Source organism: Kitasatospora sp. NPDC089509 (genome assembly GCF_044749365.1).
In the GTDB taxonomy this organism is placed as follows: domain Bacteria; phylum Actinomycetota; class Actinomycetes; order Streptomycetales; family Streptomycetaceae; genus Kitasatospora.
On record NZ_JBIVHS010000003.1, the window covers coordinates 489353 to 544353 of the forward strand.

55 protein-coding genes (2 of these 55 running past the window's edge) are annotated in these 55001 nt (G+C 73.3%); 21 read left to right on the top strand and 34 right to left on the bottom strand.

The genetic code is table 11. The features are described from left to right. From ACIP4P_RS08540 to ACIP4P_RS08550, 3 genes are all read right to left on the bottom strand, one after another. On the bottom strand, positions 1–498 hold the 5' portion of the coding sequence (locus ACIP4P_RS08540) for a GrpB family protein (protein ID WP_400916042.1). 81 nt of this gene lie to the left of the window's left edge; the window shows 498 of its 579 coding nt (coding positions 1–498); its start codon is at positions 496–498; its stop codon lies off the left edge, out of view. A gap of 209 nt (positions 499–707) precedes the next feature. Then, on the bottom strand, positions 708–1466 hold the full coding sequence (locus ACIP4P_RS08545; protein WP_400916043.1) for an MBL fold metallo-hydrolase: 759 nt from the start codon (positions 1464–1466) through the stop codon (positions 708–710). Further along, positions 1463–2431, bottom strand: a complete 969-nt coding sequence (locus ACIP4P_RS08550; protein WP_400916045.1) for a saccharopine dehydrogenase NADP-binding domain-containing protein — start codon at positions 2429–2431, stop codon at positions 1463–1465. The genes ACIP4P_RS08545 and ACIP4P_RS08550 overlap by 4 nt, the downstream gene beginning before the upstream one ends. A 65-nt stretch (positions 2432–2496) precedes the next feature. On the opposite strand from ACIP4P_RS08550, the gene ACIP4P_RS08555 reads away from it, so the two are divergent. Beyond that, positions 2497–2961, top strand: coding sequence for a MarR family winged helix-turn-helix transcriptional regulator (locus tag ACIP4P_RS08555; protein ID WP_400916047.1), 465 nt, complete (start codon positions 2497–2499; stop codon positions 2959–2961). Between the two features lie 48 nt (positions 2962–3009). On the opposite strand, the gene ACIP4P_RS08560 is transcribed toward ACIP4P_RS08555, so the two are convergent. Then, positions 3010–3636 (bottom strand): TetR/AcrR family transcriptional regulator, encoded by a 627-nt coding sequence (locus ACIP4P_RS08560; protein ID WP_400916049.1) that lies wholly within the window; start codon positions 3634–3636, stop codon positions 3010–3012. A gap of 111 nt (positions 3637–3747) precedes the next feature. Between ACIP4P_RS08560 and ACIP4P_RS08565 the strand changes: the two genes are divergently transcribed. After that, a complete protein-coding gene (locus ACIP4P_RS08565) occupies positions 3748–4416 on the top strand; it encodes a hypothetical protein (protein WP_400916050.1) in 669 nt (222 codons plus the stop codon). 112 nt (positions 4417–4528) lie between these two features. On the opposite strand, the gene ACIP4P_RS08570 is transcribed toward ACIP4P_RS08565, so the two are convergent. Genes ACIP4P_RS08570 through ACIP4P_RS08580 form a run of 3 tightly spaced genes read right to left on the bottom strand, consistent with a single transcriptional unit; the run spans position 4529 to position 7826 of the window. Continuing rightward, positions 4529–5260 carry a hypothetical protein gene (locus tag ACIP4P_RS08570; protein ID WP_400916052.1) on the bottom strand — a complete coding sequence of 244 codons (732 nt, stop codon included), beginning with the start codon at positions 5258–5260 and terminating at the stop codon, positions 4529–4531. An 11-nt stretch (positions 5261–5271) separates the two neighbouring features. Then, positions 5272–5616: a hypothetical protein gene (locus ACIP4P_RS08575; RefSeq protein ID WP_400916054.1), complete on the bottom strand. Its 345-nt coding sequence runs from the start codon at positions 5614–5616 to the stop codon at positions 5272–5274. An 8-nt stretch (positions 5617–5624) separates the two neighbouring features. Continuing rightward, positions 5625–7826 (bottom strand): glycoside hydrolase domain-containing protein, encoded by a 2202-nt coding sequence (locus tag ACIP4P_RS08580; protein ID WP_400916056.1) that lies wholly within the window; start codon positions 7824–7826, stop codon positions 5625–5627. A gap of 375 nt (positions 7827–8201) precedes the next feature. Between ACIP4P_RS08580 and ACIP4P_RS08585 the strand changes: the two genes are divergently transcribed. Continuing rightward, positions 8202–8978, top strand: a complete 777-nt coding sequence (locus tag ACIP4P_RS08585) for a hypothetical protein (RefSeq protein WP_400916057.1) — start codon at positions 8202–8204, stop codon at positions 8976–8978. Between the two features lie 36 nt (positions 8979–9014). Here the strand turns inward: ACIP4P_RS08585 and ACIP4P_RS08590 are convergent, their stop codons facing one another. The 7 genes from ACIP4P_RS08590 to ACIP4P_RS08620 all read right to left on the bottom strand — a co-directional run bounded on the left by ACIP4P_RS08590 (position 9015) and on the right by ACIP4P_RS08620 (position 21012). Then, on the bottom strand, positions 9015–10175 hold the full coding sequence (locus ACIP4P_RS08590; protein WP_400916058.1) for a serine hydrolase domain-containing protein: 1161 nt from the start codon (positions 10173–10175) through the stop codon (positions 9015–9017). Between the two features lie 58 nt (positions 10176–10233). Beyond that, entirely contained in the window at positions 10234–10587 is a 354-nt protein-coding gene (locus ACIP4P_RS08595) for a DUF4190 domain-containing protein (RefSeq protein ID WP_400916060.1), read from the bottom strand. Between the two features lie 163 nt (positions 10588–10750). After that, positions 10751–12763, bottom strand: a complete 2013-nt coding sequence (locus tag ACIP4P_RS08600) for a hypothetical protein (protein WP_400916062.1) — start codon at positions 12761–12763, stop codon at positions 10751–10753. Beyond that, the gene (locus ACIP4P_RS08605) at positions 12760–13905 is read right to left on the bottom strand and encodes a VWA domain-containing protein (protein WP_400916063.1); all 1146 of its coding nucleotides are present in this window, start codon (positions 13903–13905) and stop codon (positions 12760–12762) included. The genes ACIP4P_RS08600 and ACIP4P_RS08605 overlap by 4 nt, the downstream gene beginning before the upstream one ends. Continuing rightward, a complete protein-coding gene (locus tag ACIP4P_RS08610; protein WP_400916065.1) occupies positions 13902–16202 on the bottom strand; it encodes a DUF5682 family protein in 2301 nt (766 codons plus the stop codon). Before ACIP4P_RS08610 ends, ACIP4P_RS08605 begins: the two co-directional genes overlap by 4 nt. Then, the gene (locus ACIP4P_RS08615) at positions 16202–17287 is read right to left on the bottom strand and encodes an AAA family ATPase (protein WP_400916067.1); all 1086 of its coding nucleotides are present in this window, start codon (positions 17285–17287) and stop codon (positions 16202–16204) included. The genes ACIP4P_RS08610 and ACIP4P_RS08615 overlap by 1 nt, the downstream gene beginning before the upstream one ends. Before the next feature lie 74 nt (positions 17288–17361). Continuing rightward, positions 17362–21012, bottom strand: coding sequence for a DUF4132 domain-containing protein (locus ACIP4P_RS08620; RefSeq protein ID WP_400916069.1), 3651 nt, complete (start codon positions 21010–21012; stop codon positions 17362–17364). Positions 21013–21344: 332 nt separating this feature from the next. On the opposite strand from ACIP4P_RS08620, the gene ACIP4P_RS08625 reads away from it, so the two are divergent. Further along, positions 21345–22589: an FG-GAP-like repeat-containing protein gene (locus ACIP4P_RS08625; protein WP_400916070.1), complete on the top strand. Its 1245-nt coding sequence runs from the start codon at positions 21345–21347 to the stop codon at positions 22587–22589. 77 nt (positions 22590–22666) lie between these two features. Further along, positions 22667–24298: an FG-GAP-like repeat-containing protein gene (locus ACIP4P_RS08630; protein WP_400916071.1), complete on the top strand. Its 1632-nt coding sequence runs from the start codon at positions 22667–22669 to the stop codon at positions 24296–24298. A gap of 66 nt (positions 24299–24364) precedes the next feature. Here ACIP4P_RS08630 and ACIP4P_RS08635 read toward each other — a convergent pair whose 3' ends face one another. Further along, positions 24365–27226: an AfsR/SARP family transcriptional regulator gene (locus ACIP4P_RS08635; RefSeq protein ID WP_400916073.1), complete on the bottom strand. Its 2862-nt coding sequence runs from the start codon at positions 27224–27226 to the stop codon at positions 24365–24367. Positions 27227–27525: 299 nt separating this feature from the next. On the opposite strand from ACIP4P_RS08635, the gene ACIP4P_RS08640 reads away from it, so the two are divergent. Then, on the top strand, positions 27526–27681 hold the full coding sequence (locus tag ACIP4P_RS08640) for a hypothetical protein (protein WP_400916074.1): 156 nt from the start codon (positions 27526–27528) through the stop codon (positions 27679–27681). A gap of 97 nt (positions 27682–27778) precedes the next feature. Here the strand turns inward: ACIP4P_RS08640 and ACIP4P_RS08645 are convergent, their stop codons facing one another. The 7 genes from ACIP4P_RS08645 to ACIP4P_RS08675 all read right to left on the bottom strand — a co-directional run bounded on the left by ACIP4P_RS08645 (position 27779) and on the right by ACIP4P_RS08675 (position 33976). Next, positions 27779–29137: a hypothetical protein gene (locus tag ACIP4P_RS08645; RefSeq protein ID WP_400916076.1), complete on the bottom strand. Its 1359-nt coding sequence runs from the start codon at positions 29135–29137 to the stop codon at positions 27779–27781. Positions 29138–29270: 133 nt separating this feature from the next. Then, the gene (locus tag ACIP4P_RS08650; RefSeq protein WP_400916077.1) at positions 29271–30293 is read right to left on the bottom strand and encodes a sensor histidine kinase; all 1023 of its coding nucleotides are present in this window, start codon (positions 30291–30293) and stop codon (positions 29271–29273) included. A gap of 185 nt (positions 30294–30478) precedes the next feature. After that, positions 30479–31138: a response regulator gene (locus ACIP4P_RS08655; protein WP_400916414.1), complete on the bottom strand. Its 660-nt coding sequence runs from the start codon at positions 31136–31138 to the stop codon at positions 30479–30481. Between the two features lie 323 nt (positions 31139–31461). Next, complete coding sequence (locus ACIP4P_RS08660) at positions 31462–31698, bottom strand: hypothetical protein (RefSeq protein ID WP_400916079.1); 237 nt, start codon at positions 31696–31698, stop codon at positions 31462–31464. Positions 31699–31721: 23 nt separating this feature from the next. Continuing rightward, positions 31722–32522: a hypothetical protein gene (locus ACIP4P_RS08665; RefSeq protein WP_400916081.1), complete on the bottom strand. Its 801-nt coding sequence runs from the start codon at positions 32520–32522 to the stop codon at positions 31722–31724. 432 nt (positions 32523–32954) lie between these two features. After that, positions 32955–33152, bottom strand: a complete 198-nt coding sequence (locus tag ACIP4P_RS08670) for a DUF397 domain-containing protein (RefSeq protein ID WP_400916083.1) — start codon at positions 33150–33152, stop codon at positions 32955–32957. Then, positions 33149–33976, bottom strand: a complete 828-nt coding sequence (locus ACIP4P_RS08675; RefSeq protein ID WP_400916085.1) for a Scr1 family TA system antitoxin-like transcriptional regulator — start codon at positions 33974–33976, stop codon at positions 33149–33151. The genes ACIP4P_RS08670 and ACIP4P_RS08675 overlap by 4 nt, the downstream gene beginning before the upstream one ends. Positions 33977–34087: 111 nt before the next feature. Between ACIP4P_RS08675 and ACIP4P_RS08680 the strand changes: the two genes are divergently transcribed. The 8 genes from ACIP4P_RS08680 to ACIP4P_RS08715 all read left to right on the top strand — a co-directional run bounded on the left by ACIP4P_RS08680 (position 34088) and on the right by ACIP4P_RS08715 (position 38276). Continuing rightward, on the top strand, positions 34088–34465 hold the full coding sequence (locus tag ACIP4P_RS08680; protein WP_400916087.1) for a hypothetical protein: 378 nt from the start codon (positions 34088–34090) through the stop codon (positions 34463–34465). Beyond that, entirely contained in the window at positions 34462–34656 is a 195-nt protein-coding gene (locus ACIP4P_RS08685) for a hypothetical protein (protein WP_400916089.1), read from the top strand. Before ACIP4P_RS08680 ends, ACIP4P_RS08685 begins: the two co-directional genes overlap by 4 nt. Beyond that, positions 34656–34886: a hypothetical protein gene (locus ACIP4P_RS08690; RefSeq protein WP_400916090.1), complete on the top strand. Its 231-nt coding sequence runs from the start codon at positions 34656–34658 to the stop codon at positions 34884–34886. The genes ACIP4P_RS08685 and ACIP4P_RS08690 overlap by 1 nt, the downstream gene beginning before the upstream one ends. Before the next feature lie 69 nt (positions 34887–34955). Further along, the gene (locus tag ACIP4P_RS08695) at positions 34956–35474 is read left to right on the top strand and encodes an NUDIX domain-containing protein (protein WP_400916092.1); all 519 of its coding nucleotides are present in this window, start codon (positions 34956–34958) and stop codon (positions 35472–35474) included. Positions 35475–35547: 73 nt separating this feature from the next. Next, the gene (tgmA, locus tag ACIP4P_RS08700) at positions 35548–35805 is read left to right on the top strand and encodes a putative ATP-grasp-modified RiPP (RefSeq protein ID WP_400916094.1); all 258 of its coding nucleotides are present in this window, start codon (positions 35548–35550) and stop codon (positions 35803–35805) included. Further along, positions 35805–36803 carry an ATP-grasp ribosomal peptide maturase gene (gene tgmB, locus ACIP4P_RS08705; RefSeq protein ID WP_400916096.1) on the top strand — a complete coding sequence of 333 codons (999 nt, stop codon included), beginning with the start codon at positions 35805–35807 and terminating at the stop codon, positions 36801–36803. Before tgmA ends, tgmB begins: the two co-directional genes overlap by 1 nt. After that, on the top strand, positions 36775–37956 hold the full coding sequence (gene tgmC / locus ACIP4P_RS08710) for an ATP-grasp peptide maturase system methyltransferase (protein WP_400916098.1): 1182 nt from the start codon (positions 36775–36777) through the stop codon (positions 37954–37956). Before tgmB ends, tgmC begins: the two co-directional genes overlap by 29 nt. Before the next feature lie 23 nt (positions 37957–37979). Then, complete coding sequence (locus ACIP4P_RS08715) at positions 37980–38276, top strand: DUF6087 family protein (RefSeq protein WP_400916099.1); 297 nt, start codon at positions 37980–37982, stop codon at positions 38274–38276. Between the two features lie 33 nt (positions 38277–38309). Here the strand turns inward: ACIP4P_RS08715 and ACIP4P_RS08720 are convergent, their stop codons facing one another. Further along, the gene (locus ACIP4P_RS08720; RefSeq protein WP_400916100.1) at positions 38310–38684 is read right to left on the bottom strand and encodes a winged helix-turn-helix transcriptional regulator; all 375 of its coding nucleotides are present in this window, start codon (positions 38682–38684) and stop codon (positions 38310–38312) included. A 149-nt stretch (positions 38685–38833) separates the two neighbouring features. On the opposite strand from ACIP4P_RS08720, the gene ACIP4P_RS08725 reads away from it, so the two are divergent. Next, positions 38834–39739, top strand: coding sequence for an NADP-dependent oxidoreductase (locus ACIP4P_RS08725; protein WP_400916101.1), 906 nt, complete (start codon positions 38834–38836; stop codon positions 39737–39739). Positions 39740–39855: 116 nt separating this feature from the next. Here the strand turns inward: ACIP4P_RS08725 and ACIP4P_RS08730 are convergent, their stop codons facing one another. The 3 genes from ACIP4P_RS08730 to ACIP4P_RS08740 all read right to left on the bottom strand — a co-directional run bounded on the left by ACIP4P_RS08730 (position 39856) and on the right by ACIP4P_RS08740 (position 42360). Further along, entirely contained in the window at positions 39856–40365 is a 510-nt protein-coding gene (locus tag ACIP4P_RS08730; protein WP_400916102.1) for a hypothetical protein, read from the bottom strand. Positions 40366–40604: 239 nt separating this feature from the next. Next, positions 40605–41360 (bottom strand): acetate uptake transporter, encoded by a 756-nt coding sequence (locus ACIP4P_RS08735; RefSeq protein WP_400916104.1) that lies wholly within the window; start codon positions 41358–41360, stop codon positions 40605–40607. Between the two features lie 256 nt (positions 41361–41616). Next, positions 41617–42360: an SDR family NAD(P)-dependent oxidoreductase gene (locus ACIP4P_RS08740; RefSeq protein WP_400916105.1), complete on the bottom strand. Its 744-nt coding sequence runs from the start codon at positions 42358–42360 to the stop codon at positions 41617–41619. A 119-nt stretch (positions 42361–42479) separates the two neighbouring features. On the opposite strand from ACIP4P_RS08740, the gene ACIP4P_RS08745 reads away from it, so the two are divergent. Continuing rightward, the gene (locus ACIP4P_RS08745) at positions 42480–43103 is read left to right on the top strand and encodes a TetR/AcrR family transcriptional regulator (protein ID WP_400916106.1); all 624 of its coding nucleotides are present in this window, start codon (positions 42480–42482) and stop codon (positions 43101–43103) included. An 83-nt stretch (positions 43104–43186) separates the two neighbouring features. Here ACIP4P_RS08745 and ACIP4P_RS08750 read toward each other — a convergent pair whose 3' ends face one another. From ACIP4P_RS08750 to ACIP4P_RS08760, 3 genes are all read right to left on the bottom strand, one after another. Beyond that, positions 43187–43366 carry a hypothetical protein gene (locus ACIP4P_RS08750; protein WP_400916107.1) on the bottom strand — a complete coding sequence of 60 codons (180 nt, stop codon included), beginning with the start codon at positions 43364–43366 and terminating at the stop codon, positions 43187–43189. Positions 43367–43401: 35 nt separating this feature from the next. Continuing rightward, on the bottom strand, positions 43402–44034 hold the full coding sequence (gene def, locus ACIP4P_RS08755) for a peptide deformylase (protein WP_400916109.1): 633 nt from the start codon (positions 44032–44034) through the stop codon (positions 43402–43404). Positions 44035–44138: 104 nt separating this feature from the next. Further along, positions 44139–46709, bottom strand: a complete 2571-nt coding sequence (locus ACIP4P_RS08760; RefSeq protein ID WP_400916110.1) for an ABC transporter permease — start codon at positions 46707–46709, stop codon at positions 44139–44141. Positions 46710–46937: 228 nt separating this feature from the next. Here ACIP4P_RS08760 and ACIP4P_RS08765 point away from each other — a divergent pair, with 228 nt between their 5' ends. Further along, a complete protein-coding gene (locus ACIP4P_RS08765; RefSeq protein WP_400916112.1) occupies positions 46938–48236 on the top strand; it encodes a sensor histidine kinase in 1299 nt (432 codons plus the stop codon). Continuing rightward, a complete protein-coding gene (locus ACIP4P_RS08770) occupies positions 48233–48895 on the top strand; it encodes a response regulator (RefSeq protein WP_400916114.1) in 663 nt (220 codons plus the stop codon). The genes ACIP4P_RS08765 and ACIP4P_RS08770 overlap by 4 nt, the downstream gene beginning before the upstream one ends. Positions 48896–48987: 92 nt before the next feature. Here the strand turns inward: ACIP4P_RS08770 and ACIP4P_RS08775 are convergent, their stop codons facing one another. Next, positions 48988–49332 (bottom strand): hypothetical protein, encoded by a 345-nt coding sequence (locus ACIP4P_RS08775; RefSeq protein WP_400916116.1) that lies wholly within the window; start codon positions 49330–49332, stop codon positions 48988–48990. Between ACIP4P_RS08775 and ACIP4P_RS08780 the strand changes: the two genes are divergently transcribed. Both ACIP4P_RS08780 and ACIP4P_RS08785 read left to right on the top strand, forming a co-directional pair. Then, on the top strand, positions 49298–49843 hold the full coding sequence (locus ACIP4P_RS08780) for a hypothetical protein (protein WP_400916117.1): 546 nt from the start codon (positions 49298–49300) through the stop codon (positions 49841–49843). The genes ACIP4P_RS08775 and ACIP4P_RS08780 overlap by 35 nt on opposite strands. Before the next feature lie 115 nt (positions 49844–49958). Continuing rightward, positions 49959–50714 carry a hypothetical protein gene (locus tag ACIP4P_RS08785; protein WP_400916119.1) on the top strand — a complete coding sequence of 252 codons (756 nt, stop codon included), beginning with the start codon at positions 49959–49961 and terminating at the stop codon, positions 50712–50714. Between the two features lie 191 nt (positions 50715–50905). Here the strand turns inward: ACIP4P_RS08785 and ACIP4P_RS08790 are convergent, their stop codons facing one another. The 4 genes from ACIP4P_RS08790 to ACIP4P_RS08805 form a co-directional block, all read right to left on the bottom strand. Next, positions 50906–51688, bottom strand: coding sequence for a hypothetical protein (locus ACIP4P_RS08790; protein WP_400916120.1), 783 nt, complete (start codon positions 51686–51688; stop codon positions 50906–50908). Positions 51689–52024: 336 nt separating this feature from the next. Further along, positions 52025–53575: a hypothetical protein gene (locus ACIP4P_RS08795; protein WP_400916121.1), complete on the bottom strand. Its 1551-nt coding sequence runs from the start codon at positions 53573–53575 to the stop codon at positions 52025–52027. A gap of 209 nt (positions 53576–53784) precedes the next feature. After that, positions 53785–53988, bottom strand: coding sequence for a hypothetical protein (locus ACIP4P_RS08800; RefSeq protein WP_400916123.1), 204 nt, complete (start codon positions 53986–53988; stop codon positions 53785–53787). A 136-nt stretch (positions 53989–54124) separates the two neighbouring features. Continuing rightward, positions 54125–54538 (bottom strand): hypothetical protein, encoded by a 414-nt coding sequence (locus ACIP4P_RS08805; RefSeq protein ID WP_400916125.1) that lies wholly within the window; start codon positions 54536–54538, stop codon positions 54125–54127. Between the two features lie 179 nt (positions 54539–54717). Here ACIP4P_RS08805 and ACIP4P_RS08810 point away from each other — a divergent pair, with 179 nt between their 5' ends. After that, positions 54718–55001 carry the 5' portion of a helix-turn-helix domain-containing protein gene (locus ACIP4P_RS08810; protein ID WP_400916126.1) on the top strand. It continues 706 nt past the right edge of the window, so 284 of the gene's 990 nt are visible here — the first part of the coding sequence; its start codon is at positions 54718–54720; its stop codon lies off the right edge, out of view.

Sequence of the window (55001 nt, forward strand, 5' to 3'; positions counted from 1 at the left end):
CTTGATCTGCCCGTAGTCCAACAGGTCCGGCACGCTCAGCGCCAGCCGCTGCTTGAACGCCCCCCACGCCCGACGGGCGTCCTCGTCCGCCCGCAGGTAGTCCCGGAACAGCAGGGCGAAGCGGGCATTGGGTCCGGCGCCCTCCCGCAGGTGGACGTTGCACGACCTGGCGCCGGCCGGCGGCGCGAAGACGAGCTTGTGGCACCGCCGGCCGCCGGAGACCTCGACGCGGTTCCACGGCTCCGGACGGCACCGGAAGCCGATCGCCGCGAGCAGCGGCACATCCCGGGCCTCGTCGATCGACCTCATCCGCACCTGCACGTCAATGCAGTCCTTGGCCGGCAGGCCCGGCACCGACGTGGACCCCACGTGGTCGACCCCGAGCGCGAGGCCACCCAGTGCGTCCCGCAACTCCCCTGCAAGCAGCTCGAACTCCACCGGCCACTGCGGGCGGTACTCCACCACGGCCACCTGGCCGCGCTCATCGGGAAAGGGCATGTCGCCACACGCTACGCCTTGTTCGAGTGGCCCCACAGGGGGGCGGGACCACCTTCCGCGACCCGCCGGCGGGGTGCCCCGGCACTCCACACGGACAAGGTCACCACTGGCAACCCGTTCGCGGCGCTTCTCCGAACGCTCACAACGAAGAGCCCGCCGGTGGGTCGGGCGCTTCGTTCATCGGCCCTGGCGTGGCGAGCGGCACCGGCTCAGCGGATTCCGGCGGCCACCGCGTGGCGAGCGGCGGCCGGGAGGCCGGCGGTCCAGGGGGCGCCGTGGCCGGGGAGGACGGTGTCGACGTGGTGGGCGGCCAGCTCGTGGAGGGAGTCGAGGGCGGCGGCGCTGTCGTGGGTGAAGGCCCGGCAGATCAGGCAGGGGCCGAGCCGGCCGGTCACGGTGTCGCTGGTCACCAGGGCGTCGCCGGTGAACGCGAGCGAGGACTCGGGGAAGAGGTAGCTGGTGCTGCCGAGGGTGTGGCCGGGGGTGTGCAGGGCCAGTGGGCGGCCGGGGAGGTCAAGTCTGCCGCCGGTGGTGAAGGTGCGCAGCTCGCGGGCGGCAGGGGTCCGCAGGGCGCCGTGCCGGGCAAGGTGCAGGGGCCCGCGCAGCCCGGCCGGGTGGCGCAGCAGGTAGCGGAGCAAGGTCCGTTCGGGGCGCCAGAGTTCGGTGAGTCGCCGGGGTTCGGCGACGATCGGCGCGTCGGACTCGTGGACCCAGACCTCGGCGCCGGCGGCGGTGCGGACGCGTTCGGCGAGGCCGACGTGGTCGGGGTGGGCGTGGGTGATCAGGACGGCGGCGATGTCGGTGATCGGCCGGTCGAGCCTGCGCAGTGTGGCGAGCAGGCCGTCCCAGTGGGCGGGCAGGCCCGCGTCGACGAGGACGAGGGCCGGGCCGGTGTCGACGAGGTAGAAGTTGACCAGCCGGTCGCCGAGCCGGTGGACCGTCACCGGGGTGGTCGGCGGGCCGCTCATCGGGCGATCTCGATCGAGGTGCCGGGCAGGGCCGCGACGGTCTCGGCGCCGAGCAGCCTGGCTGCTGTCCAGGCACCGTCCGGCAGACCGTCGAGCAGCCGGATCGCGGTGGCGGCCGCCAGTGCGGCGGTGAAGGCGAAGGCCTCGCCGGTGCTCAGCCCGGCGCGGTGGACCAGGCCGTTCCGGTCGCGGAGTTCGGCGTGGCCGTGGGAGCGGCCGTCGGGGGCGGCGGCGCCGCGCGGAACGGCGAAGGCGGTGATCTCGGGCGCCCCGGTGAGGCGGTGGGCGGCCTCCAGGTCGCCGACCGGCACGGGGACGACCGGTCGGGTGGCGCCGCCGAAGGCAAGCGTGGTGGCGCCGCTGCCGAGGGGCTGGTGGATCAGTCGGCCGTTCCGGTAGCGGGCGGCGCCCTCGGTGCCGGCCTCGGCGACCGTGGTGCGGACGCCAGTGGTGTCGTAGGCGCTGCGCGCGGCGGAGGCGAGGGTCACCGCGGCGGGCCGCGGGCCCGGTCCGCCACCGGTCTGCCCGAGCAGGGCGAGCAGCGGAGCCTCGGTCGCGGCGGGGCCGAAACCGGCGCCGGTGACCAGGGTGGTGCCGTGCTGCCGCGCCTCGCCGTCGCGGTCGAGCAGGTCGCGGACGGCGGCCCGCTCGTTGGCGAGGTCGAGGTACGCGGTGCCGGTGGCGAGGCAGGCGGCGATCACCGGCGGGGCGAGCCGGGTGAACGGGCCGACGGTGTTGACGAGCACCCGTGCCGAGGCCGCGAGGGCGGGCAGCGCGTCGGGGTCGTCGAGGTCCAGGGCCCGGACCCGTACGGAGCCGGTGGTGCCGAGGTCGGCGGCCGCCGCGTCCAGGCGGGTGGTGTCCCGGCCGGCCAGGGTGAGGGCGGCGCCGCTGCGGGCCAGCCGGCGGGCGATCAGCCGTCCGGTGGCGCCGGTGGCACCGAGGAGGAGGAAGTCGGTTCGCATGGCAGGAATGATGACACGACATCGATGTCGTGTCATCAATGTCGCGTCATTGATAGGCTGGCGCGGTGCCGAGGCCGACCGATCACCCAGACGAACTGCGCTACCTGTTGCTCGCCGCCCAGCGCGAGGGCAGCCGCCGCCTCGGGGACGCGCTGCGCCACCTCGGTTTGACGCCCGCTCAGGCCGAGGTGCTCGACGTGCTGGTCGGACACCAGCCGGTCACCCTCGCCGAGCTCGGCCGGCTGCTGGTCTGCGAGCAGGGCAGCCCCAGCCGGCTGGTCGACTCCCTGGTCCAGCGCGACCTGGTCAGTCGCGCCCCGCACGGGCAGGACCGCCGCGCCGTCCTGCTCGAACTCACCGACGAGGGGCGGGACTTGGCCGGAAGTCTCGGCGAGGCGACCGGGCGGCTCACCGCCGAGATGGGCGGGCGGCTCACCGCCGCCGAGACCGAGACCCTGGTCGGCCTGCTGCGTACGCTGCTCGACGGCACCGACGCCGCCCGGGCGATCGGCAGCCGCTTCCCCCGCTGAGCGAGGGATCCAGTTCAGGCGCGGAGCTCGTGGGGCTGGCGGGATCGATCAGGACAGCGCCGCGAAGCCGGCGCAGAGCAGGCGCAGGCTCCGCGTGAACTTGTCGTCCTGGCTGATGCGGGGGATCAGGTCGCCCATGACCAGCGGGAATCGCTCGCACAGGTCGGCGTAGAGCTCGGCGGTCACGGGTGGTGGGGAGGACGGCTGGTTCTGCTCCTGGAGGACGAAGCCGGTGACGTGGCTGAGCAGGGTGTCGGCGGCGATGCCGCAGTGCTCGGCGGGCAGTCCGGCGTCGAGGAGGGTGCGCAGCAGGCGTTCCATCAGGGAGAGCGCGCCGGTGCTGAGTCGGCCTGGGCTCTCGGCGAGGAGTTGGGCGCCGCCGGGGTGCTGCTTGATGCTCAGGCGCAGGGCGGCGGCCTGGGCCTCGATGCGGTCCGTCCAGGGTGCGGTGGCCGGGAGCGCGGTCAGGGCTTCGGTGCCGGCGTCGTAGGCCTGGCGGCAGACCCGGTCGGCCATCAGGGCGAGCAGTTCGTCCTTGCCGCGTACGTGGTAGTAGAGGCTGCCCGCGTGGGCGTCGAGCCGGTCGGCGACCTGGCGCATGGACAGGTTCTGGTAGCCGACCTCGGCGAAGACGGCCATGCCCGCGTCGACGATGCGGTCCTTGGTGAGCTTCATGCGGTCCACCGTACAACGTTTTCCAACGCCGTTCGAAAACTGTGCTAGCTTTGCCCCGTCAAGTTTCGAACGGTGTTGGAAAACACCGGAGCCCGGGGGAGGCGTCCAGTCATGGGGGCGATCGTTTTCAACCTGACCACAGCCGCGCTGATGGTCATGATGGTCAACTGCGGGCTGGGCGTCGTCGGTCGCGACACCCTGCGCGGGCGGCCGCTGCCGTGGGCGGCGATCGCCCTGACGGCCGTCGCCGTCGGCGGCGTGCTGCTCCAGCTGGTGTGGTCGGGTGCCATGGACGCGCTGGACGCGGACCCGGCCAAGTCGGGCTGGTGGCGCGAGTTCACCTCGGTGTTCATGCAGAACGGCGGCCTCTTCGGCGGCCTGTGGAACCTGGTCACCCTCGCCGCCGTGGCCGCGCTCGCCCAGTGGTACTGGGGCGGCCCGCTCACCCTCGGCTTCTTCCTCGCCGGCATCGTGCTGCCCGGCCGGATCGACGACCTGCTCGGCTTCGGCGACGGCCCCAGCACCGACCCCCGCAACTTCGCCGGCAGCTCCGGCGCCACCTACTTCCTCGGCGCCACCCTCGCCCTCGCCCTCCTCACCCGCACCCGCCTCCCCAAGGAGATCGCCCTGGCGGCCGGCGTCCCGGTGCTCGGCCTCGCCATGTGGCTCGCCCAGGACAACGGCCACGGGCTGGTCTCCGTCTACGGCTTCGCCCTCGCGGCGGTGGCGTGGGCCGCCCGCCGCCGGCTCCGCCCTGCGGCGGGCCAGGCGGCGGTCTGACCCTCGGCGCCCTCGCGACCGCCCGCGGCGCGGTGGGACCGGCACGGAGACGACGAAGGGCCCCGACCGGTTGAACCGGTCGGGGCCCTTCGGTTGCCCGGGGCCGGGAGGGTCAGGAGGTGCGTTGGGTGCGGGCGAGGTTGGCCGCTTCGGTGCGGCGGCGCGGGGACTGGACGTCCACCGGGGTGCCCGCGCCCTCGCCGGGGCGGGTGGCCCAGCCACGGAGTTCGTCGGCGAGTTGGGTGACCCGGCGGTCCTTCGGGCCGGGCGTGATGTAGAAGAGCGATTCGTCGACCTCGTCGTCGTCGCCGCCCCAGCGCACGACGCCCCGGCACTCGGCGAGGATGTCCCGCAGCACCAGTTCCTGGTGGGCGAAGAAGCCGCCCTTGGCCGAGGCGCCCGGGCGGATGCGCACCGCCGTGCCGGAGGCGAGGTTCGACTCCGGCAGGGCCTTGCGCAGGCCGCCGATCTCCTGCCAGCCGAGCAGGTCGCCGCCGGGGAGTTCCTCCACCTCGTAGTGGAAGCGCCGGATGACGTGGACGAGGATCTCCTCCACGTCGCCGATCCGGATGTCGACCGCGAGTCCGGTGCCCGCCACCTGGCGGGTCCAGACGGTGGAGACGTGGTTGGCCTCCTTCTCCAGGGTCCAGCCGTTGGCGCTGGTCGGCAGGTCCCGTTCCGGTTCCCGTTCGCGGGTTCCGGGTGAGGCGGGAACGTCCGCCGAGGCGGTTCCCGGGAGCAGGACGGCCGCGGCGGCGGCCGTGCCGATGACGGCGGCGCCCCTGACCGCGGTCCGCCGGGTGATCCGGGTGGTCCGGGTGATTCCGAGCTGCACGTCTTCCATTCCTATGTCTCCTACAGAACGATGATCAGCACGACGGTGGGCACCAGGGTCAGCAGGACGCTCGTCAGCCAGTACCCCGCGCGGGAGCCGCCCGGGGCCGTGCGCCGCCGTACGGCCCGGTTGGCGAGCCACCACAGCGCGCCGGAGCCGAGCACCACCGGTCCGGGCAGCAGCAGCCACGGCAGGACGCCGTCGTTGTCCGTCGGCTCGCGGTCGGTCCAACCGAGCGCGGCGAGTGGCCAGTTGACGGCGAACTGGTAGAGCAGCCAGACCGGTACGACGCCGGGCAGCCCCAGCAGGAGGTTCAGGACGACGGCGGTCGGCGAGTAGCCGCGGGCGCCCGGAAGGGTGCTCATGGGGGTGCTCACGCGGCGCTGCGCGACAGCGCGTTGTAGCTCTCCAGCACGTTGTACAGGCCGATCAGCTCGCGGCCGTACTGCTGGGCGTCCGCGCCGAGGCCGTTGTACCGGGCCAGCAGGGCCTGGGTGTCGGCCTGGTCGGTGGTCAGGTTCGGGCGCGCGATCTTGAGCTGGTGGGCGTTGTAGACCGTCAGGTAGGCGACCGACCGGATGTTGTAGAAGGGGTCCTGGAGGTTGTCCCAGACCTCCCGCAGGTTGGGTTCGGCCAGCGGGGATCCGTTGATCAGGCCTTCCTTGAGGCAGTAGTTGCGGGCGGCGATGGCCACCCGGGCGAAGATCTGGCCCCAGCCGGTGCTGCAGTCCTCGGTGATCCCGTTGCGCACGGCGGCGTCGGCGACCGCGTCGAGCGGGTTCAGCTTGCGCAGTTCCCACAGCACGGGGGTCTGGATCAGGGCCTTGCGCAGCTTCAGGTCGCGGGCCAGCGAGGTGAACAGCCAGTCCGCGCTGACCACCATGTCGAAGGCCTTGGTGGTGGAGGTGCCGCCGAGGGTGGCCCAGTCGGAGTCGGTCCAGCCGGAGCCGCCGGTCTCCGGGACGCCGATCGAGGTGAGGTAGCTCTGCACGTCGCGGAGCATGGCGTCGCGGTGGGCGGTCTTGTTGAGGTCGACGTCGAGCCCGGCGACGGTGGCGGCGCCCGGGTCGAAGTCGCCCTGGCCGGTGTCCCGGCCGGAGGCGATGTTGTTGTCGATCTCGATGGCGCTCGTGCCTGAGCCGACGGTGATGGTCGAGATCTGGTCGAACGCCCAGTTGCTCGGCATCGGGTAGCCGAGGTTGCCGGAGAACCCGCTCGACATGTCGGAGACGAAGCTGGTCTGCGCGTAGCCCGCGTCCGCGACCCGCTGGCAGACGTTGCGCGGCCCGTAGACGCCCACCCGGTAGAAGGAGTTCTCGCTGATCGTGTGGTGGATGCCGCGGAAGTGCGGGAGGACGACGCTGGTGACCTCGCCGTCCATGGCGTCGTAGTCGACGGCGAAGTAGATCGTGGTGCCGGGCTTGAAGCCGTGGATGCGCGCCCACTCGATCGCGCTGAACGCGTCGCTGGTACCGCGGGGGTAGCTGAAGTACTCCGCCGACCGGCTCCACGTCTGGTAGATCGGGAAGCAGCGCAGGCCGTACTCCTTGATGGTGGCCAGTTCGCCCGGCTGGATCTGCTTCTCCGGCAGGCTGGTGGTCGACGGGTTGGAGAGGTAGCGGCCGATGTACTGGTAGCCGGCGTCCTTGAGCGCCTGGGCGCGGGGCGGGGTGATCCTCGTGACGCCGTCGCAGGCCGCTCCCCGGCGGGTCTGGTCGCCGTAGGAGACCAGCAGCGAGGCCCAGGTCCGGAAGTCGCCGGTACCGGTGACCGGCAGTCCCACGAAGGACTGGAAGGCCTCGACACCGCTCCGCACCGCGGCGGTGAAGTCGCCGAGCGGGACGTCCCGCTTGTTGAGGATCATTGCCGCGGTGAACAGCGTCGACCAGGTGCCGGTGGAGCCGACCGCGACCGGGTGGGCCTTCAGCCCCGCCTGGGTGCCGGGGCCGAAGGCGCCGTTCGCGGTGCCGTCGGCCATCCCGATCTCGTACTGGATCGCCAGCAGCATGGACCTGGCGACGTCCCGGGAGTGGTACCCGTCGCAGGGGATGACGAAGAAGTCCTTGCGGTTGACGTACCGGCCGTTCAACCAGCGCTGGATGGCCCGGATGCCGTCCGTGCCGCCGCCGACGGTGACGTACGCGTCCATGGTGAGCAGGCCCTTGACGACCTTCGGTTCGAGGGCGTCGCCCGGGAACACCGCGTCCAGGCCCATGTGGGTCTTGAGCTTGGTGACGGCGGCCCTGACCCGGTCGTTGTACTTCCCGTCGATCTCGCCGCCGTCGTAGCCCTTGCAGTACAGGGCGGACTGGAGGATCCGGCAGAAGTTCGCGGACGGGACGGTCGAGCCGTCCAGCTTCGGGTACTTGGTCTGGAGGGTCGAGAGGGTGGTCGGGCCGAAGGAGTTCGAGAGCGCGGTGATGCCCATCTCGTACTGGAGCGCGCGGGTCAGCGCGTACATCGTCGGCCAGCCGGTCCGGCCGTCCTCCGCCAGCTTCGTGATGCCGAGCATGGCGCCGTCGTTGTACGTCGCGTTGATGAACTTCTGAGCCAGACGAACCATCTCGTCAGCCATGGACTGTCTCCTGTTTCCGGTGGAGCGCCGTCGACTCCCCGCCGTCGACTCCCGCCGCCGCCGACTCCCGGGCGACGTACGGGCGGAGGACGGCGGTGATACCCCCTGGTGAGGGCCGCGGTCTCCCCGCCGCGGCGCGGCCACGAACTTTACCAGCACTTTGGAAACCATTGGCAGGTCATTGGCTGGTCGTTGGCCTTTCATTGGCCTGTCATCGGGCCTGGAGCCGGGTCGGCACCGGGGTCGGCACCGGGGCCGGGGCCGACCGCGTCCGGCCGGCACCGGACAACTGTCGGACCCATGCCGTACGTTCGTGCCGACCGAGTGCCCGATTGCCCGAGTGCCCGAGCGCGCCACCCCTGCCCGAGGAGACCCATGGCCGACACCGTCAACTCGCTCGCCTCCCGCGTCCATGAACTGATGGTGGCGAACCTGACGAGTCCGGCGGCCCCGGCCGTCGACGTCGTCACGGGCTTCCAGGACGTCATCGCGCGCGCCACCGCGCTCGGCCCGGACGCGGCCTGGCTGGTCGGTGCCGGGCACAGCGGGCTCGCCACCGTGGCCTTCCTGCACAGCCGGATCGACCAGGCGCTGTTCCACCTCGACGCCGCCGTGACGGGCGGCTTCAACGACTGCGTGGCCCTGCACGCCGCCGCACTCCGGCCGCTGCACCAGGACCCGCGCTTCCGTGCGACCTACCAGCGGATCCGGATCACCCTGGCCGACCTCGACGAACTCGTCTGGATACACCAGGAGATGGCCGTCATGTCCCGGGACGCGGCGAGGGCCTCCACCGAGAACATCGGCCGCCGCGACACCGGGATCTCCGTGCTCCCCCACGCCCCCGTACCGACCCGGGTGCCGAACACCCCCGGGGTCCTGATCGCCCGGATCGACCTCGCCGCCACCCAGACCGTGCTCCAACGCGCCCTCACCAAGGCGGACATCAGCCGAGCCGCCGGCAACGCCTCCATCAGCGCCGTCTCCTACACCTGGGACGACAACCGCGCCCGGCGGGACTCCTGGCGGGCCGACGCCCTGGAGGCCCAGCGCCGCCAGGCCGCCGCCGCCCGCGCCTTCGTCGAGCGCCCCGGCGTCAGCACGCTGGTCATCCCCTGCCCGCCGCTCGGGTCGCTCAGCTGCCCGTCCTGACCCGGTCCCCGTCCCGGTCCCGGGCCCGGCGCCGGTTCAGCCGCACAGGGCCGCGTCGACGGCGCCCTCGGCCAGCTGCAGGTCCGCCTGGCTGGTCAGGTCGACGGTCATCGTGACGCTGGCGGCGCTTCCGTCGTCGGTGGTGGCGCTCCACGTCCCGTAGCCCGGGATGCTGCCGTTGTGCCACCAGACGGTCTTGTGGCAGGACAGCTGTGACCTCATGATCCCCAGTCCGTAGTCGTAGCCGGGCGCGCCCGTGGGGACGGTGGTGCGCAGCTGCGCGAGCTCGGGGCCGGAGAGGAGGCGGCCCTCCTGCATGAGTTCGGAGAAGAACCGGGTGAGGTCGGAGCCGGTGGAGACCATCGCGCCCGCCGCCCAGGCCGCGGAGGGGTCGATCTCGGTGACGTCGCGCAGTGATCCGTCCGGGCCGTCCTTGTGGTAGCCGTGCGGGTGGGGCCCTCGGAGGGTGGTCTCGGCGGGGGCGGGGAGGTAGGTGTGGCGCAGCCCGATCCGCTTGATGACGCGCTGGTCGAGCTCCTCGGCGAGGGGCCGTCCGGTGACCTTCTCCACGATCATTCCGGCCACCAGGTAGTTGGTGTTGCTGTACCCCCAACGCGTTCCCGGGGCGAAGGCGGCGTCGTGTCGCAGCGCGATGTCCAGGGTGTCGCGGGGGGAGAGGTAGTGGCGCCGGAGGATGTCGTCGTCGGTGTCGTCCTCGTAGTCGGGAAGCCCGCTGGTGTGCTGCAGGAGCTGACGCACCGTGATGTGGCGCCCGTCGACCCCTTGCCCGCGCAGGAGGCCGGGCAGGTAGGTCTCGACCGGGTCGTCGAGGCGGATCCTGCCCTCGCCGACCAGTTGCAGCACGACGACCGAGACGAACGTCTTGGTGACGCTGCCGATCCGCACCTGGCCGTCCCGGGGCACCTTCGCGCCGGTGGCCAGGTCCCCGACGCCCGCGGCGGAGGTACGGGTGTGGCCGGCCCGGTCACGGACGGCGGCCAGGGCGCCGGGCGCGTGACCGGGGCCCACCATGGCGTTCAGGCGCTGCTGGAGGGAGTCCGGCCTGGTTGCCCCCGGGGCGGCGACGGCGGACGGGGCGAGCGTGCCGACCGCGAGGGCGCCGATGGCGACGGCGACGGCGGTGCGGATCGTCCTGCGACGCGGGGTGCTGAACCGAAGCGGCGTGGTCGAGTTCATGGAGTGTCACCTCTGGTGGTGTGTGCGGTTCCGGTGGTCGCCGGGGATCCCGGCGCGGTCAGTGCTCGGAGAGGTTGCGGCGGACGCAGTCGACGTACTGGTGGAGGCCGTCAGGGCGGTAGCACTCCTGGGTGTGGTTCGCGTACCAGGCGAGGAAGACGGCGGCCAGGACGGACGCCGCGATCGCGGCGAGCGAGAGCAGCAGGCCGACGATCGCGCGGCCCCGGCCGGTGCCGGTGCGTCCGGACGCTCGCAGGGCGATGGTGCCCGTGACCAGGCCGACGGCCCCGGACAGGCCGCCGACGACCGCGAACGAGGTGAACAGGCCGAGCGTGCCCAGCACCACGGCCGCCGTCGCCGGGGTGTTGCGTGCTGCCGCGGGCCGGGCGGCCGTCGTTCCAAGGGTGTGCATCCGCTGTCCTTCGGTGATCGGCCCGGTCGCTCCGGGCCTGACCGATCCTGGACCACGGCGCCCGGTGCGCACCTCCCGGTCAGGAGGGAAGGCGCGCTCCCCCGATCGGGGGAGGGGCCGGGGGTGCGGGACGTCGTACCCGGCGTCCGGGCGGGGGCGTTGCTCAGGGGTGGCCGGCCGTCTCCTGGTGGGCCTCGGCGGTGACGGCGACGCGGATCGCCGCGTCCGTCCAGTGGTGGGCGGCGTCCGGGGCGTCCGTGCGGAGGGCGTGGGCGAGGGTGCGCAGGAGGGCGGCGGTGGTGGCCAGGCCGGTGCGGTCGAGCTGGGTGGTGGTGCGGTCCAGGCGGGTGAGGACGGCGGTGTCCGGGTGGCGCAGGCCGCGGTGGGCGAGGGCGGCGAGGGCGGCCAGTGCCTCGGCGAGGGCGGCGGCGACCGGGTCGGACGTCGGCGGGGGCGCGGGGGTGAGGGTGGTGGGGTCGGCGCCGGCGGCGAGGTCGGGGACCACGACGGTGTCGCCGGCGAGGAGTGCGACGGGTTCCAGGACGGTGCGGCCCGCGACGCGCCGGACGGTCGCGCTGACATGGGTGACCGTGCCCGTGCCGAGCGCCGCGGCGAGCGCGTCGAGGGCGCCGGGACAGGCCGGGTGGTAGTCGGCGACGAGGGTGGCCGGGGTGCCGGCGGCGTCGCGGACCGCGGCCTCCAGCCGCTGCTCGGCCGCGTCGTACCGGACCCCTTCGACGGTGGAGAGCCGCACCACGTGCAGGGACTCGGCGGCGACCCGCGGCCGGATCAGCCCGGGTGGGCGGCCCGCCAGGGTGCGCAGGTGGGCGTCGAGGTCGGTGAGCAGCAGCGGATGGGGCAGGTCGGTCCAGGCGGTGCCGACCGGGGTGACGGTGGTGTCGGCGATCCGGCCCCGGCCGAGACCGAGTTCGCGGGCGGCGCTGCGCACGGCGCTCTCGCTGACCACGTTGCCGGTGGCGAGGGCGGCGAGGCGGTGGCCGGTGATGCGGCGGGAGGCCAGCGTGTGGCCGGTGGGCGGGCGTCCGTCGGCGGGGACGTCCCAACTGCGGCGCAGCACCAGGACGGTGCCGGCGGCGGGATGGGCGAGGTAGAGCTCGGCGGAACGGGTCGTCGCGGTGCCGCGGATGCGGCAGCCCAGGGCGGTGAGGCGGACCCGGCGCAGCGGGGTCTCGGTGGCCTCGCGGATGCCGAGCACCTCGGCGCGCGAGCCGCCCGGGTGGGCGGCGGCGCGCCGACGGGCGTGCAACTCGGCCAGGAGCAGGGCGAGTTCCTCGGGCCGGTGGTCGGTGGAGCGGGTGGCGTACGCGTCGAGCTGGCCGATGAGTGCGGCGACCGCGCCGGCCGGCCAGTGCAGGCGGCGCTCGGCGAGCTCGCCGCGGACCCGGTGGAGGTCGGCGGTGAGGACGGGCCCGGCGTGCACGGCGCCGTCGAGCAGCAGCGTGTGGGCGAGGTCGAGGGCCGTGTCCAGGGCCGGTTCGACGTCCGGCTCGGGGGCGGCGCCGAGGGTGACGGTCGGGCGGCCGTCGGCGGCGCGGAAGGCCCAGACCGCGAGGGCGATCATCTCGCCGCGGCGGTCCTGGGCCGCGTCGGTGACGGCGAAGCCCAGCTCGCCGGGGACGGGGAAGCGGACGGTGCAGGCGGCGAGTTCGGCGACCGGCTGCGGGTCGTCGGGATGTGCGTGGTGCAGGCGGGCGCTGTAGCCGCGTTCCAGGGTCCGGCGGGCGGCGGCCACGGCGCGGGCGCCGACGGCGGCGGTCAGCGCCTCGTCGTCCAGCGCGCCGGGGGACCAGCCGGGGACGGGGTCGGCGGCGGGGTCGGCGGCGGGATCGGCGGTCGGATCGGGGGTCGGATCGGGTGAGGCGGGGGCGTCGGCGGCCGCCCGCTGGTGGGCGAGGACCAGGGCGAGCCGGTGGCGGCACACGCCCGGGGCGGCGCAGCTGCAGCTGCCGCCGTCCAGCCCGGTGCCCGGCGGCAGTACGACGACGCTGCCGTCGGGGCAGGTGCCGCGCAGCGTGCCGTCCGGGTCGAGCGCGGGTACCGGCCCCTGTCCGGCGGCGACCTCGCGGGCCGCGCGCTTGACCAGGCCCCGGTTGGACAGCGCGGCCAGCGTCTCGGTGTCCAGGGCCAGCAGGTCGGCCCGGGGTGCGGCGCTCATCGGCCGAGCCTCTCGGCGACGAACTCGGCCAGCATGCCGGGCGTCATGGCCCCCATGTGGGCGCCGGCGTCGGCGAGTTGACCGGCGAGTTCGCGGTCGTACGCCGGTGCCGCCTCCTCGTCCAGCGCGGCCAGGCCCAGGACGGTCGCGCCCTGCCCGGTCAGCGAGCGGACGGTGCGCAGCAGCCGGTACCGGTCGCCGCCCTCGTAGAAGTCACTGATCACCGCGATGATCGTGCGCCGGGGGTTCTCCAGCAGGCCGGCCGCGTAGTCGACCGCGCGGGCGATGTCGGTGCCGCCGCCGAGTTGGACCCGCATCAGCAGTTCCACCGGGTCGGTGACGTCGCTGGTGAGGTCGACCACCTCGCTGTCGAAGGCGACCAGATGGGTCTTCAGCCCGGGCAGGTTCCACAGGCAGGCCGCGGTCACGGCGGAGTGGATCACCGAGCCCACCATCGAGCCGGACTGGTCGACGAGCAGGATCAGCTGCCACTGTTCCAGGTGGCGACGGGTACGGGAGTGGAAGTGCGGGCGCTCGATCAGGAGCCTGCGCTCGGCGGGGCGGTAGCGGCCGAGGTTGGCCCGGACGGTGCGGCGGAAGTCGAAGTCGCGGGCCAGCGGGCGCCGGCTGGGGCGGGAGGACCGGGCGCCGGTGAACGCCTGGCGCAGCTGCGGGGTGAGACGTTCCATCAGCTGCCGCACCACCGTGGCGACGATCCGGCGGGCCTGGCCGAGCAGCTGGTCGTTCATCAGGTGCTTGGTGCGCAGCACCGCGCGCAGCAGGGCGGGGCTCGGCTCGACCCGCTCCAGCACGGTCGGGTCGGTGACGATCTCCTCGATCCCGTAGTGCTCGACGGCGTCGCGCTCCAGGCGCTCGATCGTCTCGCGGGGGAAGAGGCGGTGGACGTCGTCCAGCCAGTCGACCGCGGTGACCTGGGACGGGCCGAGACCGGCGCTGCGCACGCCGCGCCGGTCGAGGTCCTCGTCGCGGCCGTACAGCCACTCCAGGGCGGCGTCGCGGGCGATGCCGTCGGGGCCGGGGCGGCCGGTCCACGGCTCGGCGGGGGCGCCGAGGACCAGGCGCCAGCGCTCCAGGGCGGGGTCGGGGGCCGTACCGCGGTCCGTGGCGTCGGGCCCGGTCACCGGGTGCTCCGCAGGCCGTGGCGGTCGAGCAGGGCGGTCACGTTCTCCTCCAGGGCGCGGGCGGCGGCCAGCCGCACGGGGTCGGCGGTGGTGCGCAGCAGGGCGCGGGCGGAGCCGCGCACACCGCGGCGCTCGATCAGCCGGCGGGCGATCCGCTCGCGTTCGCGCGGCGGGAACCAGGCGAACGCCTGGCGCAGGGCGGGGAGCGCGATCAGGAACTCGGCGTCGGTGAGCTCGGCGAGGACGGAGTCGACGGCGGCCAGCAGGGAGTGGTCGCCGGCGTCGGCGGTGACCTCCTCCCGGGCGAGGGCGAACAGTCCGGCCAGCCAGTCGCCGAGCGCGCCGACGTCGGCCGCGGCGTCGAGGGTGGCGGAGGCGAGGTCGACCTCGGAGCCGGAGCCGGTGCCGGTGCCGGTGCCGAGGGTGAGGTGGAGCCCGCGGGCGGCGCCGCGCAGGTCGGCGGGCGCGTGCGGGTCGCGGGCGACGCGCAGGGCGAGGGCGGCGGCGTCCCCGGCGGTGACGGTGAGCAGGCCGGGCGCGTGGCGCAGGGCGTCCCGGACGGCGGCGAGCGCCGTGAGGCGGGCGGGGTCGGCGCCGGAGCGGCCGTGGGTGCCCTCGGTCAGCCACAGGATCCGGCCGACCGCGCCGTCGACGACGGCGGCCAGCAGCGGGCTGCGGGCGGTGCCGTACACCCGGTCGTGCCGCCAGAGGCCGAGCGCGGTGGAGAGGACGGCACCGAGCGCGCCGGGGTCGGGGTGGTGGGCGAGGGCGGTGGTGAGGGTGCCGAGGAGGCCGTCGGTGAGGGCGGTGGTGCCGCACAGGACGGTGTCGAAGAGCAGGGCGGCGAGCCCGGAGTCGGTGGGGTCGGTGGTGCGGGCGCGTTCGGTGAGGACGGTGGTGGCGGCCTCGTCGAGGGTGGCGCCGTACGCGCCCGCCTCGATCAGGGCGGCGTCGCGGCCGGCGTCCGGTTCGCTCTCCCAGCGTTCGGTGGTGACCGGGTCGGCGCCGTGGTCGGGGCCGGCGGTGCGGCGCCGGCCGGGGACGGCGAGGACGCGCAGCCGGTGCAGGGTCCGGCTGGCCGCCAGTCCCTCCGCGGTGGTCAGGTCGCAGGTCAGCGGGCGGTCGCCGGCCGCGCCGATGGCGGCGAGCCGGGCGGCGGTGTCGTGGACCAGCGGCGGGGCAGGGGTGTCGGGGTGCAGCCGCCCGGTGCGGGTGCCGCTGCAGGCGGCGACCGTCTCGACCACGACCGGGTGGCTGCCGGGCGCCAGCGGGGCGCGCCGGGACCAGGGCAGCGGCTGCGTCAGGTCGTCCTTGACCAGCGCGCCGACCAGGCCGTCGAGGACGTCGGTGCGGGCCGGCACCGGGTGGCCGCGCAGCGCGGCGAGGCCGCCGGTGAGCGCCGCGGCGGCGACCAGGTCGGCGGTGGAGACCGGGTGCCGGCGTCCGCGCAGGCGGGTGACCACGGACCGCCGCAGGTGGTCGGCGGCGCCCTCGGGGCCGTCCTCCCACAGCCGCTGGTAGTACGCGGGCGAGGGCATGCCGGACTGGTAGCCGGCGAAGGCGTCGAGCTGCCGGAACGAGTACGGCACCAGGTAGCTGCCGGACACCGCGCCGGGCGGCGGCGCGGGCAGCGGCGGGCGGCCGGGCGCGGGGGCCGGTTGCGCGGCCAGGGCGCGGAGCGCGGGGGTGTGGAAGCCGCCGGTGACCACCAGGACGGTCGCGTCCCCCGCCTCGGCGAGGACGGCGCGGACCCAGTCCGCCATGTACGCCTCGCGGGCCCGGTCGCCCTCGTCCGCCGCGGAGTCGCCCCGGACCAGGTCGAAGTAGGCGTCCAAGCGCTCGGCCAGGCCCTCGGCCGGGGCCACCTCGAACAGGCCGTCCCACAGGGCGTCCACCGAGCCGGTGCCGAACCGCTCGCACAGCCGGTCGGTGGCCTCGGCGTACCGGGCCTCGGCGTCGGCGTACCGGTTGGCGCGCAGTTCGAAGGCCGGGTGCCAGGACGGCAGGTCGACGAAGAGCACCTGCGCGCCGGCCGCCCGCCCCTCCCGCAGCGCCACCCACTCGGGCGAGTAGTCGCACAGCGGCGCCCAGGTGGTGGCGGTGCGTTCGGCGTCGCGGTAGTGGCTGAACACGGCGATCGGCAGCTCGTGGCCGAGGGCCAGCTCGTCCAGCCGGCCGTTGAGGTCGGCCGGGCCCTCGACGAGCACGTACCCGGGCCGCAGCCGCCGGACGGTGTCCGCCACCAGCCGGGCGCAGGCGGGGGAGTGGTGACGGACCCCGAGGAAGACCGCGGGCATCAGCCGGCCAGCAGGTGGCGGGCGTCGTGCACGGCCTGCCAGTGCGGGCCGCGCCGCCGCGGGACGCGCTGCTCCAGGTAGCGGCGGAGTCGGGCGAGGTCCTCCGGGCTGTCCTTGGCGGCGGTGCCGGCCAGACTGGCGACCAGGTCGGCGGCGTCGCCGGCCTCGCCGCGCAGGTACCAGCCGCGCAGCCCGACCGCGTGGGCGACCGAGACCGCCTCGGCGGTGCTCAGCACCGAGGACGGGCGGTCGCCGCCCTCGCCGGACCGCAGCTCGCGGAAGACCGTGACCAGCACCTCCAGCAGGTCCCGGTCGGGCGCCGCCGCGACCCCGGAACGACGCAGCAGATGCGCCGACTCGGCTTCGACCAGGGCGAGTTCGGCGTCCAGGTCGGGGATCGGGAAGACCGTCTCGAAGTTGAACCGCCGCTTGAGCGCCGCGCTCATCTCGTTCACCCCGCGGTCGCGGGTGTTGGCGGTGGCGATCACGTTGAAGCCCTGCTGGGCGAAGACCATGCCCTCGGGCCCGTCCAGTTCGGGGATCGCGACCACCCGCTCGGAGAGCAGCGACAGCAGCGAGTCCTGGACCTCCAGCGGGCAGCGGGTGATCTCCTCGAACCGGACCAGCCGGCCCTCGGCCATGCCGCGCAGCATCGGCGCGGGCACCAGTGAACGGGTGGAGGGGCCCTCGGAGACCAGCAGGGCGTAGTTCCACGAGTACTTGATCTGGTCCTCGGTGGTCGCCGCGCCGCCCTGCACGGTCAGCCGGGAGGTGCCGCTGACCGCCGCCGCGATCAGCTCCGACAGCAGAGACTTGGCGGTGCCCGGCTCACCGACCAGCAGCAGACCGCGGTTGGTGGCCAGGGTGACCAGGGCGCGCTCGACCAGCGCCGGATCGCCGACGAACTTGCGGGCGATGCCGGCCGCCTCGTCGCCGACGATGAACCGGCGGGCCGCGCGCAGGCTCAACTCCCAGCCCGGCGGGCGGTGGTCGCCGTCCTCGGCGCGCAGCGCCGCCAGCTCCTCGGCGTAGCGGACCTCGGCGGGCGGCCGCTGGAGCTGCTCCTCGGCGGTGGTGCTGGTCATGGCGGCCTTTCCCGGGCGGGCGTCGGTGAGCGGAGGAGGGGGCACAGGGTGGGCGCCGGTGAGGTGGCGAGGGGTCATGGCGTGGTCAGCTCGATCAGGTCGGCGATCACCTCGGAGGCGATCACCGGGTCGAGTTCGGCGAAGGTCGGGAAGGTCCGGTTGTGCGTCCAGTAGTCGCCGGGGCAGCTGTCGAGCCACACCGTTTCCAGCCGCTGCTCCGGGTAGACGTCGTGCATGCCGACCGCGATGCCGTGCTCCGGCGCGATCACCACGAAGCGCTCGGGCCCGACCCGGCGGGACAGCCAGCGCTCCACCCCCGCGTCCTGGGGCTCGCCGCGCTGCCAGCCGCGCCGTTCCATGCCGACCAGTCGGGCGGTGGGCAGCACCGGACCGTTCTCGAAGCGGGTCAGGCGGTGGCCGGCCCGCTCCTCGTCGGTCAGCGCGTACACGGTCCGGCCGAGCTGGCGGAACGGCTGCAGGATCTCGTAGTCGGCGAACAGCTCCGACCAGGCGGCGAGGTCGTCCCCGAGGAGGAGTGGGTGCGCCAGCCGGACGGAGGCCCCGGCGGGCAGGGCGAACGCCTCGTCCCGGACGTCCGCCAGGGTGCGGTCCTCGGCGACCCGGAACGCCGTCACCGTGCCGTCCGCCGCGGCCAGCCAGACCAGGCGACGCACCAGGTGCCACAGCAGCGGGTGCCCGACGAACAGCTGCTCGAACTCCTGCGCCGTCCAGGAGCGCTGGGTGACCATCGCCTCCTCCAGACGGCGGATCTGATCCCCCGCCACCGTGCGGACGTCCTTCTTCAACGCCGCGAAGCGCTTGCGCTCGGCCGGCGCCAGCTCGGCGTCGTCCCGTGCCCCCGGCACCGGAAGATCCTTGCGACGCACACCGGCCGCATCCAGCACAAACGGCTTCAACTGCTCGTCGAAACCCACCGTGAACGTCCGCGTGCCGTAGTCGACGACCGTCGTCCCATCCACCTCCAACCCGAAATCCGGCACCAGACGGTCGGACAACTGCTCCCCGGACAGGCCCAGACCCGCCGCCACCTCGGCGATCTTCTCCTGCGCCCGCGCCTTGAGCGCCTTGAACTTCACCCGCTGCGCGATGCCGTGCAGATGCAGCAGGGCGACATCGGTGCCGATCCCGGCCAGCACCTCCAGACCGTCCACGGCCCGGTGGTGCGCCCCCTCGCCGGGCCATGCCCGCAGCACCGGCGTCAGCCGGCGGACCGTCCCGTCGTCACCCAGCCGACCGAGCGCGTGCAGCGCCCACCCGTCCTGGGCGGGCATACCGCCCAGCCGCCACTGCTCGAACACCGCCCAGCCGAACTCCGACAACGACCGGGGCTCGCACAGCTCGATCACCTGGTCGAGGCCCGGGTAGAACTCCCCGGACTTGGACAGCGCGAGCACGGTGAGCACGTGCCGCACCGCCTCCGCGGGCAGCGCGCCCCCGCCGCCGCGCACCAGCAGCTGCGGCAGCATCACCGGCTCCGCCCAGTCGCCGGGCTGGGGCACCGTCGCGGGCAGCACGTTCACCAGCGGATCGGCCGACAGCAGCGCGCCCACGACCTCCTCCGCCTCGGGCCCGTACTCGCCGGCCACCGCCCGCACCGCCTCCGCGCCGTGCGCGCCGCCGATCAGCCGCAGGGCGTGCTCGGCGCCGCGCCGGGCCGCCCCGGCCTTGCCGGTCGCGGCGGGCACCAGCAGCCGGGCCGCGTCCAGGCCGTGCCGGGCGAACCAGGAACGCGCGGTGTTCCCGGCCGACTTGAGGCGCACCAGCCAGTCCGCCATGGTCTCAGCCACCCGCACGTCCAGGTACGGCAGCAGCAGGGGCGCGTGCGCGGCCGGGTTCAACTGGGCGGCGGCCCGTAGCGGTTCGAGCGCGTCCGCCTCGAAGCGGGCGGCGACCCGGCGCAGCGCGCCCACGGCGTCCCAGATGTAGTCGTCGCCGCGCCACCGCGCGATCAGCGGCCGGCCCAGCTCCTCGTCACCGTACGCGAACAGCGCCAGCTCCTCGTGCCGGTTGAAGTGGCCCCGGGGGTCGCCGCCCCGCTCCTCCCGGGCCCGCATGGCGCCGGCGATGCGCTGCCAGTCGCCGTCCGCCCAGCGCCCGTACCAGGACTGGGAGGCCGCCCACGCCTCCCGCTCGCCGGGCAGCCAGCGCAGCTGCGGGTCCTGCGGCGCGGTGAGGCCGGTCAGTACGCGCGGCTTGGCCGTGGAGCGCGGCCTGGTCCACGGCGGGCTGGTGAGCAGGTCCGGCAGCGACGTGGCCGGGACGTCCGGCACCCGGTCGCCGAGGTCGGTGAGCGGCTCGACCACGGCGGCCTGCTCCGGAGCCAGCTCCGGCAGCAGGTCGAGCGCGGTCGCGCGGTGGGCGGCGACATGGGCGGTGAGGAGCCGGCGGGCGAGCTGCCGCACGGCCGGATCGGTGGCCGTGGCCGCCGTGGCCTCGGCGAGCAGGCGCAGCGCCCGCCGGGGGTAGCGGCGCATGGCCGTCATCAGGGCCGCGCGGGCCGCCTTGTCGTTCTGCTGATAGGCCAGCAGCGCGCGGAAGCCCTCGTCGGAGGGCAGCTCGCCGATCGCGCTCAGCATCTGCTTCTGCCGCTCGCTGTAGAAGTGGTGGTTGGCCAGGGCGTGCAGCAGCAGCGGTGCGGTGTCGGCCTGGAGACCCTCTGCCACGGTCGCGATGATCTCGGTGGACCAGCCGTCCCAGCCCAGGCTCGGCGGCATGGGGAGTCGCTCCAGCGGCTCGGCCGAGGACAGCGAGCACAGCAGCATCGACCACTCCGCCGGGCCCAGCCGGGCGGCCGAGTCGACGACGTCCCGCACCCAGTCGGACTCGGACGGCACCAGGTACGCGGCCGCCACCCTGCGGGCCAGGCTGGTGCGGCAGCCCGCCAGGGCCTCGACCGTCGCGCGGTGGGTCTCCTCGTCGCACGCCGCCAGCAGCGAGCGGACCCGGTCGAGGGCAGGGCGGCACCCCGCGACCGAGCGGACGTCCGCGCGCACGATGCGCGGGTCGGCGGCGTGCGAGCGGTCCCACCTGACGGCCATCGTGAGCAGCTCGACGCCGGCCCGGGCCGCGAACGGCAGGCCGTACCCGGCCACCCAGGCGTCCACGGCCTTCCGGATCCTGTTGTCGGAACAGCTCGCGAACCCCGCGGCCAGCACGGCCGCACCGACCTGGTCCCGGCTGCCGGACCGGTGGGCCCGGGCGGCCGCGACGAGGTCCGGGTCGCTGCGCTTCGAGGTGAGCAGCTTCTCCAGCCAGTCGTCCATCTCCCGCAGCGCGGCGTCGTACGCGGCCACCGCCTTCTTCGCGGGCGCGGCCGGCAGGCGGCCGGCCCCGCCCCGGCGGGGGATCAGCGCCCGCTGCCAGGCGTCGGGCAGCACGAACGCGTCCTCGTCGACCGGCGCGTCGTTCGCGGGCCCGGGAACGGTCGCCGTGGGCGTCACGGGCGCGGACGTCACGGACGCGGACGTTGGTGCGGACGCGGCCACCGCATCCGCACCCGCGCCGACCTCGCGGTAGCCCTTGCGGACCTTCTCGGCGACCGTCTTGGTGAAGTGCGCCTGCGCCCCCGCCGAGGTCGGGAACTCCTTGACCTGCTCCCGCCCGGCCGTACCGCATCGGCCGTACCGCACGGTCACCAGGACACCGTCGACCCCGGCCTCCCAGAACTTGTCCGAGCCGCCCTCGACGAACTCCCAGCGACGCACAGCTCCACCCCTCTCTTCGAACAACCGATCAGGCCACGAACACTAACGAGCCCCACTGACAGCCTGACCTGCGGGCCCGCCCCCTCCACGGATCAGGGGTCGTACCCGAACGACGATCCGGACCGAGGGCCGTCGTCCCGCGGCCCATGAAGGGCTGTTGGTGGATTGTTGGGTCGTTGTTGGTGGTCCCGGTCAGCCTCGGGTCCTCCCCGCGTCACCCGTCCCGCAGCGAAGTCCGGGGCGGGGGCGCGCACCGAAAGCCAGAGGCAGGACACGTGAAACCCAGATTCCCCCGATTCCGCCGCGTCAGGGCCGCCCTGACCGTCGTCGCCTTGCTGTTGACCGGCCTGTCGGTCTCCGCGGGGCAGGCGTCGGCGGCCTTCGACAACCCCCTTGAGTTCGGGATCCAGAACAAGGCGACCGGCCTGTGTCTCCAGGCCGTGTCCAGCACCGACCGGGCGGACCTCTCGGTCGGCCCCTGCGACAGCAGCCCCGACCAGAAGTTCGTGATCACGGACCACAACAAGTACATCGACACGGCCGCCAACAAGTCCTGCCTGGCGGCGGACCCGTACGGCGACGCCGTGTCCGTGGACTGCAACAGCAGCGACTACAACACCCACTGGGCCCGCCTCTCCGACGTCGGCGACTGGACGATCATCCGCAACGCCAACGGCTGCTACCTCAAGCTCCTCGACAACAAGCTGCCCGCCTGCGTGCAGGGCGCCCCGACCGACAACGGCCAGTGGCGCACGGTCCGGCGGCACTCGGACCACCACCAGGGCACCGAGGCGGGCAACGGCCGCGTCAAGTGGGCGGACTTCTGGGGCCGGGGCAAGGGCGACGACTACATCACCATCGGCTCCACCGGCGCCGTCACGGTCTGGCCGAACAACGGCGGTGACGGCCACGGCGGTTGGGGCTCGCCCGTGCAGGTCGCCACCGGCATCACCGCGGACCCGAACCGGGTGCGCTTCGCCGACTTCGACGGCGACGGCCTGCCCGACTACATCGCCGTCAACCCGGACGGCTCGGTGCACGTCTACCTCAACCGGGGCGGCGACACCGGCGGAGGCTGGCAGGACCTCGGCATCGTCGCCACCGGTCTGACCACCGACCTCAGCCGGGTGCGCTTCGCCGACATGGACGGCGACGGCCGGGCGGACTACAACGTGATCAACCCGGACGGCTCGGTCACCACCTACCTCAACCGGGGCGGTGACAACGGCGGCGGCTGGCAGAACCTCGGCAGAACGGCCACCGGCCTGACCACCGACCAGAGCCGGGTCCGCTTCGCCGACCTCGACGGCGACGGCAAGGCCGACTACGTGGCGATCAACCCGAACGGCTCGGTCACCGCCTACCGCAACAACGACATCTACCACGACCAGTGGGCTTCCATGGGGCAGATCGCCAGCGGCATCACCACCAACCAGAACGCCGTCGTCCTCGGCGACTTCACCGGCGACAACCGGGCGGACTACATCACCACCGACCCGTCCGGCAAGGTCAACGTCTACCGTTACGACGGCGGAAGCAACTGGACCAACCTCGGTCAGGTCGCCACCGGCGCCTGACCCCATCCGCCACCTGTCACGCGGGGCCCCGGTCCGTCAGCCGGGGCCCCGCACCACCTCGTCTCAAGGGGGGAACCTTGAACCGCATCCTGCTGTTCGGCCTGAGCGCCGCGCTGGGCGCGGCCGGCGTCGCCGCCGCGCCGAACCCGCCGGCCGCCCAGGCCGCCCAGGCCGCGTCGGCCGCGTCGGCCGTAAAGGCGGCACCGGAGGCTCAGGCCGCGAAGGCCGCAAAGGCCGGCTCCACCACCGGTACGGCCCTGCCCTCGCTGCGCGTCATGCCGCTCGGCGACTCGATCACCGCGGGCGCCGGCAGCGCCACCGGCTCCTCCTACCGGGCCCCGCTGTGGAACCTGGTCGCCGGCCAATCCCGCTACACCGTACGGTTCGTGGGCTCCCAGGCCGGCGGGCAGCTGCCCGACCTCGCCAACGAGGGCCACTCCGGCTACATGATCGACGACATCCGCGCCGGGATCGACCAGTGGCTGGCCGCCGCGCACCCGGACGTCGTGCTGCTGCACATCGGCGTCAACGACCTCGACCGCAGTACCGACCCCGCCCACGCGCCCGACCGCCTCAAGACCCTCCTCGACCGGATCTACCAGGACCGGCCCGGGATCGCGGTGGTCATGGAGGGGGTGCTCCCGAACACCCAGGGACTCCAGCTCCCGCCGTCCGGGTACAACGACCGGGCCCGGCAGTTGGAGGCGGTCGAGGCCGAGGCCGGGAACAGCTTCCGGTACGTGGAGCCGCCCGCCCTGGCGCCCGCCGAGATGGCCGACCGCCTCCACCCGAACGACAGCGGCTACCGGCGGATCGCGCAGGCCTTCTACGAGGGGCTGGACCAGGCGTACTCCGCCGGCGCCGCGCGCGCCTCCGTGGCCTCGAACACCGCCAGCGAGTCGGGCGGCCTCGGGCGGGTCCGGTACGCGGACTTCGACGGCGACGGCAAGGCCGACTACCTCACCGTCAACCAGAACGGTTCGGTGAACGTCTGGCTGAACAAGGGCGGTGACGGGCGCGGCGGTTGGCAGCCCCTCGGCCAGGTGGCCACCGGCGTCACCACGGACCCCGCCCGGGTGCGCTTCGCCGACTTCGACGGTGACGGCAAGGCCGACTACGAGGTGATCAACCCCGATGGCTCCGTGCACGTCTGGCTGAACAAGGGTGGTGACGGGCACGGCGGTTGGCAGGACATCGGGATCGTCGCCACCGGTCTGACCACCGACCCGAGCCGGGTGCGCCTCGCCGACTTCGACGGCGACGGCAAGGCCGACTACGAGGTGATCAACCCCGACGGCTCCGTACACGCCTACCTCAACAAGTTCGCGGACGGGCAGCCGAATTGGCAGGACCTCGGGACCGTCGCGACCGGTCTGACCACCGACCCGAGCCGGGTGCGCCTCGCCGACTTCGACGGCGACGGCAAGGCCGACTACGCCGTCATCGACCCGAGCGGCGCCGTGCGCGTCTTCCTGAACCGGGGCGGCGACACCGGCGGCGGCTGGCTGTCCCTCGGCCAGGTGGCCACCGGCCTGACGACGGACCAGAGCCGGGTGCAGTTCGCGGACTTCGACGGCGGCGGCAACGCGGACTACATCCGCACCGATCCGCCCTCCAACGCCGCCACCGTCTACACCTGGAACGGCGGCGACGGACACGGCGGCTGGACCGGCCTCGGCCAGGTCGCGGGCGGGGTACCCACCGGCTGAACATCCGGCCCGCCCCTGCCGCCCGCGCCGCCCGGCAGGCTCACCCGCCGGGCGGCACGGGCGCGTTCACCGCTGGGGGTCCCCGAGCCGCTCCAGCCCGTCGAGGCCCTGCCGGAGCAGGGCGGGGATGGAGTGGGCACGGCCGATCTCGGCCGCCTGTTCGTAGCAGGCGCGGGCCTCGGACGGTCGGCCGAAGTGGGCGTGGGCGCGGCCGCTGATCACCAGGGTGTCGGCGATGCCGCTCATGTCCCCCAGCTGTCGGCGGATCGTCAGGGACTCGTCGAGCGCCGCGAAGGCCTCCTCCTGCCGGTCGAGTCCGCGCAGGCAGTCACCGAGGTTGGCCAGGGCCACGGCGGTGTGCGTCAGGTTGCCCCGGCTCCGGCAGCGTTCCAGGAGCACCCGGTAGTGCGTGAGCGCGGCGTCGAAGTCCTCGTTCTGCAGGTACGCCTGGGCCAGGGCCGCGAGCACCCCGATCTCGCCCTCCTGCCGTCCGGCCCGCTGGAGGATCTCCCAGGCCGCCTCCGCGTACGCCAGGGCCGCCCCGTGCCTGCCCTGCTGGTTGTAGGCCGTGGACAGGTTGCCCAGGATGACCGCCTCGCAGGCGTCGTCGCTGTGGTTCCCGAAGAGGGACAGGGAGGCTTCGAGGGCCTCGATCGCCTCGGCGTTGCGGTAGGCCATGCCGTGGGACGCGCCGAGCCGGCGCAGCGTCCAGGCCTGGCCGAGCAGGTCGCCCTGCTCCCGGGCGGACTTCAGGGCGAGGGCCAGGCACGCGTCCCACTCGCCGGTCCACCAGAAGGTGTGCGCGTACGCCATCAGCCAGATCGCGAGTCGCCAGGTGAGATCGGGGCGGGAGGAGTCCGCGGCCCGGCGGATCACCTCCGTGATGACGGGCAGCTCCTGCCGGCACCAGTCCAGCGCGTGCTGGGGGTCGGTGAAGGCGGGCGCCGGTACGGCCGGGGCCTCGGCGAGGCGTGGCGCTCGGGACGGTTCGACGGCCGTGCCGGCCGACTCCAGGGCGACCGCGTACCAGACGGCCAGCCGCAGGGCGGCCGCGTCGTGCGCCCCGGCCGGTTCCTCGACGCGGACCCGCTCCGCCGCGAACTCCCCCAGCAGGTCGTGGAACCGGTACCGCCACGGCTCCGGCGTCTGCACCAGGTGGACGTCCGCCAGCCGTTCGAGCAGGTCGGCGGTGTGCTCCCGCGGACGGTCCAGCAGCGCGGCCGCCGCGTCCACCCCCAGCGTGTGGCCCGCCCACAGGCCCAGCAGCCGGAACGCCCGCGCGGCCTCGCGCTCCGCGGGGTCGTCGCTGTCGCGGATCGCGAGGTAGCTGGTGGCGAAGGTGGTGTCGACGGCGAGCCGTCCCACGGACAGGGCGCGCAGCCGTCCCCGGCTGTCGTCCAGGCGCTCCGCCAGGGTGCCCAGCGACCAGGCCGGTCGGGACGACAGCCGGGCACCGGTGATCCGCAACGCGAGGGGCAGGCCCGCGCAGGCGGCCAGCAGGCGCAGCGCGCCGTCCGGGTCCTGCCGTACCCGCTCGGGGCCGCAGAGCCGGGAGAGGAGGGCGCGCTGCTCCTCGACGTCGAGCGGGGGAAGTGAGAGCCGGGTGCTCGCGGGGAGGTCGGGCAGGGTGTTGCGGGACGTGACGATGACGGCGCTGCGGCAGCCGCCCGGCAGCAGGGGCTCCACCTGGCCGGCGTCGCGGGCGTTGTCGAGGACCAGCAGGACGCGGCGGTCGGCGAGGGCGGTGCGCAGCAGGGCGGCCCGGTCGTCGGTGTGCTCGGGGAGCGGGCGGGGCGGGCCGTTCCCGGCGTCCGGCCGGTCGCCCAGGGCGGCCAGGAGGACGGCGAGCAGTTCGTGCGGGTCGCGGGCGGGCGCGGCGCCGTAGCCCCGCAGGTCGGCGTACAGCTGGCCGTCCGGGTAGTGCTGCTTGACGGCGTGGGCGGCCTGCACGGCGAGGGCGGTCTTGCCGATGCCGCCCATGCCGGAGACGACCGCGACCCGGGGGACGCCGTCGGCGGGCGGGGTGGCGAGGAGGCCGGTCAGGGCGCGCAGGTCGGCTCGGCGGCCGGTGAAGTCGTCGAGGGCGGCGGGGAGTTGGGACTGGGGGCGGACGACTGCCGGTGCCGGGGTCGGTGCCGGTGCCGGTGCCGGTGCTGGTGTCGGTGTCGGGGCCGGCCGCTGGGGGGTGCCGGTCCCGTCGCGCAGGACCTGCCGATGGGCCTCCCGGGCGCCGGGCCCGGGTTCGACGCCGAGTTCCTCGACGAGGGTGCGGCGGAGCCGCTGGTAGACGGCCAGGGCCTCGGAGCGCTGCCCGAGCCGGTGCAGGGCGAGCATCAGTTGGGCGTGGAAGGTCTCGTGGAGCGGGTGCTCCGCGGTCAGCCCGGTCAACTCGGGCACCAGGCCCTCGACTTCGCCGAGGCGCAGATCCGCCTCGATCCGCCACTCCAGGGCCTGCAGCCGGGCCTCCTGCCACCGGCGGCGCGGGGCCTGCGCCTGCGGCAGGTCCGGGAACTCGGCGAGCGGCGTACCGCGCCAGAGGGCGAGTGCCGCCGCCGACTCCCGCCGTACCGCAGCCCAGTCCTGGCGCCGCAGTGCCTCGCGGGCCCGCTGGACGCCCAGGTCGAACAGTCGGGCGTCCAACTCCCCTTCGGAGAGATTCAGTTGGTAGCCGATGGGGGTGGAGCGCAGGCGGGTGCCGGGCTCGTCGTCGAGCTGCGTCCGCAGGCGGGCCAGCATGTTGTGGAGCGAGGCGTTCGCCGAGGCCGGCGGGTGGTCGCCCCACAGCGCGGCCTTGAGCCGGTCCGGCGGCACGGGCCGGTCGGCGTCGAGCAGGAGCACGGCCAGCAGGGTGCGCACCTTGGCGCCGCCGACCGGTCGCTCGGTGCGGCCCGTGGTGACGAGAAGCGGGCCGAGTAGGCCGAAGTGCATGCTTGATCCCCCGATCCGGCACCTCGCACCACTCGTTCGTGCGAGGTGATCATCGACCACGGTAGAGGACGGGGGAGCGGGGTGACCAAGGGGTTTACCGAGGGGTTTGCCGAGGGGTTTACGGAGGGGTTTGCCGAGGCGCGGCCGCCGGGAGCGCCGTCACAGCTCCGCGGCGTCGATCCAGCTGATCGTCGCCACCAGATCGGCGCCCCCGGCCGTCGCCTCCGCCGCCAGCAGCGCCCAGTCCCGGCAGTCGGCCACGATCCGGGCCCAGGGCAGCCGGCGGGTCCTTCAGCGCGGTGAAGACCTCGACGGCGCAGAGCTGCCCGTACGCCCTCAGCCCGGGCGTCGCCGCGATCAGCTCGTCCAGCACCGCCGGCCCCATGGCGATCAGCGAGTACTGGGCGTCCTGCGCCACCTCGGTCGAATCCGCGTCGAGCTCGCCGACCCGCTGAGCGATCACGCTGTCCACGCTGACGGAGTCTGGTCCATGCCGTCCGCCCCGGCCGACCGATTTCTACGACGGGCCGGCGAAGCGGGCGAAGGGACCGTTCAGGGTGCGCTCGCGGCCCTGAGGTCGTCGAGCGCCGCGTGCAGCGGGTGTTCGTGCTGGTGCGGGGCCAGGAGGCGACGGAGGTCGGCGGCCAGGACGGGCGGCAGTCCACCGGTGAGGGCGCAGGCACGGTGGACGGCGTGGGCGGCGACGTCGAGCTCCCCGAGTTCCAGGTGTCCGTGGACGATGTAGAAGAACCAGAGCGCGCTGAAGGGGGAGGGGGTGCGCACCGGTGCGGTGAGGTTGTCGGCCAGGACGGCCAGATGGGGCCTGGCCTTGCGGGGCTGCCCGAGGAACGACCAGACGGCCGCCCGGCCCATGGCGACGAAACGCCGGTAGGCCTCGGCCTCGGTGTCGGTGCCGGAGCCGGCCGCGGTGCGGCCCGCCCGGGTGAAGGCCTCGGCGGCGCGGTCCAGGGCGCGGGCGGCGTCGGTGGCCCGGCCGAGTTGGGCGAACGCGGATGCCTCGCAGTTGTGGAGTTCGAGCAGGGTGGACGCCGGCAGGTCGGGGTCGGCCCGGCGGGCGGCCCGGAGGAGGACGAGGGCGTCGGCGGCGTTGCCCACGATCAGGTGGTGGCGGGCGAGTTGGGTCATGGCGGTCGCCACGGTGGCGCGATCGCCTGCGGCTGCGGCCGCCCGGATCGCGGTCAGGGCGTGGCGTTCGGCCTGGCCCAACTCGCCGAGGGCGCAGCTGAATCCGGAGCACAACAGGGCGGTGCCGGCGGAAAGGCGGAGCAGGCGGCGGGATTCCGCGCCTCCGTGGGCCGTGGAGGTCAGCAGGTGAATGGCTTGCCGGTGTTCGGTGTGGGCTGCGGAGTAGAGGGCCTGGGAGGGGAGGTGGCTGGCGAGTATGTGCGCTTCCAGGGCCGCGGCGCGGGTTTCGGACCAGTGGACGCGCTCGTCGGCTGCGGCGGCCGTCTCCTGGGTCTCGTGGGCGGGGTCGGGGGAGTGCTCCGCGAGCCGGGCCAGGGCCCCGCGCACCTGGAGGGCCAGGCCGTCGTCGTGCAGCGAGAACCCGCTGGGGGAAGCGGACGCGTGCGACGGCCGGCTGACCCGGTCCGCGTGCAGTCGCAGGCCGGTACGGGCACCGTCCAGGGGGTCGTCACTGGTGGCCAGGTAGGTCCAGTACGGCCAGCCGAGCCGGGCGACCTCGCGGGGCGGGACACCGTGGATGTGGGCTATGGCGAGCTGGGCGGAGTGCTCGGGAACGATGTGCCCCGATTCCCAGCGGGAGATCTTCTCCCGTCGGGCGGCCATCCGTCCGAGGCCGAGTTCGTCGTGTGCGCGCGCGACGAGACGTGCGTACTCGCGTTGGGACAGACCGAGTTCCGCACGTAGCGAGGTGAGGGGATGCGCCATGGGGCGGCTGCCTTGGATTCCGTGCTCCGGCTGTGGGTCCTGTTGCCCGCGATGTTGCTGCTACCACGGTAACCGACTCGGCACACGTGGTGCTCGGGTGCTGCTGCGGACCGTGCGGCCGGATTCCGTCGGCTCAGTGCCGGCGGTCGGGCAGGACGGCATGGAGGTGGTAGCCGCCGTCCGAGGTGGGGCCGCTGGTCAAGCTGCCGCCGAGGTTCTCGGCGCGTTCGCGCAGGCCGATCAGTCCGTGGTGGGAGCTGGGCAGGTGGAGGCCGGGGCGGGTGGGGGCGGTGTTGGTCACGGTCACGTGCAGGCTTGGTCCGGGCCGGTGGATCTCGACGGTCGCGGTGGCGCCGGGGGCGTGTTTGCGCACGTTGGTCAGGGCTTCCTGGACGATCCGGTAGACGGTGCGCTGGACGGCCGGGCTGGTGTCGTCGGGCACCTCGCCGACCAGGTGGGCGTCCAGGCCGCTGCCGGTCACCAGGTCCACGAGTTGTGCCGCGGTGGGTTGCGGGGTGATCTCGGTGTCCCGGGTGCCGGAGGCCCGCAGCAGGGTGACCATGTGCCGCAGCTCGTCCAGCGTGGCCACGCTCAGCTTGCGGATCGTACGGGCCGCCTCCCGGGTGTCGGCGCTGTCGGTGCCGACCTGGAGCGCGCCGGAGCGTACCGCGATCAGGCTGACCTGGTGGGACACCACATCGTGCATCTCCCGTGCGAGCTGCGCCCGTTCACGGGCCAGTACGGCCTGGGCGTGCAGTTCGCGCTCGTGCTCCTGGGCCTCGCGGAGCCCGGCCATGCTGCGGGCCAGCTCCCGGCGGGTCTGCAGCAGCCGACCGAGGAGGACCGCCGCAGAGGCGGGAAGGAGCGTGCTGCTGAGGAACCAGAGGTGTTGCAGAGTACGAACGGCCAGGAGCGGACTGAAATCGATACCGGCGTGCTGATCGGCGTACATCGCCGCCGTCAAGCACACCAGCCCGGTCAACGCCCAGCGCGAGGACCGCTCGGCCAGCGTCATCAGTGCCACCAACGCAGCCAGTGGATAGTGCTCATGAGCCAACACCGCCAGTACGGCCGTGCCGGCGAAGACCAGGACGGGAAATCGCCTGCGCAGCACCAGGAACAGCGCCGCCGAGACACCCAAGATCAACCGTCCCATCTCCATGGAAATGAACGAACGGTGCGGATCCGGCTGACAGTGGTGTATCCACAGGCTGTTCAACCAGGCCAGGATCAGGGCGCCTGTCACGAGTAGGGCGTCGAACGTCCACGGTGACAGCGCCCGCCCGCTCCGCAGTCCCGCCGCCGCACGGTGTGCCCACGGATGTCCCGTACCGGTCGTCCTCACCGGTCGTCGTCCTCGGCGAGTAGGCCGGCGCGCTGCGCCCACAGGGCGGCCTGGACGCGGTTGGCGACCGACAGTTTGGTGAGGAGCGTGGCGACGTGGGCTTTGACGGTGCTGGTGCTCAGGTGCAGGAGTGTTCCGATCTCGCCGTTGGAGAGTCCCTGGGCGAGGTGGACGAGGACGTCGCGTTCGCGTGGGGTGAGGTTGTCGGCGTGGGCGGGTGCGGAGTCGAGTGTGCGGTGGTGGCGGAGGTAGCCGTCGATCACGGTCGGGATGACCTTGGGGGCGAGGACGACGGCGCCCTGGAAGAGGGAGCGGACGGCGGGGGCGAGGTCGTCGGGGTCGGTGTCCTTGAGCAGGTAGCCGGAGGCGCCGTTGCGCAGGGCGTGGGCGATGTACTCGTCGGAGTCGAAGGTGGTGAGCATGGCCACGACGGGTGGTTCGGGGAGCTGGGTCAGGCGGCTGAGGACGGTGAGGCCGTCGACGTCGGGCATCCGGATGTCGAGCAGTACGAGGTCCGGGGCGTGCGCGGCGACGGCTTCCAGGGCCTGTCCGCCGGGGACGGCGGCCACCACCTCGATGTCGTCGGCGGTGTCGAGGATCAGGGCGAAACCCGATCTGATCAGTGCCTCGTCGTCCACGATCGCAACCCGGATCACGTTCACGCCCTGCCTTGTCGTCCTGTCCGTCGGATCCGGTCGACCATGCAGAACCCGTCCCGTCCGTGCGCCGCGAGTCCGGCGGGCGCCGCTCCGAGGTTAACCGATCGTGTCCGATCGATTCCCGCGAGCTGTCGCTTGCGGGGGTGCTTGGGGCGTGCCTCCGCGATTCGGTCCGCTTGGGATACTCGCGGCCGCCGCCACCGTCTCGCGCTGTCTCGCGCGGTCGGGCGTCAGCTGTGCGGGCAGCAGTGGTGCCCGGCACGTCTTCCGTACGGTGCCGCCCGCTCCCCTGCGGCGGGCGGCACCGTACGACGCCTTCGTTACCTGCCGCCGCGTCGGCGCCGCTGGAGCAGGCGGGCGGCGGCGCTGACCGCCAAGCCCCCCAGCACCGCGGCCACCAGCTTCACCGCGAGGCCCGCGAGGCCTTCATCGGCGTCATCGGGCAGGGCGAGGACGAAAAGCCGGTGGATGCCCCACGCGGCCAGGAGCGCGCACGTGGTGAGGGCCCACAGGGCACCTGTGGATCCGAAGCGCGGCTGGGTGCGGTCGTCGTTCATGAGGCCTCTCCTTCCGGTGGGGCTCACTTGCCCTTGAGGAATCCTTCGATCCCGCCCTTGACCGCGCCGCCGACGGCTCCGGTGGCCGCGCCCGGACCGCAGCCCGCGCCGGCACCGATGGAGCCGACGACGCAGCCGCCGACCGCTCCGAGGACCGCCTGCTCGCTCGACTTCTTCGACGCGGCCTGGAGCCGGTTCCAGACGCCCTTCCAGGTGGGGTCGGCGACCACGGGGAAGGCGGTGTCGGCGCCGACCTCGACGTGCTGCACCAGCGTGCTGCCCTCGATCCGGTAGCCGGTCGTCACCGGCTTGCCGTTGGCGTCCTTGGCCCAGGGGGCCTCGAACCGGCCCAGGCTCTGCTCGGCGCGGACGACCTCCACGCTCCCGTCGGCACGCTGTTCGAGCCGGGCTCCCTCGGGCAGGTCGATCCTGAACCGGAAGTCCGCGGCGGCCGCCGCGCTGTCCAGGGTGACCAGCGCGCGGGTCCCGCCGTCGCCCAGCTGCTGCACGGCCACGCTGCCGCCCTCGATCGCACCGGGGTAGACGACGGTGCCGTCACCGGTTCGGACACCGGCCCGGTCCTGGTCGGCGGGCAGGGCCATCCCCAGGCCGGAGCCGTCCGCGGCCTGCATCGAGACGGTGCCGGCCGAGGTACCGGGTGCGACACCGGCGGACACCGGGGTCACGTCGTCGGTGCGCGTGGCGCTCGCCACGACGGCTCCGGCGCGGGTCGAGTCGCTGTCCGGAGCCGCGGTCGCGGCCATCGCCTGGCCGGACGTCAGCAGGGTGCCGGCCGCTGCCGAGGCGACGACGGCCATGGCCACGGAGGAGAGGGAACGGGAAAGGGACGTACGCACTGCAGAACTCGTTTCACATGGACTGAGCACCGGCCTCAGGGCGCGCCGCTGGGCGGCGGGGCCTGAACCGGAACTGAAGGAGGAGCAAGAGCAAGGCAGCCAGCCCGCCTTGCCGCCTGAGCGGGCAACCGCCAGGCGGGCTCAGCCTCTCCCGCGCCCCGAAAGTCCCGTAACCCCCGCACCGGCCACTCCCGACCAGCCACCTGGCCACCCCCGACCGGCCACCCGGTCATACCCGACGGTCCGGACGATCGGATCCCGCCGACGCGGGGAAGCCGGACGGCAGCGTCGCGCACGCACATGATCCCGAGACGGCCCGTGTTTGGTGGCGTGGCCGGTAACGGTCAGGAGGCTCCCCGTCCGATGGGCGGGGAGCCTCCGTGGTCCTGGTGGTTCGGTTCAGACGTCGCCGAACTCGCCGGCCTTCACTGCGGATACGAAGGTGGCGAAGCTGTCCGGAGAGAAGGTCAGGGCCGGACCGTTGGGGTCCTTCGAGTCACGGACGGGCACGGCGCCGGGGACGTTGGCGGCTACCTCGACGCAATCGCCGCCGTTAGAGCTGTAACTGGACTTGAACCACGCGGGGACGGCGGTCACGGAAGTTCCTCTCTTAGCTGGCTGACCAAGGCCACGGACGCCCCCTGAGGGAGTGCCCGGGCCTGTAGCTGATAGTAGGTCGTGAGCATCGCCTGCACAGCGTCGCTATCCCGTTCCAAGTTCCCCTGCTGGGCGCTTTCGGCGTACGACATCAGGGTGTGATCGGCCTTCGTGATGATGTTGATCGGTAGATCGAATGCCCTTGCCTCGCCGATGTCGAACGGTGCGACCTGAAGGAGCGTGTGGGGCAGCCGGGCGAAGCCGAGCAGACGATCAAACTGGGCCGCCATCACAGCCGGGCCGCCGATGGGTCGGCGGATGCAGCTCTCATCCAGGACTACGTGGATCACGGGCGCGGGCTCGCGGTCCAGCTTCGCCTGTCGACGTTCAAGGTAGCGCACCCTGTTCGCAGCCTGCTCTTCCGTGATGTTGCCACGTTCAACCTCTGCCGCCGCGATGGCCCGTGCATAGTCGGGGGTCTGCAGGATGCCCGGAATGATCCCCAGGGTGAACAGCCGCAGTTCCCTGGCCTTCGATTCCTGGGCCACGTAGGCCGGAAAGCCTTCGAGAAAGGTCGAAGACGTGACGGCCAGCGCCTTGTTGAGGAAGAGACGGCCGGTCTTGAATGCTCTGTCAAGTTTCTTGGCCATGTGTAAAGTTGGGCGCCTATTGCCGTTTTCCAAGTGCGAGATGTGAGTGGACGAGCACTTGATCATGGTGGCTACGTCCTCCTGCCTCCATCCCCGCTCCTCTCGTGACCTGCGCAGGAGGGCGCCGAAGGCGGCTTCGGGCGATGCACCCGGGTCCAGTTCAGACTTGTTCATGGGACCAATTTTTCTACTTAGCAAGCAGAATCCGCATGTTGCAGGGCAGTTGAGCCTAGAGGACAGTTGGCGCCCCCGGGTAGTCGTTTGACTACGGATCGGAGCCACGCTGTGACGCGCAAACACACCCCCACGCCCCCGCCCGCCGTGAACACCCCCACCCTGAAGAGCCCGCCGCGCCTTCAGGTCGTGATCTACCTCGCCAAGACCGGCACGGGCTTTCCCGAGCTGCAGATGCGGAGCTGCGAAGAGTACGCGGACGCCCATCGCTGGGAGGTCTGCCTGACCGTGCTGGACGACGAGTTGGGGCGGTCGCCGGACCGGCGCCGCATCCTCCAGGTCGCGTTGGACCGGATCCGGTCGGGCACGGCGGGCGCGATCCTGGTCCCGAGCAAGGTGACGATCTCCCCGATGGACGGCGAGTTCGACGACTTCTCCCACGAGGTCGAACGGGCCGGCGGCTTCATCCAGGTGGCGAGCCGCAGATGAGCAAGTACACCGTGATCCCCAACGCGGACCTCGCCGGGAAGACCTCCCCCTGCTGGGTGGTGAAGAACAATCTGACCAACGAACTGGTGAAGGCCCTCCCGCCCCACGAAGCGGCGCTTCGGTTCTACTCCTACGAAGCCGCCCTGGACTGGTGCCGGAAGAACGACACCGTCGGGCAGGAGGCCGCCTGATGGGCGCCGCCGATGCTCAGCGGAACCCGGGGCCCGCGCGGTACGAGGTCCGCAAGATCACCGACCGCAGCCCTCACTTCCGCTTGCTGGAGTGCTGGGGCATCTGGGACCGGCGCCACAAGGACTACGTCCGCCGGCCCACCGACCTCCAAGAGGTCCGACGCTTCTACTCGCTTCCGGCCGCCGAGGCGCACCTGCGCGCCCTTGAGACCGAGAACACCGCCGCGTAGCGGCAGTCCCCAGCCCCCGTTCCACGGCCCGGAGCGGGTGTCACCCAACTCACAGAAGGAACAATCGAGTTGACCGAGATCGAGGCCAAGGCCCGGACCGGGCATCCGGCGATCATGACCAGTCCGCCCCGCCGCCGCTTCGGTTGCGTCGCGTTGATCCTCAACCCGGACGGCCACGTGCTCATGGTCCGGCCGCAGTACAAGCCCACGAAGCTGATCCTCCCCGGCGGCAGCGCGGAGCCGGACGAGGCGCCGAACGTGGCCGCGGCGCGGTGGGTGCTCACCGAGACCGGCCTCGCCCTCGACCTGTGGCAGCTGGTTGCGGTCGACTACGTGTCGGCGGGTGAGATCCCGGAGGGGGTCAACTTCGTCTTCTGGGGCGGCCAACTGCCGGAGCACAAGGCCGCCGAGGTGGCGGCCCCGCCGGTCGGACAGAGCGGGATCCTCGAAACGACCTGGGTCCCGCCCGCGGACCTCCCCAGCGTCACCGACGCGGAGCAGACGGCCAGGGTGATCGATGCCCTGCGTGTCGTCTCCTACAGCGCCGGCATCCCGCTGCTCCTGAGCGGCCGTCCGGCGGGGGCGTAGGGGGCGATGTCTTGAGGGGCCGCATCACTGCAATGTTCATCGTGTGCACCGCAACGCAACGTGAGGAGCCTTCGTGAACGTCACCGAAGCACAGCACCCCGCGCGCCCGTGGGGTGTCGGTCGGCTCGCGCCGTACCCGACCACCACCCGACTCCCGTACACCTCGGTCGTCATCGACCCGGCGACGCAGCTCGGCGTCTTCCGGGACGGTGCCGGCCTGGTGGTCGAGATGGGCAAGCACGGTACGAGCGCCGGCACGGAGACCAGCACCGTCACGAACTCGGACTCGGCGAACGACGCGGGCCACGACCAGGACAGCACGAAGGACTGATGTACTCGACCGAGGAGAGGCCGGTCCTGGTGGTCACCGAAGCTGCCGACGTCACGGCCGACATGGTGATTGCCGAGCTCAACCGGCGAAATGTGCCGGTGGTCAGGTTCAACCCCTCCGACATCGGAACGGGGCTGACGGTCTCGGCTCGGTTCGGTACCTGCCCGGCCCTCGTGGCCGGGCAGGTGCGTACCCCGTCGAGGACCGCCGACCTGACCCGAGTGCGAGCGGTGTACTGGCGCCGTCCCATCTGGCCCACCTTCGAGGATTCGGGCATGGACGCCGACGACGCCCGTTTTGCCGCCGCCCAGGTCCGCTACGGCCTTGGCGGCACTCTGTACGCCCTCGATGGAGCACTGTGGGTGAACCACCCGCTCCGGGAAGCGGCCGCGGACTACAAGCCCGCCCAGCTCGCCACGGCCCAGCGCCTCGGGCTGCCCGTGCCCCCCACCATCGTCACCAATGATCTCGACGACGCCCGGCAGTTCATCGCCTCGCACGATCAGGTGATCTACAAGACCCTCCGCTGGACGCCGGTCGAGCACGACGGCGTCCAGGTCACCGGGTGGGCGGATCCGGTGACCGCAGCCGAGCTCGATGAGAGCGTTCTCGTCACACCCCACCTGTTCCAGGCCCGCATCGACAAGATCGCTGACGTACGCGTGTTGATCGTCGGCGATCGGACCTTCGCCGTACGAATCGACTCCGGACTGTTGGACTGGCGCCGGGACTACTCCGCGCTGTCCTACACGGTGGTAGAACTGCCGGACCAGCTGAACAGGTTGCTGCACGCCTACCTGAAGTCCGCAGGCCTGGCCTCAGGGTCGTTCGACCTCGCCATTGATCGGGCGGGGAAGCCCTGGTGGCTGGAGCTGAACCCCACCGGTCAATGGGCCTGGCTGGAGGAGGCAACCGGACTGCAGATGTCCGCCGCGTTCGCCGACCTGCTGACACAAGGAGAGAACCCCCTTGACCGACACCGCGCCGCACCGGCGTGACCTCGCCGACCGGCTGACGAAGGCCGGCGTCCTCACCACCCCCGCCTGGCGTGCTGCGGTGGAGGCCGTGCCGCGAGAGGCCTTCCTGAACCCGGGGGTCTTCCTGCCCGCCGACGGGGGCCGTTGGCGCCCCGTCACCGCCGCGGGTGCCGACCCGGCCGAGTGGGCGGAGATCGCCTACCGCGTCGAGTCCCTGACCACCCAGCTCGACGGGCACCTGACGGCGGATCAGACACAGGAGGACGTCACCGGGGTCCCCACGTCCTCCTCCACCACCCCCGTGACGGTGGTCGGCATGCTGGAACACCTGGACGTCGAGGACGGGCACACGGTGCTGGAAATCGGCACCGGCACCGGATACTCCTCCGCCCTGATGTGCCACCGCCTGGGCGAGGACAGTGTGACCACGGTCGAGGTGGACGCGGACGTGGCGAGCCGCGCGGATGCCGCACTGGAGTCGGTCGGCTTCTCCACCTGGACCGTGACCGGTGACGGACTCCTCGGACACCCCCGCCGCGCACCCTACGACCGAGTGATCGCCACCTGCGCCGTGCGCCGCATCCCCTACACCTGGATCCGCCAGACCAAGCCGGGCGGTGTCGTTCTGGCGACCGTCGGCTCCTGGGGCTACGGGACCGGGCTCGCCAAGGTCACCGTCGCCGACGACGGGACCGCCGAAGGCCGGATCATCGACCGTTCCTCCTTCATGCAGGCACGCGCCGAAACCGTGATCCCGGTATCCGGCGACCTGTCCGCTCGTACGACCTACGCCGACAGCGAGCGAGCCGCCAAGGTGGCGCCGACCGCCCTGTTCGAGTGGATGCCTGCCTTCCTCGCCCAACTCGCGGCCCCCGGTGCACAGTTCGTCCGCGCCGTGACGGGCAACGGCGCACAGCTGCTGTACGTCTTCGCCCCGGAACGCGAATCCTTCGCCGAGTTCATCGCCGGGGAAGGCGGCTGGACGGTTCGTCAGGGCGGCCCCGTCATGCTCTGGGACGACATCGAGCGGGCGCTCCTGGCATGGGCGGACGCCGGCAGCCCGGACATCACCGCTGTCCAACTCCGCATTGCAGAAGGGGCTCACACCTACTGGATCGGCGGCCACCCGGCCCTTCGCTGGCAGCACAGCCTGGCCCGACCGTTGGCCGAGTAGCCTGGGGGAGGAAGGAGGGCCGTGTGGACGATGAGGAGCCGTTGGAGCGGTGGGCGGAACGCCGGGACCGGCGCCTGCGCCCCGTCGGCCAGCTCAAGGCCGTCATCCTCGGCCACGAGGACCGGCCCTCTCACCTCTACCCGAACCTCCCCCGCTTGCTGCTGCGGTGGGACGGCTACCAGTGGCTTCCCGAGGAGTACGCGGAGAACTTCGCGGCCGCTCAGCGACTGCTGCACGGCGTCGTGGGCGACGGGGTGATTCAGGGGGCACCACCGCCGACCCGCAAGAAGTCGACCGGAAGGCACCGAAGGCCCGACTGAACACACGAAACGGCCCCCGTCCGGATGCCGCCCCTACGGGGAGACGGCGCCGGCCTCGCGGGCGTCGATCAGTTCGTCCCAGTGTTCGGTCGCCCAGCGGCACGCGGCCGCCAGCGGTTCCAGCAGGCTGCGGCCCAGCGGTGTCAGCGCGTACTCGACCCGCAGCTTCGGGTCGGCGTGCACCGTGCGGGACACGAACCCGTCCCGCTCCAGCCCGCGGAGCGACTGGGTGAGCGCCTTCGGGCTGATCCGGCCCAGTGGTACGCGCAGTTCGGAGAACCTGCGCGGGCCGCCCTCCAGGCAACGCAGCACCATGGGTGCCCACTTGTCGCCGAAGCGGAAGGGCAGCAGTGCGGACGGACACAGTTCGTCGAACAAGTCCGTTGGCAGCGGCGGCCGTTGGGTCATCGCAGTGCTCCTGTCGCGGGCCTCGGCATGTGCATCGGTATCCAGCTGGTGACCGACCCTCCGGATACCTTCCGGAGCATCGAATCGGCGGAGGGTATTCCGACCAGCGGCGACCGACCCCTCGGCCCACACCGGAAGGACAGCACACCATGCGCGCAGCCCGCTTCCACGCCTACGGCGCAGCGGAGAACCTGGTGATCGAGCAGGCACCCGACCCCCACCCCGGACCGGGTGAGATCCGGGTCCGCGTCGCGGCGGCCGGCGTCAACCCCATCGACTGGAAGCTACGTGCCGGAGCCCTGCGGCAGCTGATCCCCGTGGAGCTGCCCGCCGTCCCCGGACGCGACGCCGTCGGCCTCGTCGACGAGATCGGCGACGGGGTGCGAGGGGTGAGTGTCGGCGACCGGGTCTTCGGGCTGGGCGGTGTCACCGGCGCGAGCGCCGAGCTGGCCCTCCTCTCGGCCTGGGCCCTCGCGCCCGACGGGTGGACCGACGAGCAGGCCGCGGGCGCCGGCCTCGCGTCGGTGACCGCGATGCGCGGCCTGAACGCGCTCGGCCCCCTCGCGGGGCGCACCCTGCTCGTCGAGGGCGCTGCCGGAGGGGTGGGCGGCGCGGCGGTCGAGATCGCCGTGGCCCGGGGCGCCACCGTGATCGGGACGGGCAGCGAACGCAACCACGGGTTCCTCACCTCCCTGGGCGCCATCCCCACCACCTACGGCCCCGGCCTCGCCCGGCGCCTGTCCGTCCTCGCCCCGTACTGCGTCGACCTCGCGCTCGACACCGCGGCCTCCGGCTCCCTGGACGACCTGGTCGCGATCACGGGCGACGCGACCCGCGTCGCGACGGTCGCCGACCACGCGCGGGGGGAGCGCCTGGGCACCCATGTGGTCAACGCGGAGAACGACTCCACGCTGCTCGCCGAGGCCGCCGACCTGGGCCGGCAGGGCCGCTACACCCCCCATGTCGAGCAGGCCTACCCCCTGGACCGGATCGCCGACGCCCACCTGCACGCCGAACGCGGACATATGCGCGGCAAGATCGTGATCCGGCTCTGACGAAGGGCCCCGGTCAGGAGCGTACGAACCAGCGGCGCTCGGGCCGGGGCTGGGACCGGGACCGGGGCTGGGGCTGCGGCCCCGGTGCGGTGCCCGGGGGTGGTCGCGCGGCGGTGTCAGCCCTGTCGGCCGGGGTCGTCGGCGAGGCGGCCGAGCATGGCCATCACGGTGATCCGGGCGTCCTTGTCGTTGGTCACCGCGCAGTGGGCGTCGACGCCTCGCGCGTCGGGGTCCTGGTTCGGGTCGGTGAGGCCGATCCGGACGAGGTCGACGGTGTACTCGTGGTAACGGGTGTAGTTGGCCGCGGCGTTGACCGCTTCGGTGTGGTCGATGCGGCCGGGGTCCTGGGCGCGCAGCAGTGCCGGGGTGGGCGCCGGCCCCAGGGTCTGCCCGATCCACTGGGACACGGTCTCCCGGGAGGAGCCCTGCTCCAGTTTCGAGGCGGCCGAGGCGGTGAGCGCCAGGTGGACGAGGAGCGTCCCGAACCAGGCGGTGACCTCGGCGGGGGGCGTGTCCGTGCCGGTCGGCGGCATCACGGCCCGGTAGAGCCCGGCCAGGTCGTCGGCGTGTGCGGCGGCGGCGATCGCCTTCACGGCGTTGGCGAGGGCGGTCTTGTCGGTGGTCACGTCGGCGCTTCTCCTCATGGTCGGCGGTGTCAACGTACCGCTCTCCTGGGGGGATCGGTGCGGTTTGCGAGGTTTCGGTCCGGACGTGGTCTTCCGGTCCACGGCCGGCGGCATCGTGCCCGGCGACGCCAACGGCAAGTCGCAGGTCTTCGTCCGTCACTTCGGCTGACCGCCCCGGCCTACGGGACGGCGCAGGCCGGTGGCGATTCAGGTGGTTCCTGGTTGTCCGGCACTGTTTCTCACGTGGGTCCCGGGAGCCCCTGGTCCTGCCCGCCTTCCCCGAGGCCGGGAGCCACGGGCCCGGCGGGTTCGGCGGGCCCGGCAGGCCCGTCACGCCCCGCCGGAGGGCTGAGCGGCCACACCGGCAGGACCGTCCGTCGGAAGGTGCTGTTGGTGACGGCGGCGAACGACGCGTACCAGGCGACCACGGCCGTCACCAGTCCCGCCCAGCCGCCGACCTTGGTCCAGGTGTCCGACTGGGCGAACGCGCCGACGGTCAGGAGCAGGAAGGTCAGGGTCAGCGTGACGAACACGGCCAGGACCGCCCCGGTCGTGCGGGTGGCCGCGATCATCATGTACGCGGTGAAGATCGTCCAGGCGAGCAGGAACAGGCCGGTCGCCTGGTAGAGCTGGGGGGAGTGGAGCAGGTGCGGGACCACGGCCCGCACGAAGCCCCAGTAGGCCAGCCAGAACGCACCGTACGAGGCGAACGCCGTGGCGGCGAAGGTGTTGCCGCGCCGGAACTCCCACATCCCGGCGAGCAGTTGCACGATGCCGCCGTAGAACAGCGCCAGCGGCAGCACCACGGCGGCCACCGACTCGTTGACCAGGCCGGCGTTGAACCAGCTCAGGACGAAGGTGGTCATCGCGAAGGCCGCCAGGCCCAGGGCGCCGGGATCGGCGATCGCGCCGGGCGCCGCCGTGGGCGACGGTGGCGACGGCGGTGGCTTCGGGGGGAGTACGGGCCCGGCGTCGGTCCGGTTGGAACCTGCCACGATGACTCCTCTCCGCGGCGTGCCGACCACGCCCGGCCCGCCCGCGTCCTGCTCCGGACGCGGCGCACGGGACCGGCGTGGCATGCCCTCGACACCCGCTCGACGGCGACGGAGCCGCCCACCCGGGACCACTCCCCGGCGAACAACCCCCGCATCACGACGCATATCCCGTCCGCGACGCCCCAAACGGCCCCCGGCGCAGCCGTTCCCCGGGCTCCGACACCGCCCGCACGCCGCCGTCCGATCTCCGCTGGTGCTAGGAGGTGGCAGTGCGCCCGCCGTCGACCGCCAGGACGGTGCCGTGGATGAAGCCGGCGTCGGGTCCGGCCAGGTAGGCGATCGCCTGGGCCACCTCGCGGGGGTGGGCGGGTCGGCCCGCCGGGGCGGCGGCCGCGAGCTGGTCCAGTGCCTCACCCATGCCGGCGGTGCCCTCGGTCCGGACCGGCCCCGGTGCGACCGCGTTGACGCGCACTCCGTGCGGGCCGAACTCGGCGGCCCAGGCCTTGGTGAGCAGGGCGACGGCGGCCTTGGTGGAGCCGTAGAGCGCCATCCCCGCCATGCCGAAGCCTGCCACCATCGTCGACACGTTCACGATGGCGCCGTCGCCGCGCTCGGCCATGGCCGGAGCGAGGGAGGCGACCAGGAAGTACGGGGCCTGCACGTTGACGGCGTACGCGGCGTCGAAGTCCGCCCGGGTGGTCGACGCGGTCGGCCCGAACGGGAAGACGCCGGCGTTGTTGACCAGGATGTCGACCTTCCCGCCGACCTGGACGGCGCGGCGGGCCAAGTCCTGCGCGGAGTCGGTGTCGCCCAGGTCCGCGGGAAGGAAGTCCGCCTCGCCGCCACCGGCGCGGATGGCCGCGACGGCCTCGGCCCCGCGCCGCTCGTCCCGGCCCGACAGCAGGACGTGGGCGCCCCGGGCCGCCAGCAGGTCCGCGGTGGCGCGCCCGATGCCGCTCGTCGCGCCGGTCACCAGGGCGACCTTGCCGGAGAGTTCCATGACTGTCCTCCACGATCGATGTGCTCCGGGGGCTTCCGGGGCACTGGATTGGCTTGCGCAATCCACTATTCGCCGCAGAAAATGGAATGTCCAATCCAAAAATCACCTAGACTGGCACCATGGCCACACGTACCGGAACCGAGCCCGCGAAGCTGACCCCCAAGGGCGAGCGGACCCGTCTGCGGATCGTCGTCGCCGCCGCCCGGCTGATGCTCGACAACGGCGTCGCCGGCACGACGATGGAGGACGTCAAGGCGGCCGCCCGGGCCAGCAGCTCACAGCTGTACCACTACTTCTCCGACAAGCAGGCCCTGGTCCTGGCCGTGATCGAGTACCAGAACGACTCGGTGGTCGGGGGGCAGGAGCCGATGCTCGTGAAACTCGACAGCATCGAGGGTCTCCGCACCTGGCGTGACTTCATCATCCAGCACCAGCGGGACCTCGAATTCCGGGGAGGCTGCCCCCTCGGATCGCTCGGCAGCGAACTCGCCGACACCAACCCGCCCGCCCGCACCGCCGTCGCCCGGGCGTTCCTGCGCTGGGAGGAGGGGATCCGCGGCGGCCTGCTGGCCATGCACAGGCGCGGAGAACTCGACGGCGACCCCGGCGAACTCGCCCTCACGGTCCTCGCCGCCCTCCAGGGCGGACTCCTGCTCACGCAGATCCACCGCGACACCCGCCCGCTCGAAGTCACCCTCAACGCCATGATCGACCACGTGGCCGCCCACACCACGGCCGGTTGACGACCATCCGCATGGGGCCGACCCGCGGTGAACGGCTGGGCCGGGCCGCCACCCGGTGGTGTCCGGACGGCGGCCCGGCCGTGTTACGGCCGGTGGGTCCGGCCGGCGGAGCGGCGGTCCGGGGGTGCGATCCTGCCCAGCGGCGGCAGGGGTGGCTTCCGGAGCCGGTTCCAGCCGTACGACCACAGCACGGGAAGGGTCACGGCGGCGGCCGTCACCAGGTCGGCCAGCAGCAGGGCGGGGGTTCGCCGGAGGCGGCGCATGTGCTCGGTGTGCCTTTCGGTGTGAGGGGTCCGGTTCACTGGTCCGCGCCGGCCTGCCTGGCCAAGAGCCTTGCCCTGGTTGCCCGTTGGGCGAGGACGGTGGCGCGGTTGGCGTCCATCTGGCGCAGGGCCTCGGCGCGGTCCTCGGGGGTGAGGCGGTCGACGTACAGGGTTCCGTTCGTGTGGTCCGTCTCGTGCTGGAGGCAGCGGGCGAACAGGCCGGTGCCGTGGACGGTGATCGGTCGCCCCTGCCAGTCCTGGCCGCGCACCGTCGCGTTCGCCGCCCGGGTGACGTGCCGGACGGCGCCGGGGACGGACAGGCAGCCCTCGGGCTGGGTGATCTCCTCCGTGCCGGTGAGCCGGACTTCGGGGTTGAGGACGTGGCCGATGTGACGGGTGCCGTCGTCACCGGGGCAGTCGTAGACGAACAGGCGAAGGTCGAGGCCTATCTGGTTGGCGGCCAGGCCGACGCCGTTGGCCGCGTGCATGGTGAAGAACATGTCCGCGAGCAGCCGGGCGAGGCGCTCGGTGCCGAACTCGGTGACATCGGCGCTGTGGTGGTGCAGGACCGGGGTGCCGATCTCGGTGATGGGCCGGTGGGTTCCGCCGACCGTCTCCATGGGGAGCGGGCGTGCGGGCAGGGGGGTGCGGGGTGCTCGTCTGGACATGCGGGTGCGGGCTTTCCTGTCGGTGGACGTGTCGGTGGACGTGTCGGACTCGATGAACTCGATGAACGTGATGGACTTGACGGGCGGGCCCGGCCGTAGCGGGGTCACTCCGTCCCGATGGCCGCCAGGACCGGCGTCCGGGCCGCCCGGCGGGCCGGCCACAGGGAGGCCAGCAGGCCCGCTCCCGCCGCTGCGGCCAGCAGGACGGTGAGCCGCAGCACGGGCACGCTGTGGCGGAAGCCGGGCGTGTGGCGGGCGATCGGTTGGCCGCTCGCCCAGCCGACGAGGAGGCCGAGGGCCAGGCCGAGGACGCCGCCGATCACGGCGATGACGAGCGCCTCGGCGCGCACCATGGCGCGCACGCCCGCCCGGGTCAGGCCGATCGCCCGCAGCATGCCGATCTCGCGGCGGCGTTCGGTCACGGACAGGGCCAGGGTGTTGAGGATGCCCAGGAGTGCGACGCCGATGGAGAGGCCGAGCAGGGCGTAGAGCAGGTCGAGCATGCGGTCGGTGTCGCCGGCGGCGGCGCGGGCGAGGTCCTCGCTGCTGTCGATGCGCAGGGCGGGGCTGTCGCCCAGCGCGTGGGCGAGGGTGCGGCGCAGTTCGGCGCTCGGGCGGTCACGGGTGCGGACGAGCACGCTTCGGACGGTGCCGACGCCTTCCGAAGCGTCGCCAGGAAGGACGGCGGCGTCGACCAGGTAGCCGCTCACCAGCGCGTTGGGCTCGTACACCCCCGCCACCGTCAACTCGGCGGCCCGACCGCCGGCCAGGCGCGCGTGCACGGTACTGCCGACCGTCAGGCCGGCGCCGGTCGGCACCAGCACCCGTCCCGCGCCCACCTCGGCGGCTCCCGCCTTCATGCGCAGCCGCAGCATGTCCCGGACGGCGTCCGCTGGCAGCGCGAGGCCGAACTCCCGTGCCCCGTCGACCGTCAGCTCCACGTCCCGCAGTGCCGCGACCGCGGTGACCTCCGGGCTGGCCGCCAACGCCCGTTCCACCGTGGCGGATTGGGCGTCGAGGTTCCGCATCGATACCAGGTAGTCCGCCGTGAGCACGTGCGCGCCCGCCGCGTCCGCCGCCGCGAGGCCGCCGGCGGCGACGACGGTGAGGGCAGTCACCAGGCTCACGCCGACGACCAGCGACGCGGCCGGGGCGCTGACCCGGCGCGGGTTCCGGGCGCTGTTGCGTTCCGCGAGCCGGGCGCCGATCCCCGCGTGGGCGAGGAGCGGTCGGGCCACCGCCAGTACCGGCCCCACCAGCGTCGGCATCAGCGCGAGCAGGCCGCAGGCGGTCGCCACGGCGCCCAGCGCCAGCGCGGGCGCGCCCTCCTGGATGCGCTCGCTCCCCGCCCCGGCCAGCAGGACGGCCACACCGGCCCCGGCCAGCACCACCCCGGTCAGCACGCGGCGCCTGCCGACTCCCTCCGGCGCGGGGGCCTGCGCGTCGCGCAGCGCGGCCAGCGGTGCGATCCGCCCGGCCCGTCGGGCCGGCAGCCAGGCGGCGGCCATCGTGGTCAGCACCCCGACGACCAGGGGGACGAGCAGCGCGTACGCGGGCAGGCTGAGCGCCTGCCCGGTCGGCAGCGGACCGCCCTTGCCCAGGCTGCCGGCGACCGGGCGCAGGAGTTCGCCGACGCCGACACCCGCCGCGACGCCCGACAGCGAGCCGGCCAGCCCGACCAGGAACGCCTCGGCCAGCACCAGCCGCCCGACCTGTCGGCGGGAGGCCCCGACGGTCCGCAACAGGCCGACCTCGCGGGTCCGTTGGGTCACGAGCAGGCCGAAGGTGTTCGTGATCAGGAAGCAGGAGACGAACAGCGCGACGGCGGCGAACGACAGCAGCGTGGTGCGCAGCGAGGTGACCTGGGTCTCGGCGTGCAGCGCCCGGTCGTGGGCGAGCAGGTCCGCCGTCAGGACGGTGCCGCCCGGGACGGCCTGCTCCGCCGCCCGGCGCAGCCGCTCCGGGCTGACGCCGGTTGCGGCCTTGAGCTGGAACTCGGTGAAGCGGCCGGGGCCGGTGAAGTGCTGCTGGGCCGTCGCGGTGTCGAACAGCACGACGCTGCCGCCCCCGGTGACGGCGGGCTCGGCCCGGGTGGTGAAGACGCCGCTGATGCGTACGGTGAGGCCGGGGCCGTCCACCGAGATCCGGGCGGTGTCCCCCACCTGGTAGCCGCAGCGCTCGGCGCTCGCCCCGTCGACGGCGATCTCGCCGCTGCCGGTGGGCGGACGGCCGGAGGTGAACGCGTACCGCGGGTCCGGCCCGTCGTATCCGCCCGCACCGGACCCGCTCCCGTCGTACCCGCTCCCGACGGCCGGGCCGCCGCGGTCGGCGGAGCGCCCGTCCGGGCAGCCGAGCGCCGTGTACCCGGAGACGGCCGCGATGGCCCGGCCCGTCTCGGGAAGGCCCTCGACCCGCCGCAGTTCGGCCTCGTCCAGGCCGACCGCCGCACCGGCGCTTCCGGCGCTTCCGGCGCTTCCGGCGCCCCTGACGTCCGGGCGGACGATGACGTCGGTGTGCGCGTACGTCTGCCGGGAGGCCCCGGTGAGGGCGTCGGACACGGTGGCGGTGACCAGCAGGATCCCCGTCACGAAGGCGACGCCGACCGCGACGGCCAGCGTGGTCAGCGCCATGCGGGACTTGTGGGCGCGGACGGTGCGCCAAGCGGTGCGGACCATGGGTACGCGGGTCGTGGGTACGCGGGTCGTGGGTACGCGGGTCGTGGGTGTGCGGGGCATGGCTGGGCGGGACCCCCGGGTGGTGGACGGCGGGCGACGGATCGACGTCACCGATCCTGTCCGCGCCGACCACCCGCCCGTAACAGCCGTCCGGCCGACCACCACGGCGTCCGCCTCGGCCGAACGGTGGAGGTGCCGTGCCCCCGTGGCCGCGTACGGTTGGCCGTCATGATCCCCCTCCCGACGCGCGCCGATCTCGCCTCGTGGGCCGCCGCCCGCAGCGGACCGGCCCTCGGTGCCACCGTCGGTGCCGTCGTCCTCGCCGTGGCCGTGATCGTCGCCGAGGCGTTCGACACCGGCTTCCCGCCCACCGCCGCCGCCACGATCGTCGCCGGACTGCTGTGCCTCGCCGCACTGCTCGTGCCGCCCGGCCGCCTGCTGTACGTCGGGGGTGCCGCGGTGACGGCCTCCGCCGCCCTCTCGCTCACCACGGCGCAGCTGCGGCACCGTCCCGAGCACACCTTCGGCATCGTCGAGCTGTGCCTGCTGCTGCTCCTCGTCACCCGCGCCGTCCGGTACGGCCCGCCCACCCGCATGCTCCCGCTCGCCGCCGCGGCCTGGCTCGCGGCACCGCTCCTGCTGCTGCGGCTGCCCGGATCCGAGCTGACCCGCGTGGCCGGCTACCTCGGCCCGGTCCTGCTGCTCGCCGCACCCGTGGTGGCCGTCCTCGGCCTGTACCTGCGTCTGCTCGACAGCACCCGGGAACAGCAGAAGAACGCCCGCCTGAACGACCAACGCCTGGAGTTCGCCCGCGAGTTGCACGACTTCGTCGGGCACCATGTCACGGCGATCACCGCCCAGGTGAAAGCGGTGCGCTTCATCACCGCCGCCGGGCAGCCCCCGACGCCGGAGGTGCTGGACCAGGCCCTGGCGAACATCGAGGACGCCGCCGCGCAGGCCACCGGCTCCATGCGGGCCATGGTCGATCTGCTGCGCCGGCCGGATCGCCGGCCCCCGCTCCACGCCCCCGGGGGTCTGCAGGGCCTCCACGCCCTGGCCGACTCCCTCCGCTCGCTCGGCGCGGCCGGTCCCGCCGTCGGACTCACCATCGACCCCCGGCTCGAAGCGGAGCCCCCGGCGGACCATGTCGCCGCCACCGTCCACCACCTCGTGCGGGAGGCGCTCACCAACGTCCGCAAGCACGCCGACCGGGCCGGCTCCGTGACCGTCGACGTGCGCCTGTCCGCCGACGATCCCGGGGTGCTCACCGTCTGCGTCCAGGACGATGCCGCCCCGCGTCCGGCCGCCCAGACCCTAGCCACCCCGACCCCGGCCGCCCCGTCGGAGGACCGGCGCGGCGGCTTCGGCCTCCTCGGGGTGCACGAACGCGTCCACGCACTCGGTGGCCAACTCACCGCGGGGCCCGGGCCGGTCGGCGGCTGGCAGGTCGCCGCGGACATCCCGCTCGGCCGCGGCAGCGTGCCCGATCGGCCCCCGGTGAGCCCTTCGGCGCGCCTGGCAGGATGACCGGCATGACCATCCGCGTGCTCCTCGCCGACGACCAGTCCACCCTGCGCGCCGCGTACCGGATGATCCTCGACTCGCAGCCCGACATCGAGGTCGTCGCCGAGACCGCGGACGGCACGGCCGCGGTCGCCGAGGCCCGTAGGCTCCGCCCCGACGTGTGCCTGCTCGACATCCGGATGCCGGGCACGGACGGACTCGAAGCCACCCGCCTGCTCGCGGGCCCCGACGTCGCACAGCCGCTCAAGGTGGTCATCGCCACGACCTTCGACCTGGACGAGTACGTCCACGGCGCGCTGACCAACGGTGCGTGCGGATTCGTCCTCAAGGACTGCTCACCCGCCCTGCTCATCGAGGCCGTCCGCGCCGCCGCCGTCGGCGACTCGTTGATCTCCCCGTCCGTCACCGTCCGCCTGCTGCGGCACATGGCCGGACTGCCGACCCGGCGGCCCGCGGCGCCCCTTCCCTTCGAACCGCTCACCCCGCGCGAACAGGACGTGGTCGCGATGGTCGCGAAGGGCCTCACCAACGACGAGGTCGCCACCGCCCTCCATGTGACCCTCTCGACGGTGAAGACCCACCTCGCCAACAGCCAGCGCAAGCTCGGCGCCCGCAACCGCGTCGAGGTCGCCGCCCGCGCCTGGCAGCACGGGCTGGCCTGAGCGGGTCGTCGTCAGGCGGGGAAAACCCGCGGCGGTCTGACGTGGGCGAACAATTATGATCGTCGTGAAATCGTGAAACAACTGAGAAGGAATCAAGCTGTGCGGGTGAGGAAGAGGGGCATCGCGGCGGCGGCTGCGGGGGCGGCGCTCACAGTGGCCCTGGCAGGCTGTGGCGGGGGGCAGTCCCACAGCAGCAGCGGTGCGAGCCCGGTCGAGAGCACGACGGCGGCGACGGCGGCGAAGGCGAAGCAGCGGACCGACGCTCCGACCGTCCTGGTCGCCGCGGCCAGGAAGACCGCGGAACAGGCCTCGTACAAGACGGTCCAGACCGGAACGGGCGGATCCGACCGCTCCGAGATGGTCTTCCAACAGGAGCCGAGCGCCTCGGATATCCAGTCGTGGGTGAAGAAGACCGACGACAACCCCAGTGGCTTCATCCACGTGATCTCCATGGGCAACACGATCTACACGAAGTCGGATCACGTCCCGGGCAAGAGCTGGTACCGCACGGACCTGAGCGAGGGCACGGTCCACGGCAAACCTCGCGCGGCGGGCTTCGTCGACGAGATCGCCGGTTCGCTCGCGGTGACCGGCTCCACCGCCTGGGTCGGTGAGGAGCAGGTGGGCGGCCGACCAGCCGATCACTACCGCGGCACGGTCGTCTTCGAGGAACTGGCCCACTACACCGGGCCCGCCATCAAGGACGAGGTACGCGACTACTACGTCAAGTTGGCGAAGCGACGGGGCGAGACCTCCGCGGACCTCGACATGTGGGTCGGCAAGGACGACCTCGTCCTGAAGTCGCAGCAGGTCACCACCGGCAGCCAGGGCCAGGACCAAGTCGTGGAGGAGTACTCCGACTTCGGCGCCGTCCCGGCCATCACGGTGCCCCCGGCCGACACCGTCGCCACCTGGGACGAGTTCGTCGCCGGCAAGGCGAAGTCGTAGCTGTAGCCGTAGCCGTAGCGGTAGTCGAGCGGGCCGCAACCGGATGCCGGGCGCCGGCGTCCCACCGGATGCGAACGGTCGCCCGACCGCCGCACCACTGGGGGGATTTCCACACATGTCGATCAACGACGCCGTGCCCGCACCACCGCCGCCGCACGGCTCCCTGACACCCTGCCCGAGCTGCGCGCTCACCGACCGGATCCGCGGCGTACCGGCGGTCGCGCTGGCCGAACGGCGCAGCGTCACCGTCCGAGGCTCCGGCAGCGACGGCCGCACCGAGACCCGTGAGGAGGTCTCGGCGCTCGGCAAGGCCCTGGCGCCCGCGCCACCGACCGTCACCACGGCGTTCGTGACACTGCTGGCGCTGGCCTTCCCGGCGCTGGTCGCGACCATCGTGACCTTCAGCGTAGGCATGGGGGAGCGCAGCGCCGCCGGTGAGCACAAGCCCGACTTCTCACCGCCGTCCTGGTGGACGTCCGGTCACTCGGAGTTCCCGAACAGCCTCCCCACCAGCTACGACGAGATCGTCGCGGGCGCCGGGCCCGGCCCCGCGGCCACCCAGGCGGCGGCCCCGCTCGCCGACGCGGGTGGCACGCCGACCGTGCTCGTGGTGTCGTTCCTGCTCATGGCCCTCCTCCTCGGCCTGGTCGCGGGTGCGGTCACGCTGTTCGTCACCAGGCGCCGACGGCTGGCGGGCCGGCCCCGGGCCGAACGCCTGTGGAACCAGGCCTGGTACTGCGACCGCTGCGGCACCGCCTACTTCCCGCCCGCCGCCGGCCAGGACACCGGGGCGCTGAGCCTCACGGACTTCCGCCGGACGGTCTGGACGGCGGGCGGCTACGGCGACCTCGCGGAGCGCTACCGGATCTAGCGGAGAAGTCCCGGGCGGGGGCCGCCCACTCTGGTCGGCCCCCGACGGTGGACGGTGGCGACCGGGGCGTCTCCCGCGGGGTCGGCGGTGACGGCCGGCAGCCGCACGAACCAGTCGTGGACGGTGGTTCGTTCGCCGTCGGGGATGCCGCCGTCCGCCACGCCTCGACCGTGCGGTGGAACGTCGACGGCTCAGGCTTCGAGCCGTACCCAGCTGTCGCCGGCGCGCAGCCAGAGGACGCCGTCGCGGCCCTGGGCGCAGCGCATGACCACCGGGCCCGGTAGGCGCAGCTTCTCCTGGGCGGTGATCTCCCAGGCGCCGCCGACGAGTTCGGCGCGGCTCAGCTCGACGGCGGGACGGTTGTGGGAGCGCTGGGTGAGGAGCATCCGGGTGCCGCGGACGGCGATGCCGTCGGTGTCCTTCAGCGGGTTGCGGTAGCTGGTGACGTCGCCGGTGGCGGTGTCGACCCGGGACAGGAAGGCGCCCTCGTGGCTGTACCAGGCGAGCCAGGCCGTCGCCTCCTCGGTGGCGCCCGCGCTTCCGCCGAGGGGCCAGACGGGGAGCCGTCCCTGCGGGCTCCAGGTGTGGGTGCCGTCGGTGTCCCAGCGGGCCAGGCCGGCGCCGGTCTCCGGGTGGTCCCCGTAGATGCCCTCGTCACCGTACGAGGTCCAGATGCCGCCGTCGCGGTCGGTGAGGACGTAGTCGATGTCGTCGCCGATGCAGAGGTCCCCCACCCGGTGTCCCTCGGGGGAGTACACCACCGCGTTCCGTTCCCAACTCCCGCTCTGGTCCTGGTGTGTCCGGCCCGACGCCAACAGGAACCGCGACCCGGGGAGCAGGGCCAGGTGGCGGGTCCACGGGGCGATGCCGCTCACCGGGATGCGGTGTTCCGTCCCGCCCACCGTCCTGCCCGCCGTTCCGCCCGCCGTTCCGTCCGCGATGACGACCAACACGCCGTCACACGGAGCCGTCACGCTCCAGCCGATCCACCCCGCGACATACGGGGAACGACTCAGGTCCCGTTCCCGGACCAGCATCACCGCGAGTTCGCCGCCCGGCCCGACGCTCCAGCACAGGGCCCGCCAGCCGGCTCGGGCATCCTCGGGAGGCAGGCTCCACACAACAGGCAGGTCGCCACGCGTCATCGGCATCACCATCCCGGACTCCAGGCCCCGACGGCGCCCGAAGGGACGAACCCTACCGCCCGGCGTCCGCAGTGCTCCGACCGGCCCCGGGAACGGGCAGAGCCCCCGGCGGGTGCCGGGGGCTCTGGACGGTCGGCGGGGTCGGTCGGCGGGGTCGGGCGCGGGTCAGCGGCCGCCGGTGACCAGGATCTGGGCGGAGCCGTCGGGCATGCCCGCGATGCCGATGCGCTGGGCGTTGAAGGTGCTCGCGCCGTAGGCGCCGGCGATCGGGCTGAAGGCGCTCCAGCTGCCGCTGGCGTAGCGGGCGCGGTGGTAGACGTTGCCGTCGTTGCCGATGGCGAGCATCTGGGCGGAGCCGTCGGGGGTGATGGTGATCGAGACGTTGCTGGCGGACATGGTGGGGGTGCCGACGCCGTCGATGGCGGCGAGGCCGGTCCAGGTGCCGTCGGCGCGGCGGATCTCGTGGTAGACGGTGCTGTCGGCGGCGACCAGCAGGACCTGGTCGGAGCCGTCGCGGTTGGCGGCGATCGAGACGTCGGCGACCTGGACCGAGTTGCCGACGTTGTCGGTGATCGGGGCGAAGCCGCTCCAACTGCCGTCGGACGTACGGACGGTGTGGTACGCGGCGCCGTCGCCGCCGATCGCGACGACCTGGGCGGAGCCGTCCGGGCCCGCCGCGATCGACACCCGGCCGGCGTTCATCGGGTTGCCCTTGTTGTCGGTGAGCGGCTGGAAGCCGGTCCAGCTGCCGTCGGCACGGCGGATCTGGTGGTAGAGGACGTTGTCGCCGCCGACGGCGAGCAGCTGGGCGGAGCCGTCCGGGCCCACCGAGATGGCGACCTGGCTGGCGGCCATCGGGTTGCCCGCCTTGTCCTTGAGCTGGCCCCACGGCTGCCACGAGCCGTCGGCGAAGCGGATGGTGTGGTAGATGTTGCCGTCGTTGCCGATGCCGACGACCTGCGCGGAGCCGTCCGGCGCGGCGGCGATGGACTCGCTGCCGCCGTTGAACTGCGGCGCGCCGCCGTAGCCCGGCAGGGCGCCCAGCCCGGTCCAGGTGCCGTCGACGTTGCGGATGCCGTGGAGGTACATGCCCTTGGTCGGGCCGCTCGGGCCGGGCGGGGTCGGGTTGGCCTCGGTGATGCGGTCGAAGCGGAAGGCCTTGAAGCCGCGGTTGGCCATCTCGGAGCGGTCCATGGTCCGGGCCCGGGTCGGGCCGGAGCGGCTGTACTCCTCGATGATGTTGGCGGTGTTGTGGGAGCCGTCGGCCCAGCCGGTGAACAGCGCGGTGTGGGTGGAGATGTTGTTGAGGGCGTCGCCGGGCTTGAGGTCGTCGATGTTGATGCGGGTGGAGACGTTGGGCAGGGACTGGGTGGTGAGGCTGTCCGGCAGCTGCCAGGCCATCGACACCAGGCCCGAGCAGTCCTGGCGGTAGCGCCCGCCGGTCTCGGCGTCGGCCCACCAGCCGTACGGGCTGTTCAGGCCGTTGGGGCTGTACGGAACGGCCTTGTTGACCCAGTCCCGGGCCCGGGCCACGGCCTGGTCGCGGCTCACCGCGCCGCCGGGGGCGGCGCCGTTGCCGAGGGAGCCGGTCGAGCTGGCCCGGGCCCAGCTGGAGACCAGGGTGTCGGCCTGGGCGGGCATGACGGTCAGGACGGCGGAGGCGGAGGCGGCGGCCAGGGCGACGGCGAGGGTGCGGGAGACGGCGCGACGGGACATGGTGGCAACTCCTTGGACGGGCATGGGCCCGGATCTGGGCACGAGTATGGACATGCGCATGGCAAGACTGTGGCGAGGCTGCTCCGCACGGCACTTGCGGGTGGCGGGGGCGGGGCGGGCGGCGGCGGGCGCCGGGAGGAGCTGGTCGGGCGGAGGGATCGGGGCGGGCCCGGCGGAACGGGCGGCGGATGCCGCGGCCGGGCGGGAGGTCAGCCCCAGATCATGTTGTAGGCCACGACGGTGCCGGCCGGCTGGGCGGTGGTGCTCGGGTCCGTGGCGGCCCGGGTGACGGTGCCGGCCGGCCGGGCGGCGTCGTTCGCGTCGACCGCCACCGCCGCGGCGGCCGGGGTCAGGGCGGCCAGGGCGAGAGCGGCGACCGCGGCGGCCTTGGCGACGGTGGTGGTGCGAGCCATGACGGTGTCCTCTGTGGGTGCGAACGTGACGGAAGGGGGTGGTCCCGGTGTCGGCGTCCCGCGGTGACGCCGTGTCCGGTCTGCCGTCCAGGTGGTGTTCCCTTCCGGCGATCACCAGCTTCGTCGCTGGTCAGGGCTACCGGAAGGGCTCCCAGCTGGACGGAATCGTCCCTGGACCGTTTCGGCCAGGCACCCCGGCGTCGCCCGGCCCGCTCGGCCCGCCAGGCCCGCTCGGCCCGCCCGGCGTGGACAGCAGCCGCTCGTAGTACGGCACGACCAGTGGCGCCGCGGCCCGCGCCGGGCTCCACCCCGTCAGCACCGGCTCCGCCGCGACCCGGCGACAGAACGCCGCCACCCGCTCCTCCGCGTCGAGGAGGGAGTCCGTGAGCACGAACACCCCCAGGAGCGGGTGCGGCTGCGCCTGGGGGTGGACCACCAGGTGCTCGATCCGGTCCGTGGGCCGCACCGCGTCCCACAACAGCCCCCGGACGTCCGGCGGTAGGTGCAGACCGGGGGAAAGAGGCCGCAGCGCGGCATGGACGAGGTACATGCACCGAGCGTGCCGTTCCGGAGGATCGGGGTGAAGGGGACGATCCGGGACGGTTCAGTCCCTGGCCGGAACCGGCCCCGGAGGAGGAGGACCGGTGGCGATCCGGTGGCGGTCCTCCTCCGGGCCGTGGAATGATCGCGCACGTATCGAACACAGGTTCATCACGGGGGAGAACACACATGCTGACGGCACTGGGGCTGGACAGCGTCTCGGAGTCGGTCTACCGGGCGATGCTCGTCCACCAGCAAGAGGGCGTGGTCGCCCTGGGGGCGCGCCTCGGCCTGACCGAGCAGCAGGTCAGGCAGGCACTGGACACGCTCAGCGAACTGGCCCTGCTGCGCCCGTCCGCGGAGCGCGCGGGCGAACTGCGGGCCGTTCCGCCCGAGGTCGGAATGGAACTCCTGATGGCCCGCCAGCAGGCCGAACTCGCCGCCCAGCAGCTGCGCATCGAGTCCTCCCGAGC

Excerpts from the sequence above, each read along its gene's own strand:
- def (WP_400916109.1), bottom strand. The coding sequence starts at position 44,034 with ATGTCCAGACGAGCACCCCGCACCCCCCTGCCCGCACGCCCGCTCCCC.
- ACIP4P_RS08650 (WP_400916077.1), bottom strand. The coding sequence starts at position 30,293 with ATGGGACGGTTGATCTTGGGTGTCTCGGCGGCGCTGTTCCTGGTGCTG.
- ACIP4P_RS08725 (WP_400916101.1), top strand. The coding sequence starts at position 38,834 with ATGCGCGCAGCCCGCTTCCACGCCTACGGCGCAGCGGAGAACCTGGTG.
- ACIP4P_RS08675 (WP_400916085.1), bottom strand. The coding sequence starts at position 33,976 with ATGAACAAGTCTGAACTGGACCCGGGTGCATCGCCCGAAGCCGCCTTC.
- ACIP4P_RS08685 (WP_400916089.1), top strand. The coding sequence starts at position 34,462 with ATGAGCAAGTACACCGTGATCCCCAACGCGGACCTCGCCGGGAAGACC.
- ACIP4P_RS08690 (WP_400916090.1), top strand. The coding sequence starts at position 34,656 with ATGGGCGCCGCCGATGCTCAGCGGAACCCGGGGCCCGCGCGGTACGAG.
- ACIP4P_RS08660 (WP_400916079.1), bottom strand. The coding sequence starts at position 31,698 with ATGAACGACGACCGCACCCAGCCGCGCTTCGGATCCACAGGTGCCCTG.
- ACIP4P_RS08760 (WP_400916110.1), bottom strand. The coding sequence starts at position 46,709 with ATGGTCCGCACCGCTTGGCGCACCGTCCGCGCCCACAAGTCCCGCATG.
- ACIP4P_RS08805 (WP_400916125.1), bottom strand. The coding sequence starts at position 54,538 with ATGTACCTCGTCCATGCCGCGCTGCGGCCTCTTTCCCCCGGTCTGCAC.
- tgmB (WP_400916096.1), top strand. The coding sequence starts at position 35,805 with ATGTACTCGACCGAGGAGAGGCCGGTCCTGGTGGTCACCGAAGCTGCC.
- ACIP4P_RS08565 (WP_400916050.1), top strand. The coding sequence starts at position 3,748 with ATGGGGGCGATCGTTTTCAACCTGACCACAGCCGCGCTGATGGTCATG.
- ACIP4P_RS08750 (WP_400916107.1), bottom strand. The coding sequence starts at position 43,366 with ATGCGCCGCCTCCGGCGAACCCCCGCCCTGCTGCTGGCCGACCTGGTG.
- ACIP4P_RS08570 (WP_400916052.1), bottom strand. The coding sequence starts at position 5,260 with ATGGAAGACGTGCAGCTCGGAATCACCCGGACCACCCGGATCACCCGG.
- ACIP4P_RS08765 (WP_400916112.1), top strand. The coding sequence starts at position 46,938 with ATGATCCCCCTCCCGACGCGCGCCGATCTCGCCTCGTGGGCCGCCGCC.
- ACIP4P_RS08740 (WP_400916105.1), bottom strand. The coding sequence starts at position 42,360 with ATGGAACTCTCCGGCAAGGTCGCCCTGGTGACCGGCGCGACGAGCGGC.
- ACIP4P_RS08795 (WP_400916121.1), bottom strand. The coding sequence starts at position 53,575 with ATGTCCCGTCGCGCCGTCTCCCGCACCCTCGCCGTCGCCCTGGCCGCC.
- ACIP4P_RS08575 (WP_400916054.1), bottom strand. The coding sequence starts at position 5,616 with ATGAGCACCCTTCCGGGCGCCCGCGGCTACTCGCCGACCGCCGTCGTC.
- ACIP4P_RS08560 (WP_400916049.1), bottom strand. The coding sequence starts at position 3,636 with ATGAAGCTCACCAAGGACCGCATCGTCGACGCGGGCATGGCCGTCTTC.
- ACIP4P_RS08545 (WP_400916043.1), bottom strand. The coding sequence starts at position 1,466 with ATGAGCGGCCCGCCGACCACCCCGGTGACGGTCCACCGGCTCGGCGAC.
- ACIP4P_RS08775 (WP_400916116.1), bottom strand. The coding sequence starts at position 49,332 with ATGAAGCCACTGGGGTTGTCGTCGGTCTTCTTCACCCACGACTGGATA.
- ACIP4P_RS08645 (WP_400916076.1), bottom strand. The coding sequence starts at position 29,137 with ATGGCGCATCCCCTCACCTCGCTACGTGCGGAACTCGGTCTGTCCCAA.
- ACIP4P_RS08600 (WP_400916062.1), bottom strand. The coding sequence starts at position 12,763 with ATGAGCGCCGCACCCCGGGCCGACCTGCTGGCCCTGGACACCGAGACG.
- ACIP4P_RS08610 (WP_400916065.1), bottom strand. The coding sequence starts at position 16,202 with ATGCCCGCGGTCTTCCTCGGGGTCCGTCACCACTCCCCCGCCTGCGCC.
- ACIP4P_RS08635 (WP_400916073.1), bottom strand. The coding sequence starts at position 27,226 with ATGCACTTCGGCCTACTCGGCCCGCTTCTCGTCACCACGGGCCGCACC.
- ACIP4P_RS08615 (WP_400916067.1), bottom strand. The coding sequence starts at position 17,287 with ATGACCAGCACCACCGCCGAGGAGCAGCTCCAGCGGCCGCCCGCCGAG.
- ACIP4P_RS08585 (WP_400916057.1), top strand. The coding sequence starts at position 8,202 with ATGGCCGACACCGTCAACTCGCTCGCCTCCCGCGTCCATGAACTGATG.
- ACIP4P_RS08770 (WP_400916114.1), top strand. The coding sequence starts at position 48,233 with ATGACCGGCATGACCATCCGCGTGCTCCTCGCCGACGACCAGTCCACC.
- ACIP4P_RS08580 (WP_400916056.1), bottom strand. The coding sequence starts at position 7,826 with ATGGCTGACGAGATGGTTCGTCTGGCTCAGAAGTTCATCAACGCGACG.
- ACIP4P_RS08590 (WP_400916058.1), bottom strand. The coding sequence starts at position 10,175 with ATGAACTCGACCACGCCGCTTCGGTTCAGCACCCCGCGTCGCAGGACG.
- ACIP4P_RS08785 (WP_400916119.1), top strand. The coding sequence starts at position 49,959 with ATGTCGATCAACGACGCCGTGCCCGCACCACCGCCGCCGCACGGCTCC.
- ACIP4P_RS08800 (WP_400916123.1), bottom strand. The coding sequence starts at position 53,988 with ATGGCTCGCACCACCACCGTCGCCAAGGCCGCCGCGGTCGCCGCTCTC.
- ACIP4P_RS08595 (WP_400916060.1), bottom strand. The coding sequence starts at position 10,587 with ATGCACACCCTTGGAACGACGGCCGCCCGGCCCGCGGCAGCACGCAAC.
- ACIP4P_RS08745 (WP_400916106.1), top strand. The coding sequence starts at position 42,480 with ATGGCCACACGTACCGGAACCGAGCCCGCGAAGCTGACCCCCAAGGGC.
- ACIP4P_RS08550 (WP_400916045.1), bottom strand. The coding sequence starts at position 2,431 with ATGCGAACCGACTTCCTCCTCCTCGGTGCCACCGGCGCCACCGGACGG.
- ACIP4P_RS08720 (WP_400916100.1), bottom strand. The coding sequence starts at position 38,684 with ATGACCCAACGGCCGCCGCTGCCAACGGACTTGTTCGACGAACTGTGT.